At 60.8% G+C, this 55,060-nt stretch carries 57 protein-coding genes (2 of these 57 only partly in view); 26 read left to right on the top strand and 31 right to left on the bottom strand.

The features are described from left to right. Window positions 1–350, top strand: the 3' portion of a protein-coding gene (locus GGR13_RS09780) for an SRPBCC family protein (RefSeq protein WP_183213346.1). 391 nt of this gene lie to the left of the window's left edge; 350 of the gene's 741 nt are visible here — the last part of the coding sequence; its start codon lies beyond the left edge, outside the window; the stop codon is at window positions 348–350. 196 nt (window positions 351–546) lie between these two features. Further along, window positions 547–1,350, top strand: a complete 804-nt coding sequence (locus GGR13_RS09775) for a flagellin (RefSeq protein ID WP_183213345.1) — start codon at window positions 547–549, stop codon at window positions 1,348–1,350. 209 nt (window positions 1,351–1,559) lie between these two features. On the opposite strand, the gene GGR13_RS09770 is transcribed toward GGR13_RS09775, so the two are convergent. The 4 genes from GGR13_RS09770 to GGR13_RS09755 form a co-directional block, all read right to left on the bottom strand. Next, window positions 1,560–2,165: a TetR/AcrR family transcriptional regulator gene (locus GGR13_RS09770; RefSeq protein WP_183213344.1), complete on the bottom strand. Its 606-nt coding sequence runs from the start codon at window positions 2,163–2,165 to the stop codon at window positions 1,560–1,562. A 1-nt stretch (window position 2,166) separates the two neighbouring features. Beyond that, window positions 2,167–3,744, bottom strand: a complete 1,578-nt coding sequence (locus GGR13_RS09765; protein WP_343060341.1) for a DHA2 family efflux MFS transporter permease subunit — start codon at window positions 3,742–3,744, stop codon at window positions 2,167–2,169. Between the two features lie 5 nt (window positions 3,745–3,749). Further along, window positions 3,750–4,844, bottom strand: a complete 1,095-nt coding sequence (locus GGR13_RS09760; RefSeq protein ID WP_183213343.1) for an HlyD family secretion protein — start codon at window positions 4,842–4,844, stop codon at window positions 3,750–3,752. 768 nt (window positions 4,845–5,612) lie between these two features. Next, complete coding sequence (locus tag GGR13_RS09755) at window positions 5,613–6,548, bottom strand: hypothetical protein (RefSeq protein WP_183213342.1); 936 nt, start codon at window positions 6,546–6,548, stop codon at window positions 5,613–5,615. 524 nt (window positions 6,549–7,072) lie between these two features. On the opposite strand from GGR13_RS09755, the gene GGR13_RS09750 reads away from it, so the two are divergent. After that, complete coding sequence (locus GGR13_RS09750) at window positions 7,073–7,213, top strand: hypothetical protein (protein ID WP_183213341.1); 141 nt, start codon at window positions 7,073–7,075, stop codon at window positions 7,211–7,213. Between the two features lie 488 nt (window positions 7,214–7,701). After that, entirely contained in the window at window positions 7,702–9,441 is a 1,740-nt protein-coding gene (locus tag GGR13_RS09745; RefSeq protein ID WP_183213340.1) for a family 16 glycosylhydrolase, read from the top strand. On the opposite strand, the gene GGR13_RS09740 is transcribed toward GGR13_RS09745, so the two are convergent. Further along, window positions 9,418–9,642, bottom strand: a complete 225-nt coding sequence (locus GGR13_RS09740; protein WP_183213339.1) for a hypothetical protein — start codon at window positions 9,640–9,642, stop codon at window positions 9,418–9,420. The two genes, GGR13_RS09745 and GGR13_RS09740, sit on opposite strands and share 24 nt — an antisense overlap. A gap of 36 nt (window positions 9,643–9,678) precedes the next feature. Here GGR13_RS09740 and GGR13_RS09735 point away from each other — a divergent pair, with 36 nt between their 5' ends. The 4 genes from GGR13_RS09735 (at window position 9,679) to GGR13_RS09720 (ending at window position 12,727) form a co-directional block, all read left to right on the top strand. Continuing rightward, complete coding sequence (locus tag GGR13_RS09735) at window positions 9,679–10,488, top strand: trypsin-like serine peptidase (protein WP_183213338.1); 810 nt, start codon at window positions 9,679–9,681, stop codon at window positions 10,486–10,488. A 113-nt stretch (window positions 10,489–10,601) separates the two neighbouring features. After that, on the top strand, window positions 10,602–11,270 hold the full coding sequence (locus GGR13_RS09730) for a hypothetical protein (protein WP_183213337.1): 669 nt from the start codon (window positions 10,602–10,604) through the stop codon (window positions 11,268–11,270). 430 nt (window positions 11,271–11,700) lie between these two features. Then, window positions 11,701–12,288, top strand: a complete 588-nt coding sequence (locus GGR13_RS09725; RefSeq protein ID WP_183213336.1) for a family 16 glycosylhydrolase — start codon at window positions 11,701–11,703, stop codon at window positions 12,286–12,288. Between the two features lie 277 nt (window positions 12,289–12,565). Beyond that, window positions 12,566–12,727: a hypothetical protein gene (locus GGR13_RS09720; protein ID WP_183213335.1), complete on the top strand. Its 162-nt coding sequence runs from the start codon at window positions 12,566–12,568 to the stop codon at window positions 12,725–12,727. A 2-nt stretch (window positions 12,728–12,729) separates the two neighbouring features. Here the strand turns inward: GGR13_RS09720 and GGR13_RS09715 are convergent, their stop codons facing one another. The 3 genes from GGR13_RS09715 to GGR13_RS09705 are packed head-to-tail and all read right to left on the bottom strand — an operon-like array spanning window position 12,730 to window position 15,265. Next, entirely contained in the window at window positions 12,730–13,809 is a 1,080-nt protein-coding gene (locus GGR13_RS09715) for a cell wall hydrolase (protein WP_246347787.1), read from the bottom strand. Window positions 13,810–13,865: 56 nt separating this feature from the next. Beyond that, entirely contained in the window at window positions 13,866–14,687 is an 822-nt protein-coding gene (locus GGR13_RS09710) for a metallophosphoesterase family protein (RefSeq protein ID WP_183213334.1), read from the bottom strand. A gap of 11 nt (window positions 14,688–14,698) precedes the next feature. After that, window positions 14,699–15,265, bottom strand: a complete 567-nt coding sequence (locus GGR13_RS09705; RefSeq protein WP_183213333.1) for a polysaccharide biosynthesis/export family protein — start codon at window positions 15,263–15,265, stop codon at window positions 14,699–14,701. 168 nt (window positions 15,266–15,433) lie between these two features. Here GGR13_RS09705 and GGR13_RS09700 point away from each other — a divergent pair, with 168 nt between their 5' ends. Further along, entirely contained in the window at window positions 15,434–16,195 is a 762-nt protein-coding gene (locus tag GGR13_RS09700; protein WP_183213332.1) for a transglutaminase-like cysteine peptidase, read from the top strand. Window positions 16,196–16,389: 194 nt separating this feature from the next. Beyond that, window positions 16,390–16,776, top strand: coding sequence for a hypothetical protein (locus GGR13_RS09695; RefSeq protein ID WP_183213331.1), 387 nt, complete (start codon window positions 16,390–16,392; stop codon window positions 16,774–16,776). On the opposite strand, the gene GGR13_RS09690 is transcribed toward GGR13_RS09695, so the two are convergent. Further along, the gene (locus tag GGR13_RS09690; protein ID WP_183213330.1) at window positions 16,773–17,108 is read right to left on the bottom strand and encodes a hypothetical protein; all 336 of its coding nucleotides are present in this window, start codon (window positions 17,106–17,108) and stop codon (window positions 16,773–16,775) included. The genes GGR13_RS09695 and GGR13_RS09690 overlap by 4 nt on opposite strands. A 209-nt stretch (window positions 17,109–17,317) precedes the next feature. On the opposite strand from GGR13_RS09690, the gene GGR13_RS09685 reads away from it, so the two are divergent. From GGR13_RS09685 to GGR13_RS09665, 5 genes are read left to right on the top strand one after another with little or no spacing between them, the layout of a single operon-like run. Next, on the top strand, window positions 17,318–17,812 hold the full coding sequence (locus tag GGR13_RS09685) for a hypothetical protein (RefSeq protein ID WP_183213329.1): 495 nt from the start codon (window positions 17,318–17,320) through the stop codon (window positions 17,810–17,812). A gap of 31 nt (window positions 17,813–17,843) precedes the next feature. Next, entirely contained in the window at window positions 17,844–19,073 is a 1,230-nt protein-coding gene (locus tag GGR13_RS09680) for an outer membrane beta-barrel protein (RefSeq protein WP_183213328.1), read from the top strand. Window positions 19,074–19,115: 42 nt separating this feature from the next. Next, window positions 19,116–21,326 (top strand): GumC family protein, encoded by a 2,211-nt coding sequence (locus GGR13_RS09675; protein WP_246347786.1) that lies wholly within the window; start codon window positions 19,116–19,118, stop codon window positions 21,324–21,326. A 10-nt stretch (window positions 21,327–21,336) separates the two neighbouring features. After that, window positions 21,337–22,788 carry an O-antigen ligase family protein gene (locus tag GGR13_RS09670; protein ID WP_183213326.1) on the top strand — a complete coding sequence of 484 codons (1,452 nt, stop codon included), beginning with the start codon at window positions 21,337–21,339 and terminating at the stop codon, window positions 22,786–22,788. After that, window positions 22,785–23,753, top strand: a complete 969-nt coding sequence (locus tag GGR13_RS09665; protein ID WP_183213325.1) for a glycosyltransferase family 2 protein — start codon at window positions 22,785–22,787, stop codon at window positions 23,751–23,753. The genes GGR13_RS09670 and GGR13_RS09665 overlap by 4 nt, the downstream gene beginning before the upstream one ends. A gap of 111 nt (window positions 23,754–23,864) precedes the next feature. Here the strand turns inward: GGR13_RS09665 and GGR13_RS09660 are convergent, their stop codons facing one another. The 6 genes from GGR13_RS09660 to GGR13_RS09635 form a co-directional block, all read right to left on the bottom strand. Continuing rightward, the gene (locus GGR13_RS09660; protein ID WP_183213324.1) at window positions 23,865–25,691 is read right to left on the bottom strand and encodes an ABC transporter ATP-binding protein; all 1,827 of its coding nucleotides are present in this window, start codon (window positions 25,689–25,691) and stop codon (window positions 23,865–23,867) included. Further along, the gene (locus GGR13_RS09655) at window positions 25,688–26,674 is read right to left on the bottom strand and encodes a phosphoenolpyruvate carboxykinase (ATP) (RefSeq protein ID WP_183213323.1); all 987 of its coding nucleotides are present in this window, start codon (window positions 26,672–26,674) and stop codon (window positions 25,688–25,690) included. Before GGR13_RS09655 ends, GGR13_RS09660 begins: the two co-directional genes overlap by 4 nt. Next, window positions 26,671–28,533, bottom strand: a complete 1,863-nt coding sequence (locus GGR13_RS09650) for an asparagine synthetase B family protein (RefSeq protein ID WP_183213322.1) — start codon at window positions 28,531–28,533, stop codon at window positions 26,671–26,673. The genes GGR13_RS09655 and GGR13_RS09650 overlap by 4 nt, the downstream gene beginning before the upstream one ends. Then, window positions 28,530–28,925: a lasso peptide biosynthesis B2 protein gene (locus GGR13_RS09645; RefSeq protein WP_246347785.1), complete on the bottom strand. Its 396-nt coding sequence runs from the start codon at window positions 28,923–28,925 to the stop codon at window positions 28,530–28,532. Before GGR13_RS09645 ends, GGR13_RS09650 begins: the two co-directional genes overlap by 4 nt. Before the next feature lie 4 nt (window positions 28,926–28,929). Next, window positions 28,930–29,217: a PqqD family protein gene (locus GGR13_RS09640; RefSeq protein ID WP_183213320.1), complete on the bottom strand. Its 288-nt coding sequence runs from the start codon at window positions 29,215–29,217 to the stop codon at window positions 28,930–28,932. A gap of 125 nt (window positions 29,218–29,342) precedes the next feature. Further along, window positions 29,343–29,474, bottom strand: coding sequence for a lasso RiPP family leader peptide-containing protein (locus GGR13_RS09635; RefSeq protein WP_183213319.1), 132 nt, complete (start codon window positions 29,472–29,474; stop codon window positions 29,343–29,345). A 302-nt stretch (window positions 29,475–29,776) separates the two neighbouring features. Between GGR13_RS09635 and GGR13_RS09630 the strand changes: the two genes are divergently transcribed. Genes GGR13_RS09630 through GGR13_RS09620 form a run of 3 tightly spaced genes read left to right on the top strand, consistent with a single transcriptional unit; the run spans window position 29,777 to window position 32,981 of the window. Next, entirely contained in the window at window positions 29,777–30,862 is a 1,086-nt protein-coding gene (locus GGR13_RS09630) for a nucleotidyltransferase family protein (RefSeq protein ID WP_183213318.1), read from the top strand. Continuing rightward, window positions 30,859–31,995 (top strand): glycosyltransferase, encoded by a 1,137-nt coding sequence (locus GGR13_RS09625; protein ID WP_183213317.1) that lies wholly within the window; start codon window positions 30,859–30,861, stop codon window positions 31,993–31,995. Before GGR13_RS09630 ends, GGR13_RS09625 begins: the two co-directional genes overlap by 4 nt. Then, window positions 31,992–32,981 (top strand): glycosyltransferase family 2 protein, encoded by a 990-nt coding sequence (locus GGR13_RS09620; RefSeq protein ID WP_183213316.1) that lies wholly within the window; start codon window positions 31,992–31,994, stop codon window positions 32,979–32,981. Before GGR13_RS09625 ends, GGR13_RS09620 begins: the two co-directional genes overlap by 4 nt. 69 nt (window positions 32,982–33,050) lie before the next feature. On the opposite strand, the gene GGR13_RS09615 is transcribed toward GGR13_RS09620, so the two are convergent. Beyond that, entirely contained in the window at window positions 33,051–33,974 is a 924-nt protein-coding gene (locus GGR13_RS09615; RefSeq protein WP_183213315.1) for a glycosyltransferase family 2 protein, read from the bottom strand. Window positions 33,975–34,193: 219 nt separating this feature from the next. Here GGR13_RS09615 and GGR13_RS09610 point away from each other — a divergent pair, with 219 nt between their 5' ends. Further along, complete coding sequence (locus GGR13_RS09610; RefSeq protein WP_183213314.1) at window positions 34,194–35,570, top strand: O-antigen ligase family protein; 1,377 nt, start codon at window positions 34,194–34,196, stop codon at window positions 35,568–35,570. Here the strand turns inward: GGR13_RS09610 and GGR13_RS09605 are convergent. The 3 genes from GGR13_RS09605 to GGR13_RS09595 form a co-directional block, all read right to left on the bottom strand. Continuing rightward, the gene (locus GGR13_RS09605) at window positions 35,531–36,595 is read right to left on the bottom strand and encodes a glycosyltransferase family protein (RefSeq protein WP_183213313.1); all 1,065 of its coding nucleotides are present in this window, start codon (window positions 36,593–36,595) and stop codon (window positions 35,531–35,533) included. The two genes, GGR13_RS09610 and GGR13_RS09605, sit on opposite strands and share 40 nt — an antisense overlap. Then, complete coding sequence (locus tag GGR13_RS09600) at window positions 36,588–37,478, bottom strand: glycosyltransferase family 2 protein (protein ID WP_221230596.1); 891 nt, start codon at window positions 37,476–37,478, stop codon at window positions 36,588–36,590. The genes GGR13_RS09605 and GGR13_RS09600 overlap by 8 nt, the downstream gene beginning before the upstream one ends. A 267-nt stretch (window positions 37,479–37,745) precedes the next feature. Next, a complete protein-coding gene (locus GGR13_RS09595) occupies window positions 37,746–38,423 on the bottom strand; it encodes a sugar transferase (protein WP_221230595.1) in 678 nt (225 codons plus the stop codon). Between the two features lie 476 nt (window positions 38,424–38,899). Here GGR13_RS09595 and galE point away from each other — a divergent pair, with 476 nt between their 5' ends. From galE to GGR13_RS09575, 4 genes are all read left to right on the top strand, one after another. Further along, complete coding sequence (gene galE / locus GGR13_RS09590) at window positions 38,900–39,919, top strand: UDP-glucose 4-epimerase GalE (RefSeq protein WP_183213311.1); 1,020 nt, start codon at window positions 38,900–38,902, stop codon at window positions 39,917–39,919. 124 nt (window positions 39,920–40,043) lie between these two features. Then, window positions 40,044–40,736 carry a sugar transferase gene (locus GGR13_RS09585; protein ID WP_221230594.1) on the top strand — a complete coding sequence of 231 codons (693 nt, stop codon included), beginning with the start codon at window positions 40,044–40,046 and terminating at the stop codon, window positions 40,734–40,736. Window positions 40,737–40,885: 149 nt separating this feature from the next. Continuing rightward, window positions 40,886–42,136: a Gfo/Idh/MocA family protein gene (locus tag GGR13_RS09580; protein ID WP_343060339.1), complete on the top strand. Its 1,251-nt coding sequence runs from the start codon at window positions 40,886–40,888 to the stop codon at window positions 42,134–42,136. A 180-nt stretch (window positions 42,137–42,316) separates the two neighbouring features. Further along, entirely contained in the window at window positions 42,317–43,213 is an 897-nt protein-coding gene (locus tag GGR13_RS09575; protein ID WP_183213309.1) for a glycosyltransferase family 2 protein, read from the top strand. A gap of 81 nt (window positions 43,214–43,294) precedes the next feature. On the opposite strand, the gene GGR13_RS09570 is transcribed toward GGR13_RS09575, so the two are convergent. The 4 genes from GGR13_RS09570 to GGR13_RS09555 form a co-directional block, all read right to left on the bottom strand. Next, the gene (locus GGR13_RS09570; protein WP_183213308.1) at window positions 43,295–44,737 is read right to left on the bottom strand and encodes an oligosaccharide flippase family protein; all 1,443 of its coding nucleotides are present in this window, start codon (window positions 44,735–44,737) and stop codon (window positions 43,295–43,297) included. Window positions 44,738–44,945: 208 nt separating this feature from the next. After that, complete coding sequence (locus tag GGR13_RS09565) at window positions 44,946–45,824, bottom strand: rhamnan synthesis F family protein (RefSeq protein WP_183213307.1); 879 nt, start codon at window positions 45,822–45,824, stop codon at window positions 44,946–44,948. A gap of 116 nt (window positions 45,825–45,940) precedes the next feature. Further along, complete coding sequence (locus tag GGR13_RS09560; RefSeq protein ID WP_183213306.1) at window positions 45,941–46,933, bottom strand: glycosyltransferase; 993 nt, start codon at window positions 46,931–46,933, stop codon at window positions 45,941–45,943. A 450-nt stretch (window positions 46,934–47,383) separates the two neighbouring features. After that, entirely contained in the window at window positions 47,384–47,728 is a 345-nt protein-coding gene (locus GGR13_RS09555; RefSeq protein ID WP_183213305.1) for an acyltransferase family protein, read from the bottom strand. Between the two features lie 135 nt (window positions 47,729–47,863). On the opposite strand from GGR13_RS09555, the gene GGR13_RS09550 reads away from it, so the two are divergent. Beyond that, the gene (locus tag GGR13_RS09550) at window positions 47,864–48,037 is read left to right on the top strand and encodes a hypothetical protein (protein ID WP_183213304.1); all 174 of its coding nucleotides are present in this window, start codon (window positions 47,864–47,866) and stop codon (window positions 48,035–48,037) included. A gap of 211 nt (window positions 48,038–48,248) precedes the next feature. On the opposite strand, the gene GGR13_RS09545 is transcribed toward GGR13_RS09550, so the two are convergent. Continuing rightward, a complete protein-coding gene (locus GGR13_RS09545; RefSeq protein WP_183213303.1) occupies window positions 48,249–49,013 on the bottom strand; it encodes a MauE/DoxX family redox-associated membrane protein in 765 nt (254 codons plus the stop codon). A gap of 68 nt (window positions 49,014–49,081) precedes the next feature. Between GGR13_RS09545 and GGR13_RS09540 the strand changes: the two genes are divergently transcribed. Next, a complete protein-coding gene (locus GGR13_RS09540) occupies window positions 49,082–49,495 on the top strand; it encodes a MerR family transcriptional regulator (RefSeq protein WP_183213302.1) in 414 nt (137 codons plus the stop codon). A 3-nt stretch (window positions 49,496–49,498) separates the two neighbouring features. Here the strand turns inward: GGR13_RS09540 and GGR13_RS09535 are convergent, their stop codons facing one another. The 7 genes from GGR13_RS09535 to GGR13_RS09505 form a co-directional block, all read right to left on the bottom strand. Next, entirely contained in the window at window positions 49,499–49,942 is a 444-nt protein-coding gene (locus tag GGR13_RS09535) for a DUF411 domain-containing protein (protein ID WP_246347784.1), read from the bottom strand. An 11-nt stretch (window positions 49,943–49,953) separates the two neighbouring features. Next, entirely contained in the window at window positions 49,954–50,379 is a 426-nt protein-coding gene (locus GGR13_RS09530) for a copper resistance protein CopC (RefSeq protein ID WP_183213300.1), read from the bottom strand. 11 nt (window positions 50,380–50,390) lie between these two features. Further along, window positions 50,391–51,467 (bottom strand): copper resistance protein B, encoded by a 1,077-nt coding sequence (locus GGR13_RS09525; protein ID WP_183213299.1) that lies wholly within the window; start codon window positions 51,465–51,467, stop codon window positions 50,391–50,393. Continuing rightward, window positions 51,464–53,269, bottom strand: a complete 1,806-nt coding sequence (locus GGR13_RS09520; protein ID WP_183213298.1) for a copper resistance system multicopper oxidase — start codon at window positions 53,267–53,269, stop codon at window positions 51,464–51,466. The genes GGR13_RS09525 and GGR13_RS09520 overlap by 4 nt, the downstream gene beginning before the upstream one ends. 78 nt (window positions 53,270–53,347) lie before the next feature. Further along, on the bottom strand, window positions 53,348–53,905 hold the full coding sequence (locus GGR13_RS09515; RefSeq protein ID WP_292172181.1) for an RNA polymerase sigma factor: 558 nt from the start codon (window positions 53,903–53,905) through the stop codon (window positions 53,348–53,350). 7 nt (window positions 53,906–53,912) lie between these two features. Further along, window positions 53,913–54,350: a Spy/CpxP family protein refolding chaperone gene (locus tag GGR13_RS09510; RefSeq protein ID WP_183213297.1), complete on the bottom strand. Its 438-nt coding sequence runs from the start codon at window positions 54,348–54,350 to the stop codon at window positions 53,913–53,915. Further along, window positions 54,347–54,622: a hypothetical protein gene (locus tag GGR13_RS09505; RefSeq protein ID WP_183213296.1), complete on the bottom strand. Its 276-nt coding sequence runs from the start codon at window positions 54,620–54,622 to the stop codon at window positions 54,347–54,349. The genes GGR13_RS09510 and GGR13_RS09505 overlap by 4 nt, the downstream gene beginning before the upstream one ends. A 122-nt stretch (window positions 54,623–54,744) precedes the next feature. Here GGR13_RS09505 and GGR13_RS09500 point away from each other — a divergent pair, with 122 nt between their 5' ends. Beyond that, window positions 54,745–55,060, top strand: the 5' portion of a protein-coding gene (locus GGR13_RS09500) for a YybH family protein (protein WP_183213295.1). Its footprint extends 164 nt past the window's final position; 316 of the gene's 480 nt are visible here — the first part of the coding sequence; its start codon is at window positions 54,745–54,747; its stop codon lies beyond the right edge, outside the window.

The raw sequence follows: 55,060 nt of genomic DNA, 5'->3' as shown, positions 1-55,060 counted from the left end.
TTGAACGCGTGCAGGGTGGTCGACTCCAACTGCTGAACATCACGACGGTCACGCCGATCGCGCCGGGTCGGGTCATGCTGAGAAACGTCATCTACAGTTCGGTGCGACCGCTTCGCTGGCTGTATCCGGCGCTCTCGCTGCTGGGTCGCGCCTTTCTGGAGCAGGATGCTGCGATCCTGCGGCGTCTGGATTCCCACGCGAGCCTGCACCAGCCATTGCTCTTCGTCGGCGAGCCGGATCAGCCGTCTGCCTGGTATTTCCAGTGCAAGATGGCTCTGGCCCGGGCTGTCGGTGGGACTGATGCCTTCGTCAATCCCGTTCGAGCCACGCGCTTGAAGTGGCGCACCTAGGGTCGGTCAATCCTGCCCTGACCGAGGGAATTTTTTGCCGAGGCTGCGAATTCTGCCGGGTGAACCCTTCGGACTATTGCTGAATTCATTCAGTATTTTCTGGAATGTCTCGCGGCACGGCAATTGAACCTGTGGCGTCGAGCAAAACGCTCGGGCCTCAGAAGAGGCTGCATATCCAGAAGGAAAGAGGCCAAAAATGGCTAACAGCATCAATACGAACAGCGGCGCCCAGATTGCTCTGCAGGCCCTGAACCGCACGAACCGCGAACTGGGCGAGACCCAGAACCGGATCAACACTGGCAAGAACGTTTCGTCCGCTAAGGACAACGGTGCCATCTTCGCCATTTCGACGGCCCAGCGCGCTGAACAAGGCGCCCTGAACTCCGTCAAGAACTCGATCCAGCGCGGTCAATCCATCGTCGATGTCGCGCTGGCCGGTGGTGAGACCATCGTCGAAGCGCTCGAAAAACAGAAGGCCCTCGCGGTCTCCATCCAGTCCTCGGCGGCCGGCTCGGCTGCCGAAACCGCCTACCTGGCGGACTTCAATGCCCTCGGCAACGAAATCACCAAGGCGCTGGCTGGCTCAACCTTCGACGGCGTGAACCTGTTCTCCAACACGGCCCAGCAGACCGTGCTGACCAGCACGGGCGCCACGGGCAACACCGCGAACATCGGCACCGGTGCAGCGATCACGGTCGCGACTGCCGGCGGGGCCGTCGTTCGCGCCGGCGCCACGGCAGCCATCGTCGATGGTGCCATCACGGCCTTCACGGGGGTGCTGGGAGGCCTCGGTAGCCAGGCACAGTCGCTCGAGCGCGCCTTGACCTTCACCTCGAAGCTCCAGGACTCGATCGAGACCGGTATCGGCAACCTCGTCGATGCCGACCTGGCCAAGGAAAGCGCCAAGCTGACCGCCCTGCAGACCAAGCAACAGCTGGGTGTCCAGGCGCTGTCGATCGCCAACCAGTCGAGCAGCATCCTGCTGTCGCTGTTCCGCTAAAGCCAAAAGACCTGATGGGCGGAGCCGCAAGGCTCCGCCCCACCGCCTGCGCTCGGATCAGGTCAAGCCGTGAAGCCAAATGGCTGGAGGTTTGCAGACGCGCTCTGACCAATCCGTCTTTACTCGGTCCTGTTTCAGCATTTCGGGGGCGATTTGCCGTCCGCAAGGTGAGACACAGCTTCTATCCAGTCATTCTCGACCCCAGCCGCTCAGCCTTCGGACATCGTTGCAAAAGCCCGAAGGAACCGTCGAGCCGTTTCGCTGGCGCGGCCCGGGATGTTGGTGACCCCCGCATCGACGCCCAGAACCAGTTTGAGATTGGTATGACCGAGTACCATTCCCGTGAACATTTCCGCCGCCAGGGCCGGATCCGGCACCCGGATCATCCCCCGGCGGTCCTGTTCGGCCAGCCATTGCGCCAGTCGCCTCAGACTTTCGCCGGGCCCCGCGTCATAGACGGCTGATGCCAGCTCGGGGGCATGTGGGGAAATCAGGGCAAGGCCGCGCATAGAGGTCTTCTGATCCGGCTCGCCAGCCTTATCCAGCATAGCGCGTGCAAGCGCGGTCAGGACCACCTCGGGCTCCTCCGTCGTTCGCAGGGGCGCTGTGATGAGATCGGAGCGCCGCTCGGCCAAGGCGCGGGCAATGTCGGTCTTGGAAGCGAAGCGGTTGTATAGCGTCTGCTTCGACACCCCTGCGCGGCGCGCGATCTCCTCCATCGACACCGCCAGGCCCTTTTCGGCCAGCAGCTCCGAAGCGGCGTCCAGTATGGCCTCGCGCTTGCGTTCGTCGATCTGTCCGGCGATCCGAGGCATGTCAGTGCACCTCGCTTGGCGGGGCGTTCGGCGCGACCTTGACCGGTTTGGCGAAGATCGCTGCAATGACCGCTACGCATGAGGCAAGGGCAAGCAGGGCGAAGGCATCCCCGAATGCCAGCGTCGTCGCCTGCCGGGTCAGCATTCCGTTCACCGCCTTCAGGGCGGCTGCCTGGGGGTCAATCGAATTGCTCATCCGCTCTGCAATCCCGGCGATCATTAGCTGGACCTGACCGTTGGTCTGGCTGATGCCAGCGGTCAGCTCGCCCATGTGCAAGGCCGTGTTCCGGGTCAGCGAGGTGTTCAGGATCGCGAGGCCAAAAGCCCCGCCGACATTTCGGCTGAGATTCACCAGCCCCGAAGCATTCTTCACCATGTGCGGTGGCAGGGTGGCCATGGTGATCTGATTGGTCGCGATCATGGCAATCATCACGCCGCACCCCCGGGTCGCCTGTACGCCCGCAAACTCCCAGAAGCCCCACTCACTGGTCAGGGAATGGGCATCCCACATGCCCCATGCGCAAAGAACAAAGCCCCCGCACATCATGATCCGCATGTCGACGAACCTCGCCAGCCGCCCCGCGATCGGAGCCGTCAGGAACATGGCCAGACCCGAGATGACCATCGTCGTCCCGACTTCGCTGGCCGAGAAATCGCGGACCCGACCCAGGAACAGGGGCATCAGGAACGATCCCCCGAACAGCATGGCTCCAACGATGAACGTCAGCATCATCCCGACCCGGAAATTGGAATTGGCAAACGCGCGCAGCTCCACGATCGGGTTCTTGTAGGCGAGCGATCGCCAGACGAATGCCGGCCCGGTGATAGCGGCCACGACTGTCAATAACAGGATCAGATCGTCGGCAAACCAGTCGTTCTTGGAGCCCTCTTCGAGCACGAACTGCATGCTCATGAGGAAGGTCGCCATGAGGCTCAGACCCCACCAGTCGAAACCCTGGGCCAGAGATGGATCGCCCTTGTCCAAGTCGCCGTAGCGCCAGACCAGGAAAAGGGACAGGGCACCAGGAATGACGTTGATGAAGAACAGCCAGTGCCAGCTCAGCATCTCGGTCAGATGTCCGCCCAGCGTCGGCCCGACGGTCGGTGCCAGGGTCACGATCAGGCTGATCGCAACGATGGCATTGACCCGGTGCTTGCCTGGGAAAGCGGTGTAGGCGATCGCGAAGACCGCGGGGATCATTGCCCCGCCGACGAAGCCTTGCAGCGCGCGACAGACGATCATCGCCTCGATTGACGTCGACAGCCCGGTTGCCACGCTCATGATCAGGAACCCGGCGCAGGACACCAGGAAAACCTTCTGCGTGCCCCAAAGTCGCGACAGATAGCCGGACAACGGGATCATCACGACCTCGGGGATCAGATAGGCCGTCTGGATCCAGCTGATCTCATCGGCACTGGCTCCGACTCCGGCCTGGATCTGGGGCAGGGAGGCGGCGACGATCTGTATGTCCAGGATCGCCATGAACTGGCCGATCACCATGCCGCCAAACCCCAGAAGGAGGGCGGTCCAGTTGATCGATGGCTGGGTGGCAGAGCCCGGAACAGCGTCCGGAGTCACCACCGTCACCGGACTGTGCCATCAGACATGGCCGTCTGATCGCGCGAAGGCGCGGGACCGGGCCGGCTCTTGAGGTCTACCTTGACTTCGACGGATAGGCCGGGACGCAGGGTCGCGCCTGTCTCGCCGCGATCGACGATGATCCGGACCGGCACCCGCTGGGTGATCTTGGTGAAGTTGCCGGTAGCATTTTCGATCGGGATCAAGGCGAACTCGGACCCGGTTGCGGGAGCGAAACTATCGATACGCCCGGTCAGGGGCTCACCGGGAAAGGCGTCGGCCGTGATCTCTACGGCTTGACCAAGCCGCAGCCGATGCAGCTGGGTTTCCTTGAAGTTCGCAACCACATAGGTCTCGCCCAGCGGCACGATGGACAGCAGCTGTCCCCCGGGTCTCACATACTGACCCGCCCGGACACCACGTGCGCCGATGACGCCCGCGACCGGGGCCCGGATGACGGTGCGCGCCAGTGCGATCCGGGCCTGCTCCACGCCCGCCCGTGCCTGTTCGACGGCGGCCAGACTTTGGGTCCGGGTCGAGTTCAGAACGCCGGCCGTACGTTGTTCCGCGACCAGGGCGGCCTGAGCCTCGGCGACCGACGCTCCGGCCGTTTCCGCCTGCGCACGCTGGGTCTGGATTCTCTGCTGTGAGACCCAGCCCTGTTCCGCCAGCTTGCCGTAACGGTCGACTTCCGCATTGGCCAGGTTGGCCTGTGCCCGTGCCTGGGTGACGCCTGCCGCACGCGACGCGATCATGGCCTGTTCCTGGGCTGCGCGGGCGTCGACATTATCAACCGCCGCCAGCAGCGCCGCCAGGTTGGCTTCAGCCTGGATGAGGTTGGCCCTGGCGTCAGCGTCGTCGAGGCGAACCAGCGCCTGGCCTGATTGAACCGACTGATTGTCCTTGACCAGAACGTCTATGACGTAGCCGTCGATCTGTGAGCTCACCAGCGTCGTGTCGGCCTGAACGAAGGCGTTGTCGGTCGCTTCCCAGCGTTGTTTGCCCTGCCACCAGACGACGGTCCCGATGATGACGGCGATCAGCACCAGCACCCCCGCGATTAAGGGCAGACGTTTCTTCAGGGTCAGGGCGATGGACATGTCGGATACCGGCATTCGGGGAGGAATGCTCTTAAAATGGACGATACCGTCCAAAAATCAACCGTGACGATTCAGGGAATGTGACTGCACTGGTTTTTCATCCGGTCGTCCCGCCTGACGCCTGACGCCTGACGCCTGACGCCTGACGCCTGCTGCCTCACGTCAGTCAGGATCGGGAATTGCACTGACCGATGCGGGCTTCTCAAAATGGGACGAGGGACGCGATGAAGCGAAGGGGAGAGAGTCAGATGGTCCAGATCACGGGCTGTGACGATTTCGGATGGTCATGGAAACGGGTCGACGAGGACGGGGTAACGGTCGCGGAGGGTAAAAGCTCGCTGGCCGCGGACGCCGCTCTTGCTGCATCCGAGGTTGCAAAACGGCCCTTTCTTCAATCCCGTGATGGAAAGATGGGACGATGATGGGCGAGATCCTCTATTTCGCGCACAGGCATTTTCGCGTCATCTTCATCATCGCGACGCTGGGCGTTCTCGTGCTGGCAGGCCTCGGGGTTCTGGACTCGCAAACGGTCTGACCGACCCCAACTCTCAAGACTTCACAGAAGACTGTGGTTGGTCCTGCCGAAAGCCTGACTTGATCGGAGTGACCACTGAGCGGGATGCCGCTGCGATGCGGACGATCATCGGGTGATGGCGGGTCGACATCAAAGAAGGCTTGCTGATGCGCTGTCGGGGTCTTGAAGACTCAGATAGTGAATCCGCCCGCAAGAATGTCGAGTCTGGTTTGGGTCAGGCGGATGAGCCCACCCTACGCAGCCTTCGCAACCACATCGCCCGATTGCAGTCCGATGATGTCGCGGTTCTGCTCAGCCCACACCAGCAGTGCTTTCCGGGGCCAGGCCAAGAGCCAGCTATGCGGGACATATTCGCCGGAAACGATAAGCGCCCGGCGCGTGGAAGACTTGGCAGCGGCGCGCTCCGTGTGCGTCGGGCCCGATCCCTGGTCGGCCAGAAAGGCGCCTCCAGCGACCGGATTGCGTCGCAGATAGGCAAGCCTCGGGCTGATCGTTTCAAGTGGCGGATCGAAAAACCAGCTTGATCCAAGCATGCCCGCCAGATGTTGTCGGGAGTTGCATATGTCTGCCGCCGTCACCCAGAGCCGGTTCCAGCCCGCTTCGTGAAAGTCATCGAGGTGCCGACTCTCGGTATGGGTCTGAAGCCACTTCCGATGCCACCCTCCGCACATGACGTAACGCGCCAGAGTGCTCAGGTTCGCGCGCAACACTGCATCGCGAACGATCTGTCCAGGGCTGCAATGCGAGATCAGATCAATGGTCTGTGTCCGATTTCCCGGCACGCTCAAGGCCAGTGCGAACCTGACATCCTTGGCCCAGTAATCGCTGTCGTAAGCACCGTGCTGCGTCGATAGCCAGTTTGCAAGTTGATCGATCCAGAACGGATAGAGATCGAGCACAGTCTGAGGAAGCTGCTCACGCGCCACACGAACAGGCAGGTCCAGCATCCACCTAGCGATCAAGCCCCGTTGAACATCGCCCGAAATGCCGGTTCCACTGATTTCCGACACCCGTCGGCCAGGCTCTCCGAAGTTTCGATGACCCGCTGCTTCAATCGCTGCTGCTGCCGCTGAAATGTGAACCGCGTCGACCCAAGCCGCCTCCTGATCGCCCAGCTTGGCCAGGACCGATTCAAAGAGCCGACGTTGACGGGGTAAAAGGCGGAACATCCCATCGCTTCCAAATCGCAGGATCCTGGAAAACGAATGTCTGCCCCTCCTGTTCGTTAACCTTAAGCTTTAGCCGAGGGCCCGAAATGGAACTCACCGCAGAGGCGAACAATCGCTAAACGGCATGCGGCTCAAATTCGACCCGCTCGCGATCCATCTCGCCCACATCCGAGGCCTGCCCGCTACAGGTCAGCTTGTAACGGGATGTCTGAATACGTTGCGCCTCTCCTGGCAGATGGCGTCGAACACACGATCCACACCGAAGCTATATTGAACGCCCATAGACCTGCTGGTGCTCGCTCACCGAGTGAATTGGCTGGAGGAATTGCACAATCCTCATCAATGGTCGTTGCGGCAGGGGTCAAAGAAGAAGCGACGCGGATCTGTAACCTAGCAGGCTTATTGATGGGGCTCGGCACACCCGTTCGTTCCTGACGGCTACTAACCTAAATCAAGGTATCCGGCGGACGGTATGCCTACCCTACGGTCGCTGTGATTGGGTCCCTTGCACGTGGGAGTCGACGATGAGACTGCCAGACGACGAGCCCTCTGACCCGGAGCTTCAGCCGAGATGGGTCACACATGCGCTTCTCGCCCTGCTTGGTGTCGTGACCATCAGCTTCTGGGGCGGCATCATTTGGCTGAGCGTCAGCGTTTTTCGCTAGTTGATGAGGTTCTCGCTGCTCAACCGTCACCACACGAGGGTCGTTGCGCTACAAAACCCGCGCCACACCATTTATGATTATCGTCCATAAGAACAACGACGTAAGCATTGCTCCGCCGAAAAACATCACGCGGTCCAGATGATTTGTTCGACGAACGTCGAAATAAGCGGGCTTCCAGGCGTGTTGGCGCATAGGCAACTCCTACTCACGGACAACCCTCGCTGTTGCCCAACTACAAAACCGTAAATGGAAGGCATCGTTCCGCCTGACAGGCTCGTGTCTTCGTTACTGTGTTCAGTGAGTCGTTGATAGAGGGACAAATCTGAAGCCTGCACCTGTTTCAGGAGGGAAGGCGTTGCTCGGCGGGGACTTGGCACAGAGTGTCAACGCTGCTGTTAAGATTTGAGTTACCAAGACCGTTGTCCCTGCCTTAAGGTTGATCAGCGTTCACTGTCCCGGAAGAAGTTGAACTTCCGGGAGCGTGCAACATGCCCTACGTCAATGCTGTCGGTCGGGTATTGCATGAGTCTGCGCCATCTTCGCGTTGGCAGACGGCAACTACGCCCGGGCAAGTCCTCACGGGCTCATCGATCCATGAAACGCTGACAGGCGGACGTGGCCATACTCTGGTCGGTGGCGACGGTGACGACATTTACGGTCTGACGGGGCCTGCCGTCATCCGCGAAACCGCTGGGGGCGGCACTGACACGATGAGTGTCTGGGCGTCGGCCGAACTGCCCGATCACGTGGAAAACCTCCTCATGAACGGGGGTTGGGGTTGGTACGCGATCGGGAATGACCTCGACAACATCATCACGGGAACCGGAGGCCGTCAGCAGATCGATGGGGGGAGCGGCAATGATGTGCTGATCGGTGGTGATGGCGCTGATCTGTTTGTCATGTCTCGCGGCAACGGCAGCGACGTCATCGTCGACTTTGGGGCGGGTGCTGACCAGATCCGGCTTGCTGGCTATGGTCTGCACAGTTTTGGTGACGTGCTGGCGATCGCACGCCAGACCGGCAGCGACGTCGTCCTGAACCTTACAGCTGGCGAGATCCTGATCCTCAGGAACGTCAGCCTTACGTCGCTGGAAGCCCAGGATTTCCTGCTTGAAATCGACCTGTCGCGATTTACGCAAACGTTCAGCGAAGAATTCGACAGTCTGCGTCTGTCACCCTCGGGTGGTGTCTGGGATACGTTCTACAGCCACAACGACAGTGCAAGTCTTCTGTCACGATACCATGCCGGCGAAGCTCAGATCTATGTTGACCCTCTATTCGCGGGAACATCGGGTCGAGCTTTAGGGTTGAATCCCTTCTCGATCGCAAATGGCGTCCTCACAATAACGGCTGCCCCGGTTACCACGAGTGCCGCTCCCTTTCTGGGCGGCCAGACCTACACCTCCGGCCTCCTGACCACTGAGTCCAGCTTCGCGCAGCAGTATGGATACTTTGAAATCCGGGCGGCGCTGCCTGCAGGGCAGGGGTTCTGGCCAGCCTTCTGGCTTCTGCCGGAAGATGGCTCCTGGCCGCCGGAGATCGACGTCTTCGAGATGCTAGGCCGGGACCCGGATACCTTCTACTATTCCACGCACACGATCGAGAACGGCCAACACGTTCTCCAGACGGGTCAGTACCGGGTCGATACGACCGACTTCCATGTCTACGGCGTCGACTGGGGCCCCCAGAACATCACCTTCTACCTTGACGGTGTCGCGATAGCGCAGGTGCCGACGCCCGACAGCATGCACCGTCCCTTTTACATGCTGTTGAATCTCGCGGTCGGGGGGACCTGGGGCGGAGCACCGGATGAGACGACGGGCACGGGCCTGATGCAGGTCGACTATGTACGCGCCTGGGCCTACGCAACTGCCCCAGACAAGGGGTCTGACCTTCAGATCTGCTGGAATGCAGCAGTCGTCGACGGCATCGAAAGCGGTCCGTCGACGATCGACATGGCGGTACCGAAACCAGCGCCCTTGGTCATCGGAGTTCTTGATTGGGCTGATGACTTCCTCATCGGATCAAGTGATTTCGCTGCCCCACCAGGTTTCGAAAGCGTGGATGACGGATCGACTGCTGGATACGGAGACGCCGGCAGTTCTGGATCATTGGGCGATTTCGGCGGCATCGCTGGCAACCCGTTCCACGATATCTCTCATCAGGAAGGGCTGGCCTGGTTGTCGATAGCTCCCACTGAGCACTCAGCAGATGGTTTTCTGCTGTGATGGGTTGTCCTTGTTCAGACAGCGCTGTCCGCGCTTTGGCCAAACCGAAACTCCAGCGGTTAATCCAGTTGTTCCCAAAAGGCTCGCTGGAATTTCCTTTTGGTCAGTTCTTGGCATTTGAAGTCTGTAAATCACAGGCTGAGATGCAGGGATATATTCGGCGGCTATTTCAATCATACCAAAAAGAGCGCCGAATTCCATTCGGTAATGTAACGCGCCAAAGTGTAGGGGTGGTCCATGGAGCCTGACTTCTCAGTCGCCGTCATTGAGGCGACAGTCATGATCGAGCAGCAGGTCGGAGGAAACCGGAAAGCGATCGGAACCGGCTTTCTGGTGACGGATACGGCGCCGGATGGGCATGTCCGCGTTGTCCTTGTTACGGCAAAGCATGTGTTTGAGGAAATGCCGCGCGCTAGTCTGGAGGTGGGCTTCAGGGCGGAAATCAATCAGGAATGGGCCTACACACCCGCGGATGTAAACATCCGGAACAGCGAGGGACGTCCCCTTTGGACGTCTCATCCAGAGCGCGACGTTGCGGTCATCGAGCTTCGGGTTCCCGCCGAACTTGCCGCTAAGGCCATCCCCCTCGCGTACCTGGCCGATGACGATAGTTTTGCGCAAGACGCGGTCGCCCCAGGCGAAGAGTTTATGGCACTGGGGTATCCCAGAGGCCTGTCTTCTAACGCCGCCGGTTTTCCGATCCTTCGAATGGGACGGCTTGCGTCCTATCCGATCGGGGCTTCCGCAGTCTCTCCGACGTTTCTCCTCGATTTCTCCGTCTTTCCGGGAAACTCAGGCGGGCCGGTTCTGCGCGCGCCCGACAGCCGAGACGGTCGCGCGCGGCATGGACTCATTGCCGGGCTCCTGACCCAGCAGGTCGAAGTCGATCGCGAGCGAATGGACATCGGCATCGTCACTCATGCGAGGTTTGTGCGCGAGACCCTGGGCGTTCTGGATGGCCGCCAGCCGGTTCTGCGCCGAGGCGTGCAAAGCGCTCACTACCCGAGTGCGACCACAGCCATCGCGATCGAAAACGTCGTGCCCTAGTCGAGACAAAACGCACCTTTTCACGCGAATCTCGTTGACGGAGCGAGAAGCAAGCGGGAAACGTCCTTCAGAATCTGTTAACGGCATTCCGTAATGGAAACTGGAGTATAAGCATGCGCGTAGCCTCGGTTGGTCTCTGTTTGGTTGTCGCCGGCCTGGCCAGCACGCCTGCACATGCGGGACCTTGCGATGACCCTGCCGCCACCATCTATGCCCTGACAGCGCCGGCCTACCGGGTTGATGGAGAGCCCGTCCTGGGACGCAGCGCCTATGCCTGCGGTCGTTTCTGGTCCGCTGCCAATCTGATGCAGAAGGCGGCAGTCCAGCGGTCGAGCAGCCTTCAGAGGTTCAATCTGGCAGCGACATACGCTCAGACCGGCCGCTTTGAAGAGGCCGATGCGCTGTATCGCACCGTGATCGCGGACGGCGATTTCGTGAGGGCACGCGCTGACTCCTCGCCGCGCAATGGCGAAGAGCGGGAAACAGGCTTTGGCCTTGCTGAAGAGGCCACCCGCCGGCTCGCTGCCATTACAAGGCTCCGGGCGCTCCTGACGCCGGCGTCGCAGACATCTTTGGCGCCAACACCCAGCCAGACAGCGGCCTTGGCAGGCGGCCCGACGGGCCCTCGCGCTGCTGAACAGGCTGGTGTCAATGCCGTTACGGTCGAGAATCGAACAGGGCCGCTGCCGGCGGGAGCTGCAGGCGTCGATGCCGTCGCCACGCAATCGGGGATAAGCGACCTTGAGGCTCTGCGCCGGGATGGGCTTGTCGAGCCTCAATAGCGTTGCGGCCAGACGGATCCATCAACATTGACCATGGGGCGAAAGTCTGTGCGGCCAGGTTGACTGTTTCACCTAACGCTCCGGCACCAAGATCAATCCGGGGTGTTGTGGGAAGAGGCTGATGGCATTCAGAGCCCAGACGGTGCAGTTGTTGGGCTTGGTTGGCTTGATCTGATGGCACCGGAACTGGACGCAGGTCTGCTCAGCAGAAGAGGGGTCTCAGTTGGTGGGAGATGTCGATCCTGATCCCAAGGCTGCCAACCGTCCGCAACAAGGCGCAACTGCCCGAGCGCCTGGCACATCCCTGCTGCGTCGCAGCGTCATCATGGGCTTGGCTGCCACGGTGGGGAGCTCGGCCTGTGCACAGGCTGAATGTCAGCCAAGACAGCTTCGCGCGCGCCTCGGCCCACTCCCGCCCATAGTCGGACCTTTGCAGGCGAATGTCTGGTCCAATCCCTGGGCTCCGGCCACCTGGGACAAAGCCGGCGGCGTCTACCCCTGGCGGTCGGAAAATGTGAGCCTTTCGGAGGGCAATCTTGCCCTGAACGTTTCACGGGGTGCGGCCGGCTCGGTTCAGGCCAATAGCGATCAACTGCGCAAGACAGGATTGTTCGAGGTCGATGCGACCCTGCCGCAGGGATTGCCGGGCCTCATCATTGCACCCCTCTATCTGTACGGCGAAGACGCACACGAGATCGATTTCGAGATCGTGGGGACAAAGGGACTGCAACTCGCTGTGCACACGGGCTCACGGTTCAATGCCTTCAATCATCTCATCCCCGGGGATTTTTCAGGGCGGCGTCGTTTTGCAATCCGGTACGTGGCCGGCGAGGAGATCTCGTGGCTGGTCGATGACGCCGTGATCAGGACGCTCCGCCCAGCCGAACTGGCATCCACGTTCCCCTTTCACGCTCTGAAGCCCTATGCAGAGATCTGGCCGACACGGAGTGTGGAGTGGGCCGGGCCGTGGCGGCACAGGGATACCCGGATGATCCTTCACGGGTATCGCCTGACCTGAGCTTCGCCCGGCTGCCTGTGTTCGGACGTCATTGGCGTCGTAAAAAAGAAGGCTTTCCGGTCCGGCTGATGGCACGCAGCGTCTGCAATCGTTACCGGCAAGCGTCCGAAGGCGCGTCCATGGTCCTTTACCAATATCGAACAGGGTGAGGATTGCGCTGCCCTGAACGGACACAGCGATCTGTAGACCGACTGATCTAGGCGATTACTCCTGTGCATTTAGGAGCGCTTAACGAACCGCCGTTAAGACTTGGGGTTCGAGCAAGCGGAGATCGCCAATGTCGAACCGGCATCAGCCCTGGGGTTCACGGCTTACCTATCCGGAGCCCCCGATCGACCAGCCTTGGTCGGCCCGGCGCACGCTGGCTTTCGTCGTCGTGTCCTCAACCTCTCTCTGGTCGGCGATCGCGATCCTCAGCCAGGCGGCCTTGCGCCACTGAGATCACCAGGATGGCGCTGCGATGCGTCGGCGACGCTCGGGCTCGATCGTGGGAACGGTGGCAGCCGGAGGCGGTGCAGCGGGCGTCACGCTCGCTTCGGCTGGAGCCTCGCTGGTGGCATTCGAACTGATGACTGGAGCCGCTCTGGGCTCTGGGGGAGCAAGCACGACGATGGGATCGGCTTCGACCATCGGGGCACCGGCCACTTCAGGCACAGCCTCGCTTAGTGTGAGGTCCTCGACGGGCAGGCTGTCATCGTCCTCGACTCGCGCTGTCATAGAAAAGACCGGCTCGGCTCCGGCATAGGGCGCATTGAAGGCCTCCGGCCGACCTGAGACGCCCTTCCAGCGGTAGAAGGTGTGGGCGCCGATATTGGCCACCTTGTCGAGGGATGGGCTCCAGTAGGGTGCAACCCACAGGGTATGATAGTGGGTTGCCTGGCCAACCAATGGCGAGACGTAGCCCGTCAGCGCGGCCCTTGCGACAGCGCGCGCCCGAGCCCAGCCTGAAGCACTGGGCTTGCGGGCAAGCGCTCCGTCGCAGGTGAAGGTGAACTGGCACCCGGTCTTGCGTGTCGAGCCCGAGAAGACAACGCCGCAGACGCTGTTCGGGAAGGCGTTATGACGGACACGGTTGAGGATGACCTGTGCGACCGCCTGCTGCCCCGCCAGACTTTCAGACGCAGCCTCATAGTAGATCGCAGCCGTCAGGCAGTCGAGCGCGCGCACGGCATCGGCGGCGGGCAGTGATGCCGGCAGGATGAACGGCCGCGCATTGACCAGCGGAAGACTGGAGACTGGAACCGACGCATTGAAGCGGTACGCATCGTTCGCACTGATCATTTGGTAGGTGAGGGGTTCCGAAATGTCCGAGATCGCTGTGCCTCCCAAAGACTGGGGGCGTTCGTAGGACAGGCCGGCAATCGGACGGAAGACATGCTCATAGCGGTTCGTCCAGTTCGAATAGACGACGATGCCGACAATGATTGTCGCGAGAGACAGCAGGGTTACCATCCCCCGCTCGGCCCACTCTCGCCTTACGGCAAACGTATAGGCCCTCTGCCAGCTTTGATGATTGTCCAAATCAGAGACCCTTGACCGCGTGCGTCGCTGTAGCGAGCAATCGTTGTGCCAGAGCCTTAATCGGCCAGAAGTGGGCGAGACTGCAGCCTGACACGATCCCGGTTGCGGCGGGTCTGTACGACCAGCTGGGTCCGGGCCTGAAGTCGGAGCGCAGAAAGAACGCCCGTGGCATACCCGCCGGTATCGACACAAATTCGGCGGTCATCGGCATAAACATCCTCAGTCGGCGTGTGTCCGTGGACGATTATCTTGTCAAAGCTGCGACTATCCCTGAGAAAGCCGTCGCGGATCCACATCATGTCTTTGGCGGTCTGATCTTCCAGCTTCACGCCAGGCCGCACACCCGCGTGGACAAAGAAAAAATCCCCTACCGTCTCACTGAGGGGCAGTGTCTCGAAAAACTCCAGGTGATCAAGCGGAAGGGACTTCAGCAGATTGGTCGAGGCCTCGACCCAGCCTTCAGGGTCATTGTTCGCAGGAACAGAGACGTCGTAAGAAAGAAGCGTCTCACGTCCGCCGAGTTCCATCCAGTCGGGGCCAATTACCGGCTCGTCGATAAACTGGAGCAGCAGGGCCTCGTGGTTGCCCATCAGTGTCACAAGTTCGACCTTCTGAGCCTCGAGTTCTGCACGCAGGGCTATGAGCATATCGATCACCTTGCGGCTGCCGAGACCGCGATCGACGTAGTCGCCAAGGAAGACGACCCTGCGATGGAGATTCTCGGGTTTCTGCAAGTCCGTCCTAATCACGGACAACAGGCATTCCAGAAGATCGTCCTGCCCATGGACATCGCCGACCGCCCAGACGACTGTATTTGCCGGGACAGAACAGTTTCGCAGTCGCTGACCGGAGGGTGGCGTTTGCTTGCGCCGGAACATACCGGTCCGTCCTAGAATAGCCGCTCGCCAATCCGGATGGTGTCACCCGGTGCGACCCGCGTCCGCGACGTGAGGGCAAAGCTTTCCTCGGCACTGCCACCGGCGCGCCGGATGAAGACGCGGCCGGTATTGGCGCGGTAGGTGAATCCGCCGGCCGTGGCGACCGCATTGAGCACTGTCAGACCAGCAGCATAAGGATAGGTCCCCGGCGACCCGACCTCGCCAAGGATGAAGAACGGCCGATAGGTCAAAACCTCTGCGCTCACGCGCGGGTCAAGCAGATATCCATTGCGCAGGGACACCTCGACCGAGCGCTGGAACTCGGCGACCGTCAGGTCCGACGCCTGCAGGTCACCAACAAGCGGAAGCGAAAGCTTCCCGGCACTACTGACCTGGAATTCTCCCGTCAGGGAAGGCTCACCAAAGACCGTGACGCGGACCTTGTCTCCTGCACCGAGCCTGTAATCGTCGAGGACCCGATCCTCTGCCGTGTCTTCACCGGCACCGCCGAGCGGAACCGAAGCACAGCCGCCAACCAACAGGCCAAGTCCCAGCAAGGTTTTGCGTCGAGTGATCATCAAGCCAGTCCAAACATGTCCTGTGCGATAGCCTGCCCGGGAGCAGGTCGCCAGCCTTTCAGTTGAGGTATCCAAACTGTCACAGTTTGTTAGCGAGGCGTGGGTTAACGTTCGCTACAATCTAAAACCGGTCGCGAGGACAGAATGTCAAGCCGATCCCCAATTGTCATGTGCCTGATCACTGCCGCCGCTGCGATGTGGAACATCGGACCGGCATACGCTGAAGCAGACGGCCCTCGCACCCGTGCGCCACAAGCCTGGGGGGAACAGCCCGTTCAGCAGGCAACTGCGCCTCCCATGGGCCTTCTGGACTTCTGTGACCGTGAGCCCGTGGTTTGTGCAGGACCTTCAGAAAGCCTCAGCCAGGTCGCGCGGTCCGTCAGCGAGGCGCGAGGTCTGGCATGGCAGGAGCTTCTTCTCGGAGCTGGCAACAGAGCCCAGCCGGGCTCGATCCGGCAGCCCCGGGCCACCCGCGCCTCGACGCCCGGGAGCGGCGACCGGAACTTCCTTGGCGGTCTGGCGAGCGACACCCGGGAGCCCTCACTTGAAGAGTTCGCACGCGTAGAGACGATCAATGCGGCGCTGAACCGGTCCATCACGCCCGTCTCAGACAAGTCACTCTATGGTCGACCCGATGTCTGGGCCGTGCCCCGGATCCGTCGGGGTGCGCGCCTGGCCGGCGATTGCGAAGACTATGTCCTTGCCAAGCGCGAGGCCCTGATCCGGGCAGGGATCTCACCGGATCGTTTGTCCATCGCCCTGGCGCGCACACCGCAGGGCGAGGATCACGCAGTCCTGTTGCTGGCGTTCCCGGATGGGGATTATGTTCTCGACAACCGCGACAGTCGCGTCCTGCACTGGTCGCAGGCAAGACTTGTCTGGCAGGCACGCCAGCGGCCAGGAGACCTCCTGCAATGGATTCGACTGTAGCGAACCGCACGAGTTCCCGCGCTTCGCGACATCGTGGAATAAAGGTGGCAGGCACGACAGCCTGTCTGCTGATTGCCGGCCTGGCAGTCACGATTTCCCTTTCTTTACATCCAGCAACGGTGCCAACACGATCAGACCGTGTCGCTGCTGATGTCCTTCAGGCTCAGTCCCTGGATCCATCGGACGCGGAGCGCGTGTCTGCGCTGACGCAGGCCTCTCTCGCCCGACGCCCCCTGGATGGTGCGGCCCTGCTCAGGGTGGCCTACCTTTCGGCTCTGACGCGCGGGGAACTGGACCAGACGGCCAATCAAGCCATCCTGCGGTCTTATGCCGTGGAGCCTCTCGGATCAGAGATCACGCTCTGGCGCCTCGGTTTCGTCCTCGACCACTGGTCGAGTGCCTCTCAGGACGTCCGAAAGGCAGCGCTTGAAGAGTTTCGGGCGGTCTATCCACGCCGGTCCTGGGATTTTGATGCTCTGGCTCGGACAGCGCGTGATCCCGACGGTCGAATGGTCGGAAGTCTGACTGCGCGTCGGCTCAGGCGCACCATGGAATCGACAGCGCCAGAGCCGGCACCTTAGTGCAGCGTGCCGAGATACTTGCTCATATAGGTTGGCGCATAGTCGAAAATCTTGGACATACCCAAACCCATGACGGCAGCCGCGAAGCAGGCTGCTATCGCCCAAGCTAGGCGAACCCCGACCTGACGCATGCGAGCACGGGGTTTTCTGTCGACGGGTGGTGGGGAAACAAAGACTTCGCGGAAGACCATCCGCGGAACGAGCTTGGTTTCCTGCGGCGGAACGAACATGAGCCGCTTGGGCAGGGGTGCGGCGGCGGGGACTGGTGCGGGGGCCGATTCAGCCCCGACGTGATCCCTTATCCAGGTTCGACGAAATTCTTCGAGCGTCATGGGGCCGTTACAAATTGTCTGGCAGGCGCAGCACCTGGCTCTGTTTATGCAAGATTGCGCGAGAAATGCTATGACGGTCCCGAATGAAAACACAAGTGCGGGTGACCGGATTGCGTTTGACTGGGGCAAAATAGCCGAATTTCAGTGCGTCAGAGCCCATTTCCATGTCATGGGGGCGAGACGGACCGTGTCAGAGGGAGACAGATGCGATGAAGATGTGGATGAGCCTTGCGGTCGGCATTGGTCTGACCCTCTCGGTGCCCGCGGTAGCCGCTACCGGCATGTCGGCGGCACAGCAACGTGTGGCGGCAGCCAATACCATAACCGCGCTCGATCTGGCCGGTGTCATGGGGCGTTCGATCGACACAGCGCGGACGACAGCGGTCGCAGCGTCGTCTGAGGCCAGCATCATCGAGGCCCGGGTAACCGAGGCCCTGGAAGGCGACATCATCGAAAGCGCGGCTCCCGCCATTCTGGTGCAGGAAGCCTTGCGGCTGACGCTCGCCGCCCAGAGCTGCGCGCTCGTGGATCGCCAGCTGGGAACCTGGAACAGGTCCGGCTGTGCGGCGATCGACGATCTCCTGACAACGGTCACCACGGCCCTCGGTGGACCCGCCGCAGCCGGACCGACCGGCGGCATTGCCGGTGCTGGCAATGGCGCACCCCCGGCGAGCGCTTCCGGTTCCGACTACGCCCCCGACTAAACGTTCGCCCTCCAAAGCTCGAGACATCGTTATGAACTCCAAAGTCCTTCTCGCTACGTCGGGACTGTTCCTGCTGTCTGCGCCCTCAGTTACGGTGGCGCAGCAGACGGACCTGTTCGCCCGCGACCGCAATGTCGCCGTCACTCAGCGTGGACGGCCGGAGCTCGAGGCTCTTGGCATTCGCGCGGGCACGATGATGGTCTATCCCAAGCTTCAGGGAGACGTCGGCTACGACAGCTATGTGCGCTTCACGCCGTCGGTTGACGTCGAATCGGACTGGAGCCGCCATGCTCTGCGGGCCACGGCTGAAGCGGGGTTCACGCGTTACACCGACCTGACCGACGAAAACTCGGAAACATGGAAGGTCGGAGCATCCGGACGCGTAGATGTGCAGCGCGAAACCCAGCTTACCGGCGGCGCTGACTATGCCCGACTCTTCGAGCCACGGACGGCTTCCAATACCCCCCAGGCGATCGCGGACCCGATCGAATACGACGCCCGCTCCGGCTATGTGGGTGTCGCCCATGCGTTCAACCGCCTGCGAGCGACCGGACGCTTCGATATCGTCGAACTCGACTACGATGACGGCCGGTCGATCGGTGGCGCGGTGGTCGACCAGGACGACCGCGACCAGACCACCTACGAGACGCTTGCGCGGCTGGACTACGCGATCAGCCCCGCGACGGCATTGTTCGGGCGGGTTAGCTGGAACGACCGGCAGTTTGATGACGCAGGAAGTCTGCGGACGCCCAACCGCGACTCCAGCGGATTCAATGCCATCGTCGGCGCGAATTTCGAGCTTTCGAATCTCGTCCGGGGCGAGGCCGGGGTCGGCTATCTACAGCAGGAGTATGACAACCCGCTGTACGGAGAGCTCAGCGGACTGAGCGCCAATGCCCGACTGGAATACTTTGCTTCGCCGCTTCTCACACTCGGCCTGACGGGTGACCGTTCCGTCGGAGACTCCGGCATTGTTGGAACGGCCGGCTTCCTCAATACGACGCTTCAGGTGACTGCCGACTACGAACTGCGCCGGAACATCATCCTGGGGGCCCGGCTGGGCCGGACGGTCGAGGAGTTTGACACGATCGACCGCGAGAACGCCCGTGTCTTCGGGACCTTGCGAGCAACCTACCTCATGAATCGCCGGTTTGGCCTTACAGCCGCCTACGATTACGAGTCGCGCGAGTCTGATGGCCTGAACGCCATCAACGATTTCACAGCTAATCGCGTCCTAGTGTCTCTCGTCGCACAGTATTGATGCTCTGCGTCCAGCTAGCGGTAAGACGGTAAGATTATGACGATGATGAACGAGAGCTCCACTGCGTCCGCTCGCGGTGGCAGCGATCTCTTCAACCTGCGAAATCTGCTGGCGATTTTTCGCAGGCGCATGCGGCTGTTCGGCGGCATTGCGCTCGCGATCTTCCTCGTTGCCCTGCTGGTGACGATGCAGGCGACGCCGCGCTATTCGTCTGAAGCCCGCGTGATGTTCAATACACGCCAGGAAAACGTCATGGCCTCGACCGAGGTCCTGTCGGAACTGCCGATCGAGTCCGGCGTGATCGATACCGAGGTCGAAGTCCTGCAATCGCGCGGACTGGCACGCCAGGTCGCCACCAATCTTCGCCTCGAGAATGACCCCGAGTTCAACTGGGCCCTCAGGCCCCCGTCGAGCCTCGACCAGCTGTTTGCGCGTCTTCAGGGCCAGACCCTGCCACGGCCGGAGCTCCCCCGCACGCCTGAGGACATCGAAGCCGGCCGCGAGCGAGCGACATCCGCACTTCGAGGCGGGCTGAGCGTGCGACGGTCGGGTCTGACCTACATTGTCGGTGTCGGCTTTACATCGCTTGATCCCGAGAAGTCGGCGCGGATCGCCAATGCCTTTGCCGAGCAGTACATCCTGAACCAGGTTGAAGCCAAATACTCGGCCACCAATCAGGCGAACACCTTCCTGAGCACCCGACTCAACGAGCTGCGTGCCGAGGTTCTTGCGGCCGAGACCGCGGTCGAACAGTACCGTGTCGCAAACAACCTTCTGAGCTCGTCCGGGACGACCCTGACCGAGCAGGAAATCTCGACCTACAACCAGCAACTCGCGACCGCGAGGGCGGATCAGGCGGTCGAAGAAGCGCGTCTTCGGACAGCCCGGAACCAGCTCGCCCGGGGCTCGATCGGTGACGATGTGGGTGAGGCCCTGCAGTCTTCGGTGGTCTCCCAGCTGCGCGGGCAGCGCTCTACGGTCGCAACGCGTGTTGCTGACCTGGAAGCCAACTACGGTCCACGCTATCCCGAGCTCATCCGTGCCCGCCAGGAACTGGCTGCGATCGATGGCCAGATTGCCGCTGAAATCCGGCGGGTTATCTCCAACCTCGAGGCTCGCGCGCAGGTCGCTCGTGATCGTACGGCTTCGGTGCAGTCGACGCTCGGACGGGCGCGGGGCACGCTGGCCGGTAACAATGCCGCCAGCGTCCGGCTCAACGAGCTGGAGCGCAATGCCGAGTCTGTCAGGACCCTCTATGAGGGCTTGCTGGAGCGCTATCAGGAAACGTCTGCCCAAGCGGGTGGTGCCACTGCTGACAGCCGGATCGTTTCCGAAGCGCGTGCCAACGGCAGCCCGACATCGCCTAATGTGCCAGTCAACCTCGCGCTGGGCTTCATCCTGGCCATGGCGGCCGGATTGATCGTCGTTGTTTTCGTCGAGATGCTGGACGACGGTCTGCTGACCGCTGAGGATATCGAGAGCCGCCTCTCGCTCCAGACCCTCGGGTCCATCCCGCTGCTGATGTCGATTGCAGAAGGCAAGGACCGCAAGCTCCTGCCAACCGATTATCTGATTGCGCGCCCCCTGTCGGGGTTTGCCGAAGCGTTCCGTAATCTGCGAACCTCGATCCTGTACGCGCGGGTAGGGGATCCGGTGAAGGTCATCGCCATCACCTCGGCCCTTCCGGGAGAGGGCAAGACAACAACAGCGGTCTGCCTTGCGATCTCTGGTGCCAAGGCTGGCGCGCGTGTGGTGATCGTGGACTGTGATATCCGTCGCCGCAACGTCAGCAAGCTCCTCGGGGTCGAAGCCGAGGTAGGCCTGCTCGATGTGCTCGATGGCAAGGTCGCCCTGAAGGACGCGCTTCTGCAGGGCGAAAATTCGGGTGCCTGGGTTCTGCCCATCGCCTATCGCGAGTTCACGCCCCAGGAAGTGTTCAACACCGACGCCATGGGCAAGCTGCTCGACCAGCTCCGTGCCGAGTTTGACCTGGTCATTCTTGATACCGCTCCGGTGCTCGCCATCGCCGAGACCCGGGTGCTCGCCAGCCGATCCGATGCGGTGGTCTTCCTCACGCGCTGGCGCAAGACGCCGGCGAAGGCGGCCGATGCCGCTCTCAAGGCCCTGGAGCAGTCCGATGCCTATGTCGCGGGCGTGGTGCTGACCCAGGTCGATGTCAACCAGCAGTCCCGCTATGGCTATGGCGACCCGGGCTACTACTACTCGTCCGTCAAGAAGTACTACACGGCCTGAAAGCATAACCATGTCTCGTTCGACCCGAACGTTGGCAGAGAGCTTGAAGGAACATGCACTGACGTTGTCGGTGCCAGTGCTTGTCACAGGAGCACATCTTGCGGGTGGTGCCAGCGGACAGTTTGAAGCGACGCTCCTCACGGCTGTGATCGCCCTGATCGGGGCTTATGGCTTCGTGCGCGGGCGGGTGGGGCTGACCACGGCGTACTGGCGCGATTTGCGAGGGCCCGCTGTGGCCTTCGCTGGCCTGCTCGTTCTCGCGGTGGTGTCTGTTATTCCAGGCTCGGACTGGCTGGCGTCGGGGTGGATTGCCGAGCGGGCGGGGCTGAATACGCTGTCGATCGATCCCGAGGCGACCTGGGTCGAGATCGTCAAGCTTCTCGGCTTGCTGGTGATCTTCCTTCTCGCCTACCGCCATGCCTCGACGGCCGAGCGCATGACGAGCACCCTGCACCGCCTTGTCTGGCTGACCGTCGGCTGGGCTCTCTGGGCGCTGATCCTGTTTGCCATGTCGGCCCGGTCCGTAGACGGGATCGCGCGCCTGACGGGGACCTTTGTCAGCCCCAATGTCGCCGCCTGCGTCCTCTCGCTTGGACTGCTGTGCTGGATGACCCTGATCGACCGACAGCTTCAGTCCCGCAAGGGGGCGCTGAATGCCGGATTGCTGACCTCAGTAGCGGCGGGCGTTATCCTGGCCGGGACGCTGCTGCTTACAGCCTCCCGTTCCGCGATCCTGATCATGGCGCTCCTTGGGGCGATCTGGGCGGGCAGGCGGGTCTGGACCTGGCTGACTCACCGTTCCGTCTTGCGGGGCAGGAGGCTGCTTCTGACCGGGCTCGTCCTCGGCGGTCTGCTGGTCGTTGCCTACAGTGCGAGCGCCGTTCTCCTTCGGATGGGGTCGGTCGGAGAGGAGGTTACGAACCGCAGCGTCATAATGGCCACCTATGCCGAAGCCGTGTCGGCAAACCCGGTGTTTGGTCAGGGACTGGGAACCGTCCCGCGGATTTCCCGGCTTCTCCTGACGCCGGAAAATGATGGCGTGATGTGGAACGTGCGGGCTGTCCACAATCTGGCACTGCAATGGATCCTCGAGGCGGGCGTCGTTGGACTCCTTATGGCCCTGATCGGCGGCGTATGGCTTGTGCTTGTCACCGTTGCTCGTCTGAGGCCAGACATGCGTACAGCCATGCTTCCACTGTTCATGGTTTCGGGGTTCATGCTGCTTCAGGGCATGGTCGACTACCCGGCCCAGATTTACTCAGTTGCTCTGGTCTGGGCCTTTCTTCTGGGGCTAGTCTACAGGGCGGCTACGTCCTGGGCCGGTATCGACGCCAAAGGTCCAATTCGACATCAACAACGTCGCACGGGTGTCTCGCCACGAGAGACGAAACACGATACCCAGAAGCCTATTCGTCGAGAGCTCCCGGGCAAACGCGCGGGACGAGCCGTTCGGCACGGATGAAGCCTGAAGTGCACGCCAACGTCCCGTCCACCGTCGCCGTCATGATTGCGGCCTATAACGCCGAGACCACGATCGCGCGGGCCGTCCGGTCCGCACTGGCCGAGCCCGAGGTCTCCGAGGTCTGGGTCATCGATGATGTTTCCAGCGACGACACCGCGAACGTGGCGCTTCAGGCTGATGACGGAACCTCGCGGTTGAAGGTTCTGCGCCAGGAGGTCAATGGCGGCCCGGCCGCTGCCCGGAACCGGGCACTGGCATTGTGTACGGCGAAATGGGTCTGTGTGCTGGACTCAGACGACTATTTCCTGCCGGGCCGTATCGGCCGCCTGCTCGCTGTCTCGGGCGACGTGGAAATGATCGCAGATGAGCTGATCCGGGTCACCCTCGACGAGGAGCCCGAGGCCCTGACGCCTGATCCGCAAGTCGGAGCCCTGACCGAGATCGACCTTGCCTCATTCATAGCCGGAAACATCAGTCGCCGCGGACAGTACCGGCAGGAACTTGGCTTCATCAAACCGCTGATGGACCGTGGTTTTCTCGCCAAGAACAGCCTCGCATACGACACCGGCTTGCGGCTTGGTGAAGACTACCACCTTTATGCAAGAGTGCTTGCGGCAGGGGGGAAACTGCGTCTGGCAGGACCTCTGGGTTATGTCGCTGTCACACGGGAAGATTCCCTGAGTGGTCGCCACTCCATCGACGACCTTCTTGCGCTGCGGAACAGCGACCGGAACCTGATGCAACTCGATGGCTTGTCGCAGGAGGCGCGCAGCGCCCTGCAGCGGCATTACCTCGGCATTGACCAACGACTCCAGTGGCGGCGTCTGATCGAGGCCGTCAAGTCACATGACGTGGCCGGGGCGATCTCGACCCTGACGTCGGCGCAGGTTGCTGGATATCTGGCAGTACAGCTCGCGGAGCAGGGCTGGTTGAGAACCGTGGGTCGCCTGCGTACGCCCAGCTAGACTGGTGTCGTCTGAATGACGAGGCAGATCTGATAAAAACTCTGGAACGGGCAAAGCCAATGAAGTCATTGTCCTTGCAACCGCCGACCCAGGGATAACACCGACAACGGCTTACTGCGTGCTGGCGTTTTCACCCGCGATCAGGCGAGACAGTTGGCTGTCCTCATTGGCCGCGAAGGCTGAAAAGGGCCCGGTTTCAACAACTTTCCCGTCGACAATCGCCACGACCCAGTCAGCGAAGCCGATCATTGAAGGCCGGTGTGCAATCGTGATGACCGTCATTGTGCCCCTCAAGGACTCAATGGCGTGCGCGATAAGGGCCTGATTTTGCCAATCCAGCGCGCTGGTGGCTTCATCAAGAATGAGAACCTCCGGCGTTGTCAGCAATGCCCTTGCGAGGGCAATCCGCTGTCGCTCTCCGCCTGACAGGCGAAGTCCGTCTTCGCCAACCTCGGTTTCCAGGCCGGCCGTCAGTTTGCGGACGAGATCGCCCGCCTGGGCCTGATCGAGGGCGTGCCACATTTGAGCTTCTGATGCGTCGGGACGGGCGAACAGGAGATTCGCCCGCACCGTATCATTTGCCAGATAGGCGTCCTGGGGCACGTAGGCGACGCCGCTGCGCCAAGCCCGCCCAAGAGTGCTGGTCAAATCGGCACCATCGATCCGGATCGAACCTTCAGTCGGTTCAAGGAGACCCATCATCAGATCCGCAACAGTGCTCTTGCCGCTACCGGAGGCACCAATCAGGGCCGTGATCTGTCGAGCAGGGACAACGAAATTGACGCCGTCGAGAACGGGAGCAGTATCCGCGTTGTAGCGGAACGTGACGTCGTCAAATGCGATTTCGTTCCGCAGGCCCAGCTTGCCATCTTCCGTTGCTGACGGAACGTCCTGATCATTCCTGTAGCCGGCGATCACGGCCGCAACGTTGTCATATCCGCCAACGTTGATGATGATCTCCTGATAATCGGATTGAAGGTTTGCGAACCTCGGAGCGATTTTCATGAAAAGGAAAAGCAGCACCGCTATCTGTTCGATCGGCAGTTTCACGAAAACCACAGCGCCATATATGAATGCGGCAGCACCCACAGCGCTGAAAATCTGGAACAGATAGGGCGGCAGAGCCTTGACGCGAGCCAGTCTCTTCAGGTCGCCTGTTATCTGCGAAGAATTGCCCGTGAAAGCCTCGACATACCGATCTTCGGCATTCAGGCTTTTGACAACCTTCAGCCCGTTTAGAAATTCGCCAATCGTGCGGTACTGGGCCTGTCGTTGCTTACTGAGCCTTTCACCGTATCTTGACGCAAAGGTCCGGAGCGGATGCAGGAAGATTACGAACAGCCCGCCAAAAATCACCGCTGCAGCAGTCATGGTCGGTGAGACGAAGAGTGCCAGCGCTATGTAGAGCGTCAGCATGACGATGGCCTGAACCGAGAAAAGCAGACAACTCAGAACGACATGGACGCGATCAACATCCATCGTCATGACGTGCGTGATGTCTGCATGCCTTCCCATCATGATCGCCTGCCATCGGGCATATCCGACGGTTTCGAAAAGTTGGGTCCGCATCAGATGGGCAGCATTGAGGGTCGTGTCGACAATCGCAATATTGCTCAAACGCGCGAGTGCACCCTGAAGCGCAACAGCAATCACGAGCAAGCTCAAGAGTGGCAGAAGACCGATCTGAATGTCGGGTATGTCGGAAATGCCAGGCAGCATTGAGCTGATGGAGATATCCACTTCGGTGGCACCGGGCATCAGCCCTGCAAGGATTGGTATCACGAGCAGGATCGAAAAACCTTCGGTCAGTCCGGCAGCAAACAGCAGTCCCAGAGACAGGACGGCCCGTGACCGCGTGAATGGCCAAACAAACTTTGCGACCCGCCAGATGCGTTTGGCCTGGCCGGAAGCGCTATGGATGCCGGTCTCGACGCTCATGGCTGGGCCGTAGCTTCACCCGATCTGTCCCGCAGAAATCCGTCCAGCCGATCAAGACCGGCCAGATCGGATGGCACTGTCAGTCTGCTGACCGGAATGGCGCGCGTAACGGCAGCACACCAGTGGAGAAACTCGGCAGCCTGCGCACCTTTGAACATTTCTGATCCAAATCGAGCGAGATAGGAGTATCGCATCAGGGACGTCAGGGCTGCGCTGCTCGTCAGGGCTTCTGCTCCCAGGTCTCCTCGCTCCAGGATAAAGATATCCGAGACGGATATGGGTGTTGTGTCGAACGGCGCTTCAAACACGTACCGGTGCTTGTCATAGGTTTCAAAAGGTCTGTCGAGGACCCGCGATTCAGGCAGCCGCATGTGATCGGTTGCCTCCTGAGACAGTTTCACCTGAGCATGCCCGGGCAGGAGGCAGACGCTGCCGTCGGACATGCGATTCAGCGCGACAACATCGTCTGTGAGGATGGCGCGTCCAGCAGATGCCAGTGACGCCGCCGTCGTTGACTTTCCGGCTCCCTTGTCACCCAGGAAAACCACAGCCTTTTCGCCGATCTTCACGGCGCTCCCATGCAGCACCATCATGCCACGGCGATGCAGGAGAACGGCCATGACAATCCCGAGGAGCGGCAAGGACGCAAGGTCAGGGCCGACGCCCGGATTGAGGTCACATTCAATCCGGCGATTGCCTACGATCCGGAATGTTCCCACCTGGAGCCAGTAGAGATAATCTGTCCCATCCGGAGTTTCGTGAAGCGCAAAATCGAACGGGTTATCCTCCACCCCGAACGGACATTTGCCAGCCTCCTGAACGATTTCGAGGTCAACCGCGTCGGCAGGATCTATGGCCGCGGCCATGAGTTCGGCAATCGGCATGGTCGAGCGAATGTTCAAACCGAACGCACGATAGTGATGATGCACAGCGATCTGTTCCGACTGAGGGATGGGGCTTTGGTGGCTGTCAGATAAGCTCATTCGACGACCCTGATCCCGTTCTGATCTGCGTAGGATAACCATTCCGCAACAGCGGTGGCTCGCCAAAGAATGTTCACATCGTTTCCGTCGGCATTGGCCCCCGACTGGATGATGCGTTCGCGAGCACTGGCGATGACGGGCAGGTTCATGTACCGCGACAACCGGTCAGCTTCATCCTGAAACCGCTGGGCTGAAGCGGCTGGGCTGGACTTCAGGCCTCGCGCAAAATGATGATTGAAATCATGCTTGTCCTGGCGCCAGCGGATTAAGTCGGGCAATCGGTCTGCCATCGCATCTCGCATGATGCGACGCGTGTGGCCCCCTTTCAGCTTCTCGCTGGCGGGGACGGACAGCATGAATTCGATCAGTCTCTCGTCCCAGAACGGAGACCGGGCTTCATGGCCCCGTCCCGCAGCATCCCTGTCCAGAACTTCGAGGACATGCTGCTGGCCCGGCCAGCCCAGGACGGCCATGTGTTTGGCTCTGGCGGATGGCCGGGGCCCTCCGTCGACACTGTCCGCAGCAGATCCAGCCAGCTTCGTCGCCAGTCGGTCGCTCAGGATAGATGGGGCTGCGCTCGCAAGATCGGATCGGCGGGCGAAACGCTTCAGCAGCTTTTTGACCAACCATCCGCCCCGACCGTAGAGAGCGTAAAAATCGACCAGGGCCCTGATAGGGTTGGCGCCCGCCATGAGGCTCGCACCCTTCACCTCGGTCCAGAATTGACGCCATCGTCCCTGCTCGGCGAGTTCATCGAGGCGCTCGTAGCCATGCGAAATGACCTCGTCGCCGCCATGTCCATCGAGAACCACGGTCCCAGGCGGGAGTCCCTCGAGCAGTGACCTGCCCATGCCGAGTCCTCCCGTTTGAAAAAGGCCGTCCTGACGAGAAAGCAGTTCGGAGAAATTCTCGAAAGGGTCTTCGGTTTCAAGATCAAGAAAATGCGGGTCATAGCTCCCGAGGTCGAGGAGTGACTGGATATAGCTGCGCTCCGATAGATCGGGATACTTGTCGAAGACCAAGGAGAAGGTCGACACTGGCGGGTCCCCGTGGCCTCGATACTTGGCCATGGTCGCTGCCACGGCAGACGAGTCCAACCCTCCGCTGAGCGTAACGGCAGTCGGGCTGTCCTTTGGCGCTCGACGATTGACGGCGTCCGTGAAGAGCTCTGCCAGAGTCGTGTGGGGCGTGGTGGAAATGGTTTGTGGCGGGAGTTGCCACGTCCAATAGGGGGCGGGCGTGGCTTCGTTGCTACCGGCTCGTACCACCATCTGGTGCCCGCCCGGAAGGCGATGAATGGTGGTGAACATGGTCTCACTGACCTGAGGCATCCTGCCGGAAAGAAACTCGGCAATACGCAGTTCCGGGCTTTCGCGGGCAACCTCGGGCAGGGCCAGAAGGGCCTTGACCTCTGACGCAAAAGCAAACCATCCGTCGCCAATGGTATAGACCAACGGTCTGACGCCGAATCTATCACGGGCAAGAAAAAGCTCTGATTTGTCTTCATCCCAGAAGGCAAAAGAGAAATCGCCGTGAATGTGAGTGACGCAGTCGGCGCCCCATGTCTGATAGGCGTTTGACAATACGGCGTCGTCACTGGCGTTGCAGCCAAGGATTTCAGCCAGTTCATTCCGATTATCGAGCCGCAAGTCGGCAATCGACACAAGATTCGCGCCGCTGCACTTGATCGGCCATGTATCAGAGACTGGTCCCCCCAGGCCAAACGCCGCGAGCCTGGACTGATAAAGTCCATGGATCTTGTCCGTGCGCTTCCCCATGGCTGTGAGCATGCGCTCCACATGGTCAGCGTCCACGGGCGTCCCGTTTGTGGACACCAGCCCGGCAATGCCCCGGATCATTGGCCTGGTCTCAGTTCGGTCAGTGTGACGAATTCGTCCCGGTCAGGACTGTCGCCAAGAATTATGGCGTCACCGCTCATCAGCGTCGCGTGAGCCCTGAACCCGCCCTTAGCCGACTTGGCCACACCGATCCGGATACGACAGTCCAGCTTCAGAAGGGCAAGGAAAAGATAACCCGTCAGTGCCTGGGGAAGGCAGGTTGCGCCCGGCACCTTCCGGGATGCCCAGTCGACATGAGAGAAGATCTGGACCTGACGCCACCGCGGAGCAACCGTCAGCCCGCCCCTGGGCATGTATCGCTGGATGGTTCTGTAAGGAAAAACCTTGAGGGCCACGACAAAGACCGCAAGGCAGAAAAGAGAGACTACGCGCCAGCCAAATCGGTTTGCCAAGGTGTTAGACAGCGGACCCAACCTGCGACGTCACGAGTTTACGCTCAAGAAGCTGCGCCATAAGCTGTTCCAGATCAGGACGACAGATGTCTTCGGAAACATCAAACGTGGTTTCGACGATCTTGCACAGTTGCCCGATCGTTTGCGGCATCGACAGATGCTCCCAAACAACGAGACCAACAGTATTGAGCCCGAAATATCGGCTCGTATCAAGATCGAGCAACACGGATCCTCCATCCAGCTCACAAGCAACGACGGAAGGTTTTTTTTCGTACGTCTTAGACATGGTCATTTCGAGCGCCTTGTTTGCGTTGCGCAGGACAAAGCAAAACTGATGCCAAAAAAAACGGGGCTGTTAAGCCCCGTTTTCCTACTCAGTGCCATCCCCCCGGCGCAAGCCGATGGGAACAAGCCGTCCTAGCTCAGGATGGGCTGCAGTTGGCCTTGCAGAGCGCGGAAGTCGCCGCGCGTGCCGGTGAAGGCCGACTGGGTGATTTCTTCGAAGGTGCCGAGGTCGGTCACTTTCGGGGCTTCGTAGGTCTTGGTCATAGGTTTTTCCTGTCTGTACAGAGGTTTAGCAGTCTAGACATTTAGCTTAAGCGCGCAGGCTGTCAAGCCAGCGTTTACACTTTAGCAAGAACTGCGCCGAAAGCGCCAATCTTTCCCCAAGCGCGCGAAAAAATTTTGTTCAAGATTGGGCGGTTGCCCGAAACGGTGATCAATGGGAAGGAGTTGTTAGCGATGGCCAGAGTGTCGGTCGACCTTTTCTTTTAGGGATAGTGGCTGCCTTGGACACTCAGGAGCGCTCGTTTGACGAAGGGCAGTCCAGGCTGGGTTTTGGTCCAGGGGTGATGACCAAAGATTTGTTGATTCAATACGTCCGGCAAGGCCTCGGGTTGCCGGGGCCCGAGCCACGGGCACCTCATTCATCGGAATGGGATAGTCTTTGTGATGCGATGATGCAGCACAGGGTCGGAGGGCTCGTGCTGCGAGCCCTGACCGAAAATGGCGTCGCATTGCCGCCACACATCGCGCAATGGTTCAGCGCCTGGCAGAACATGACCACCCGGTGGGGAGGCGCAAACCTCCTGACCATGCGAAAGATATTGCCGCAACTGGAGGCAGCGGGCATCCCGGTTATCGTCTTCAAGGGTGCCGTGCTTCAACAGATGGCCTACGGGTCGATGTTCCATCGTCCCTCTTCAGATCTTGATCTCCTCGTCGACCTTGCTGACTTCGACAGGGCAGGGCAACTGCTCGCTGGCGTTGAGTATAAGCTCTCTCCGGTTTGTCGGTCCCTGTGGTGGAAACTGGGCCTCGGTGAGCAACATTTTGACTCCGTCGATCTGGCCGCAGTCACGCTCGACCTTCACCACAGGGTCCAGCAGCCTGGCTGTCCACTGCCACAACATCCTGCACGTTTCTTCGATCAGCGACACGACGTGATCTTGGCCGGACAGCCTGTGCCGACGCTGTCGCTTGTACACTCAGCGCTCCTTGCGGCGATGAGTTGTGCAAAGGCTCTTCACCATCGCGAACCGGCGTTGCGCTACATTCTCGATCTGGTTGCTCTTGTGCATGGGCCTTCACGGGTCCCTTGGCGCGATATCATGCTGGAAGCCGAGCTGCAGGGCCTAGCCAATACGCTTCGGCTGGCGACGCGGGGTGCCAAGCTGATCCTTGGGCCTGCAGTCCTGCCCGATGCCGAGCATGCAGCGATCCTGACGCGGGTTTCAGATGCTACGCTTGGCGAAATGATCATTTGTCCCGATGACCCATCCATCGTTTGGCCCAAACGGCGAGATCTCCTCTTCAATCTCGTGGATCGAAAGTCACAGTTCATCGCTGATCTGGCCGCAATGGTCGGGAGCGATCTGCTCCGCCGCGCAGCCGGGACGGCCGGCCCAGGTCGGGACCACGAGGGCAATCGCACGTGAGTGTCGAAACGCCAGTGCTGTCTTCGATCGCCTATCTCGTTCCTGACCTCACTGATCCGGCAGTCCGTCGGAGAGTGATCATGCTCGAAGCAGGGGGCGCAAAGGTGCTGACGGCCGGATTTCATCGCCGACCGATCGCCACCAGTGACCCCAAGGTCTTCGGATTAGGGACCACAGCCGATGGTGCCTTTGCACAGAGGGCTGTGAAGGTTGCTTCCTGGATCCTGAAGCCTGTCCGCCTCCGCGATCTTGTCCGCGATGCGGATATCGTGATCGCCAGGAACCTTGAGATGTTGCTGCTGGCTTGGGTAGCGCTCCTAGGGCGCTCGCGGGTACCGCTGCATTACGAGTGCCTTGATGTTCACCGTTTGATGTTGGGGACCGGCCTCGCTTCCCGATGCCTGAGGAGCCTCGAACAGTTCCTGCTAAAGCGAGTTTCGCGCGTGATTGTCAGCTCACCCGCGTTCGAACGAAACTATTTCAGCGTCCAGTATCCTGGCCAGGCCAATTGCCTCCTGATCGAGAACCGGCTGGTGTCACTGGAAGGTGAGGGTGCGATGCCGAACACCGCTCCCATGGCAGCACCCCCCTGGATTGTCGGATGGTTTGGCATGCTTCGGTGCCGCAAGTCTCTGACTCTGCTTTCTGAAATGGCAGCGGCATCAGCCGGCCGGATTGAAGTTCTGATATCCGGCCGGCCGTCCCCTGCGGTCTTTGACGATTTTGAAAGGGAGGTCGCCGACCTGCCCGGCATCCGCTTTGGCGGCGAGTACACGGCGGCCGATCTTCCAAGCCTTTACGAGCAGGTTCATTTTGTCTGGGCGATTGATTTTTTCGAAGAGGGATTGAACTCCTCGTGGCTCTTGCCAAACCGCCTCTATGAAGGTGGGGCATTCAATCGCCCCATTATCGCGTTGGCTGGCTTGGAGACGGCCAGATGGCTGGAGGCGAGGGGAGCAGGACTGGTCCTGGACAATGCGAGCGACCTCAGGGACCGGTTGGTTCAACTCTCTCCGCTCGAATACGAAGCCTTGGTGGTGGCGGCGACTGAAATACCGAGGTCTGACCTGATCTGCGATCGGGAGACCTGTCGGAGTCTCGTTTCGGCACTGGCAGGACGTGTCGCAGCATGAGTGCCGATGGTCTCCTGATCGTTATCCCGTGCCTGAATGAGGCCCGGCACTTGCCGCATCTGTTGGAACAACTTCGTTCGCAGAATAGCCCCGACGATTTGATCATCGTGGCCGATGGCGGCAGCACGGACGGCAGCCAGGATATAGTCCTTAAGCAGGGGGCGCTCGCCCGGAACATCCGGCTTCTGCACAATCCCGCCCGGCTTCAGTCCGCCGGTGTGAACGCAGCAGCGCACCAATATGGATCCGGGCGTCAGTACCTCATTCGTATCGATGCACATGCGCGCTACCCGGATGACTATGCCGCTGGGCTGGCATTCATTGCCCAGAAGCACGCAGCGGACTCAGTTGTCGTCCCGATGAAAACGGTTGCTGAAACGTGTTTCCAGCGAGCGGCTGCGACCGCCCAGAACAGTCGCATCGGCACGGGCGGTGCGGCCCACCGAATGGGCGGGCAGGGGGGGTGGGTTGACCATGGTCACCACGCCCTTTTCCGGCTCGATCGTTTTCTCGCGCTCGGTGGCTACAACGAGAGCTTTTCTCATAACGAGGATGCAGAGTTCGATCTTCGGTTGACGAAAAGTGGGGGCCGGATCTGGCTGGAGCCTGAACTGGCAATCGAATATCTACCCCGCCGAGCAATCGCGCCCTTGTTCCGGCAGTATGTGAACTACGGCCGTGGGCGTGCCAGAACGCTGGCTCTCCATCGGCAACGTCTGCGGCCAAGACAGGCCCTTCCTCTTCTGGTTCTGCCTGCTGTGGTCGCTGCCGTCATTGGGATCCCTTTGGCGACCGTTTTGCCGGTCTCAGCACTCCTCGCGTTTCCCGCTCTGGCCTGGGCTACGGCTTCGATTGTCGGGGGCGTGGTGGCCAGCGTGACGGCAGGGCCAAGCCTGTGCGGATTGCTGTCTGGCTTTGCCGCAATGGCTATGCATCTCGGATGGTCGATCGGCTTTTGGCGGGAGCGGATGAGCCGCCGCCCCTGATGCTGCGGTGAACTGACCCGAAAGGTCCATTGAGGTCAGTTCACTGCCTGTAATCATGATGTGAGTGACTCAAGAGCCGCGGAGACGCCTCGCGAGCCCGCCAGCTGCGGCTCGGAACAGTCGGCTGCGTAAACCCGGGTCCTGGAAGGCCTTGAAGAGCGTCAGAACCGAACCGGCCTTCGTGTCTTCCACGATGCCGAGAAACCTCTGATCAAGAACCAGGCTCGAGACGCGTCGATCCAGAGCTGACGCTTCATTCTCCGAGAGGCTGGTCCGTAGTCGTTCGAACCCACCGATCATGGCCTCCAGTTGTGCCGGCGTGATCCGGTGCGACGTGGACGCGGAATGCCGACGATAGCGATAAGCCGCTTCAGGAATGAACTGGTAGATTGCACCCTGCGCCAGCGCGCGCGCCACCAGATCGTAGTCTTCTCCGATCGTCAGGGATTCGTCATATCGAAGGCCTTGTTGCTCTAGCCAGAGCCTGTCGAAAAGGGGCTTGAGGTAGCCAGGTTGATCTGTGGCATCGCCCTCTATCCCTGCCAGCAGGAAGGCTTTCAGCGAGATGACATGGGCCTGCTCCCAGGAACTCCCATTGAGCCAGGCATGCGGCGTGCGCCCATCGTCGTAAAAGGCGACCAGGTTGTCTGCAACGAGATGAGCCTTGTTGGCTGCAGCGTCTACGAGTGTTGCCAACCTGTCGGGCAGAATTTCGTCATCTGAATCGACTACGGCAAGCCAGCGCCCGGTTGCACACGCGAATCCCAGATTGCGTGCGGCCCCTGGACCGCGGCCTTTTCCAGAGATGAGACGGACACGGCTGTCTTTTGCGCAGTGCCTTTCGACAATCCGGGCCGTCTGGTCTGAGGATCCGTCGTCGATGACAATCAACTCGAACGAACCGAGGCTTTGCCCGCGCACACTCGTGATGGCTGTATCGATATACCGCTCGACGTTTCGGGCCGGCATTATGACGCTGACGAGCGGAGACATTTGCGGCTTTGTTAACACCGTGGTCGAACAACACAAAGCCGCATAAACCGGCTGTCAGCACCTTGACAGAGTGCCACCGTCGGCGACCTCATGCTCCCTAAGAACTTACCCGGCGCACGTGGTTGATGCCAAGGAAAAGCATCCCTGCTTCCACGCCTCCAATATCTGCGACTGGAGTATCGGCTTGATGGATAGGTTCGTCAGTTCTAAGGCTTCGGCATGAGGCCTGCCATTTCCTTCAGTCCCGTCGACGTGCCACTGGCGAGGGGAAAGCGTTTTGTCCGCCCCGCTGCGGCTGGTCCGCACATTGGTGCCAAGAATGGACTGATTATTGCCTGCGGATACCTGCTGTTTACGGCATCCTGGTTGAGCCTGCTCGGTCCCATTGCACCTTTGCTCATGATGGCGGCGACGATGGGCATCGTCGCCCTAGCGCCTCTCACGGTAATCACAGGTCTGTTCCGCTGTTGGCCGATTTTGCTGGTAGCGGCCTTGGCACCCTTGTCGGCTTTATGGTCGACCGAGCCAGGGATATCTTTCCGATATGGCACGCAATTGGCGATAACGTTCGCGGCGGCCGTCACCCTAGCCAGCGTGACGACCCCAAAAACATTTCTCAGGATCGTGTTCTTCAGCACCTTGCTGGTGCTTTTGCTCTGCCTCATCTCCGGTCGCCAGGGCGGCTCGCCGCAAGGCCCGGTTCTCATCGGCGTCCTGGGATCCAAGAACGAGATGGGGCAGCTTTGCCAACTCGCAGTCTGCAGTGCTGTGATGACGGCTTTCTCGACAACGGAAGCGCGCTGGATACGACTGCTTGCTTTGCCGGCATCGGCTTTTGCAGCGTTCGTGCTGGCCTACACCTTCGCCAGCGGGGCTGTCATAACGACCATTTTGTTCCTCATGGCCGCTCTGCTCCTGGCCTTGGCGTTTCGTTTGCCGGCAGGATCCAAGCTCATGTTGGGCGTTATGGTGCTGATGTTTGCCCTGCCTCTATGGCTGATCCAGTCCGACCTCGTTCGGCTTTATGAGTGGTTTGTCGTCGACGTTCTCGGCAAGGACATCGGCTTGACGGGCCGGGACTATCTCTGGGCTCACGCAGACAAGATGATCAGCGCGCGTCCTGTTTTGGGATATGGGTATCGATCCACCTGGCTTGGGTCTGGGACAGAAACGATCGGCCTGTTGCGCTGGGCGGGTTTGTCTTCTGGTGCCGGATTCAACTTTCACGACACCTACAGGGAGTTGGCCGTTGATCTTGGAATTGCTGGGTTGGTCTTAACGCTGCTTTGCCTGGGATTTGGCATGGCGCGCGTGATTATCCGCAATATGGGAGCGCAGGCTACAACTGCCGGGATTTTCCTCGCGGCGTCAGCTGTCGTTCTTGTTGCGCGTGCCAAAGTTGAGACGATCACGGGTCCGTTTGGCTCATCTGGGATCCTGATCGGGGTCACAGCGGCGTCCGGGTATCTGGCAGCCGTTCATCCAGCCGCGAGAAAAATCCGCCTTGGCAGGGCAGGCCGAGGTTCTGCGGCGGCAGACAAAGGTTCACTGAACAGTCAGCGGCCAGCTCCAGCTGCGGCGAGCAGGCGAACATAGAGCTGTCCAGATCTCTCCAGAGAAAGGGTGTCTGAAACATAGTCCCGTGGACGAAAAGACGCTCGCATTTCCCAGAACTCGTCAAGTACGTTTTCGAAATCCGCCATCGTAAACGTCATGCCACAGCGCTTGTCGAAATAAGGCACGGAACTGACCTTAAGATCAACGGGAGCCCGTGACTTCTGGAACGGATCGACCAGATCGCCGTCGTCCCATGCGAGAACAGGAAGCCCGCTGGACATCGCTTCCTGGTAGGCCAACCCTTGGGTCTCGTGTTCGCACAAGAAGAGAAGTGCCGAGCTTTGCTGCACCGCACTGCGAAATGCCGAGACATGATGCTCACCGTAGCGTTTGACGGTGTAAGTCATCCCGCGAGCATCAAGATGCGCCAGGCAAGAGTTCAGGACTGTGGCCTCGCGCGTATCCCGATGCCATCGAATCTTGTCGTAGACAAGGAAGTCGAACGTTTTGGGTCGTTCGGATACGTCGGGCCAAGCATTCACGTCGATACCAGCGAAATAGACAGCGCCCTTATCGCCCACCCATTGCTGATTGTAATCTACGGCCCATTGGCACGGTTGGGTCAGGATGCGAGCGTTTGGATCCGCCCCGACCCGGCGCGCGCGTTCGTCTGCCCCGTAGTCTCCTGGCCCGAACACATAGGGATTTGGCAGGCGAACCTTGTCGATCACTGAGGGAAAGCCGGCGATCCCGATGGGACGATCGGGATTGGCCCGGGCGGCGGCGAAGTCGTTCACGCGAACGCGATATCCGATGGCTTCAAGCGATGACTTGAGTCCAAGGAAGGCCGTGTAGAACCCGGTGTGCGTCTGCCGCCCTCGAAATGTTCTCCATCCTTGTCGGGCCAACCGTCGAGCATTCGAGTAGAGGCGCCCCAGGTGACCGGGGATCGCCTTTTCCTCATAGCCATCGTAGAACAGCAGGATCGGAACATCCTTAGGCATCTGGGAGCCATCCGCTGGCTGACGCCTGGGATGCGGTTGGTCTGAATCGATCTCAGCCATAAAGCCGACCCTCTCGAAACCCGCACAATCGTGCTGCTGCGCCCGCATGCAGTGATGCCCGAACCCACGCCCTCCGCCACTGACTGGGCGAACCCGCATACAGAAGGGTCAAAGCCATGCAGTACAGGCATTTCGCTGCGGCAACAGCAAACGCTCTGGTCCGCGTGTTGATGCCCGCCAAGAAGCGCCGGGCATGGGTCTGGCCCGAGCGAAAGGCGCGGGTCGCCAGCCAGCGTGTATTCAGCCTGTCTGAAGCCACGGCCTCAAAGACGATGGCCTTCGGAGCGACGCCATAGCGAGCCCCTTGCTTGTGAAGGCGCGTGAACAGATCAGTGTCTTCTCCGCCTGATCGACCGAGGGCCTCGTCGAACCGCTGACCGGCCAGCGCATTGGCCCGAACCATGGCGTTGGAGGTATACCCAGTATCCACCCCTGCGGGCGTAATGACGGGCTCGGTAGAATGGAGGTCCGCCTTCCGGGCCCATGCAGGCGCATGTTCGGGGTACAGTGCGCGCACAGGCCCAAAGACAGCGACGAGGCGGGGATCGGCGTTGAGCGCGGCCACCAGCTCATCCAGCCAGGTTGTGTGGGCAACCTCATCGTCATCGATAAAGGCAACAAGCGGAGCCTCCGTCGCTGCGAGACAAGCATTCCTGGCAATCGAAATGTTTCGAGCTGGTGCATGGACGTAATGAATGATCAGCCCAGTCTGACGCGCCGCTTCTACGAGTGGCAGTGCAGATGGCGTGTCGTCATTATCGGCAACAATGATCCTGACTGGCCCAAGCCAGCCGGTCTGTTCGCGAATTGACTCGAGCGTTACGCTCAGGCTGGCACGTCGAAATGTACAGATGCAGACATCGATCGCGGATTTTTGGGGCATGTCTGTCATGCGAGCACGATCTATTATTTCCAGTAGGAGTTTTTACGCCGTCTGCGTCGACTGCGCCATTTCGAGACTGTTGGCCAGAGGATCACCATCATCAGCACGAGAATGACAGGCGCACCCAGAACGATAGCAACCATGACTGGAACATTCCGCTTGGCATTCAGAGAGACCGTGTCCAGCGCCTTGATCCCTTATGCGAGCCGGGATGGGCGCTTTCGAACCCTTGAAGCCTTGGACGTGCCGCGTGTCGATATCAAGACATCAGCGCGCGCCACGCGAAGTCAACACCGCAGGAATGGTCTTGAGCGTAATGGCGACGTCCAGACCGAATGACTTCCTCTTCACGTAAAGCCGGTCGAACGCCACCCGACGACGGTAGGTCGTGTTGCTGCGCCCGCTGATCTGCCACAGGCCGGAAATGCCAGGGCGGACGCTGCAGTAGGTCGAGATGTGACGTCCATAATAATGGATTTCGTCCACCACGATCGGGCGAGGGCCAACAAGGCTCATTTCACCGGTCAGAACATTGAAAAGCTGGGGTAGTTCGTCAAGGCTGCTGCGGCGAAGGAAGTGACCCAGGGGCGTGATGCGGGGGTCATTCGTTAGCTTCCGATAGACGGCCCACTCTTGAGCCGCGATCGGGTCAGTCTCCAGGAGGGCAGCCAGTCTTTCTCCAGCATCGATCTGCATGGACCTGAACTTCAGGCACCCGAACAAGCGACCATCCAGACCGAGACGATCCTGACGATAGAGCGCCGGCCCGCGGGATGTGGCCTTTACAGCCACCGCGAGGATAACAAGGAGGGGGAGCAGGAAAATCAGCGCGAGGGTTACAAGCAGCAGTTCCAGGACTCGGTAGGGTTCCAGCCTCGCTCCGGTTTCTGGGCGACGGCCACGTCGGTTAGCGACCATGCTGTCGAGACAGAGATGTAGGGTCATACACGTGCCATTTCCGTACAAGTCGTGCCAACAAGGCTGACGACGGAGCGGGCATTGCACTATCCTTGCCAGCCGATCAGGTGGCGATCAGGCGTATCCCCCCGACAATGGCGGCAATGATGATTGTCCACAGGAGGCCCGAGACGACGATCACGAAGGCCAGAGTGCGACGGCGCGACCAGCGTGTCGGAGGCGGCGGCCCTTCCCAGCGCGCGTCAATAGTGGTTGGAAAAGCGCGGGTGTTCGAACGGTCGTGGTTCCTGGGTCTACCCCCGATCTCAAACGGCTCTATGTCTGAGCTCTTCGTATCACCCGCTTCTGTACGGACCGGTTGCGGATTCGGGTCACGGCGGGCAGGGGTACCCATGTTGTTTCCATCTTTGGCACGAGTTGCGGGTCGCACAGGCTAAAGTTTAGCTCTATCACCATTTTTGATTAGTTAAGATTGTAAGCTGCCTTTTTTTTCGGAGCGATGAATGCAAACGGATGGAAGAGCGATCCTGGTGGCGGGCGGAGCCGGATACATTGGGTCCCATGTTTGCAAGGCGTTGTCGGAACGCGGCTATCTGCCGGTAACGCTGGATGATTTTTCGACAGGCCAGCGCACGGCAGTCCGGTACGGACCTCTTATCGAAGGGGATATCGCAAGTGCCGAAGCTGTTGCGCGTGCTGTTGAGGACTACGCGATCGACGGCGTGATGCATTTCGCGGCCAAAAGCCTCGTTGGGGCCTCGGTTCGGGACCCGCTCCATTATTATTCGGAGAATGTCTCCAAGGGCATCTCGTTTCTTCAGCATCTGCAAAGACATGGTGTCAGGCGGTTTCTGTTTTCGTCGACTGCTGCAGTTTATGGAGACCCCGGGTCTCAGCCCAGGCTGACCGAGGCATCGCCAACGGTTCCCATCAACCCCTACGGGGCCACTAAACTGGCGTTCGAGAGTGCGTTGAGATGGACAGGAGAAGTGTCGGATACGCGTTATGCGATTTTGCGATACTTCAATGCCGCTGGCGCGGACGCCAGTGCCGACATTGGCGAGGCGCACGAGCCCGAAACCCATCTCGTCCCGCTCGCGATTGGCGCAGCGCTGGGCACGAGGCCTCCGCTTCAGGTATACGGAACCGACTACAACACGCCAGATGGTTCGGCGTTACGCGACTATATCCACGTCACTGACCTCGCAGCAGCCCATATCGTGGTCTTTGAACGCATGTCCTCAGGCATACAGGGGCAGCTTTTCAACGCTGGCGGAGGACGGGGACACTCCGTGCTCGAGGTCATAAAGGCCGTCGAGGCGGAACTTGGGTCTGCGGTGCCTCATGCCTTCGCGCCACGCCGACCCGGAGATCCACCCATCCTCGTTGCAGACATCAGCAAGCTTCGGGGAACAGGATGGTCTCCGACGTTATCGGACCTCGGTTCTATCGTCCGCACTGCCGCCGCCTGGCACCGCAGGGAGCAGTCGGATCAGCACTTCGAAAGCACCATAACAGTTTAATCGCCTTATTCCCATGTTGCACTGCAACAAGCGACTTGCGTGCCAGAAAACTCTTGGTTAATGAGACGTTGGGGTTAACGCAACCGCGTCCCAAGGTTTGCTTACCGCCGAGTTGGGTTCCAATATGAACACCGTTGAAGTTGCGATCAGGCCCTGCTCTTCGCACGCGAGATCGTGGTCATTGATGCCTTTGTCGCCGCAGGAATGGTCCGAGCGGTTCAATCGTGCGCTTGACATCACCCTGGCCCTGTTGGCTCTGGCGTTTCTTGCACCGCTCCTGCTCATCATTGCCCTTATCATACGGTCGTCAGACGGGCAGCGGGCGCTCTTTGCGCAAATCCGCGTGGGTCGGGGCGGCCGAGCTTTTGAATGCTTCAAGTTCCGGACCATGGTCGTGGACGCTGACGCAAAATTGACTTCCCTCCTGGCGCGGGATCCAATCGCTCGCGCGGAATGGGAAATCGACCACAAGCTTCGCAACGATCCGAGGATCACGCGGTTTGGCCGATTTCTGCGCAAGTCGAGCCTTGATGAACTGCCGCAACTCATCAATGTTCTGCGCGGCGACATGAGCCTGGTGGGCCCGCGGCCGATCGTGGTCGGCGAAATCGGCCGCTACAAAAGCTATTACCGCCATTACTGTTCGATGCGGCCGGGCATCACCGGCCTGTGGCAAGTCAGTGGGCGCAATAACGTATCCTACCGGCGGCGCGTCGCATGTGATGTCCTTTATTCACGGCGACGGTCCGTCGGCGTGAATGTCAGGATCATGGCGGCCACGATACCTGCCGTAGCAATGGCCAAGGGCTCATTCTAGCCGTGGACGGATGCTGAAGTGCGGACATTGATAAGCTCAATCCGTCATCCCCGCATGTAGCGCGTGAGGCTCATCGCCCAATACGTCTATGTGTCAGGCAGCGCCGTGTCGGGTGCAACAGATTGTGCGTTGCACATGACACAAAACCCGTGCATCAGCCATTCCTTGCCGCAAAAGCTGCCGGGACAACACAATGCCAACCGGTCACAAAGGAGCAAGGGCCTGACGGCTCTCTCCACGCAGTGAATTCAAGGATCAAGCACACGACCGGAATTGCACTGATTGGTTGCGGCTATGTGGCGGACTTTTACATGTCCACCTTGCTCAATCATCGCGAATTGGTAGTTCAGGGCGTTTTTGATCGTGATCCGGCCCGCCTACTGGCTTTCAGTCAATTCCACAGCTTGAGGGCGTATGACAGTCTTGGAGCGCTTTTGAGCGATCCTTGCGTCGACATGGTCCTCAACCTCACTAACCCCGCTAGCCATTACGATGTTTCGCTGGCTTCCTTGAAGGCGGGTAGGCATGTCTACAGTGAAAAGCCACTGACACTTGATCTCGCGCAGGCCAGACATCTGGTAGAGGTCGCAGAGAGACATAATCTGTCATTGACTGCCGCCCCAGCTACCTATCTGGGTGAGGCCGCTCATGCGGCGGCGGCTGCCATCGCCTCGGGCAAGATTGGGAAGGTCCGGCTTGTCTATGCCGAACTCGACGACGGCATGGTGTTCCGAAAGGGGTGTGAAGCCTGGCGCAGTGCTTCGGGTGCTGCATGGCCAGTCGATGACGAGTTTGCAAATGGATGCACGCTTGAGCACGCGAGCTACTATGTCACCTGGCTTTGCGAGATGTTCGGGCCCGTCCGGTCCGTAACGGCCTTTGCGAGTCGTCAGTTCGATGACAAGGGGACGGGGAAACCGGCCACCGATCTTGCCGACGATTTTTCGGTTTCATGCCTGTCGTTTGATGATGGCGTGGTTGCCAGGATTACTTGCGGGCTCGTTGCCCCTCGAGATCGAAGTTTTCGCATCATCGGGGACGATGGCGTTCTGACCGTTGCCGATGGATGGGATACGCGGTCTCAGGTCTTTCTTGAGCGGACAAACCAAATGGTCCCCACGACCGGCCTTGGGGGATTCTGGCAGGCAGTCAGTCGAAGGCTCCCCCTCTCCTTACGCCGACGATCGGTTCGTTTTGGCCGTCCCCATTACCACGTGCCGCTGGGGCACCCGGGCCGATTAGACTATGCGCGAGGTCCTTCCGCCCAGGCTCAGGCCCTGAGAGAAGGTAAGTGGTCAAGCCGGCACGCCAAACTTGCTCTGCATGTAACAGAAGTCACTTTGATCATGGCGGGTTCACGCACTCAATCGATGGGCCAGTCCACGCAGACGAGTTTTTAAGGCGGGGAAAGAAAGCGCTCCGCCAGGCTCGCAGGGTCGCTTCAATGCGTAGCTTGCCGCTTGGTGACCAAGTCGGGGAAACAACGCACGCGGTGCGTCGTCAATGGTCCACAGCATGTGGTGGACCTCATAATCACGTGGTAGCAGACGTTTGCTCGTGACATTGCTGGAAAAGATGGCATGCCTACCAAAATTGCCGTCGTGGTCGTCAACTGGAACGGCTGGGAGGACACTCTATCGGCTCATGCGTCCCTGCAAGCCTCGCGGCAGCAGGACTGGCATCTGTACGTTGTGGACAACGCGTCATCCGACGACTCTGTCAATCATCTCAGAGGATTGACAAAAACGACCCTGATTGAAAACACGCGTAACGACGGGTTTGCTGGCGCATGCAATATCGGCATCCTTAGAGCCAGTGAAGAGCAATGCGAATTCGTCTTCCTGCTGAACAATGACGCCGTCGTCGAACCAGACACGCTAGATGTGCTCCTGCAGCACGCCGAAGGTTCGCAGAGAATATTTTTTGGTTGTGCAGTTCTTTTTGCGCAATCCCGAGAGTATCAATTTTTTGGGAGTCGGACCGATCAAGATGGTATCCCAAAATGGTTTGATTATCCGATCGATAAAGATCAACTTCTTAAGCCATTAATCAGTACTGATTTTATATTTGGCGCAGCTTTATTTGCGCGAGCCGAATATTTTATTGAAATGAATGTTTTTGATGAGAGATTTTTCCTCACCTACGAGGAAACAGACTTATGTTATCGAGCAACAAGAAAAGGTTTTTCGAGTATCATTGTAAGGGATGCGATTGTCTATCATCAGAGCAGTAAGTCGCTTGGCCATATTGCGTCTCCCCTGCAGGCATACTTCCTTCAACGCAATCGCCTGCTATTTCTCGAGAAAAACTCTGATTTGAGGCGCCTTTTTCGAGGTCTCCGGCAGGCACAGTGGTCTGCCCGCCATGCACCGATGCAGGCGACCCGTAAAGCGCTGTGGGCGGCTATAAGGGATTACGTCTTTCGTCGCTTTGGTGACTGTCCACCGGAAATCCGCGAGCTTGCTGCCAGATTATAGGCGCGGACGCCAAGGCATGTGCCTGAAGAGGGCGGTGCATTGGGTCATGGAGTTCCAACACGCCTGGCTGGCGGCTCTAGATTAGCGGGCTCCATGCCGGAAACGGGAATAGACGCGCTCGAACTCGCCATAGATCGGGTGCCCAACTTTCCTGAGGAGGAGGATCCAGCCAGCAACACCGATCCCCACGGCAACAAGGATCGACCAAATCGGCGTTGACGGCGACCAGCCGCAGGCCGCCATGAGGACAAAGGACGGACCAACAGCGACGAAAGTGAGGGCGGCGGATTTCTGATAGACGGCAGAAACCTGGGATGGCCGGACGCGCGCTAACCGCTGGACGTGAGGATAGTACAAAAACAGGCCGATCAATGTCTCTACGACCCGGCCGAGCGCTGCAGTAACTAGGCCGAATATCGATCCAAACGCAAAGGCTAGGGTGCCCAGAACACTTCGAATGATTTCATACTTTGACTGACGGCCAACCTCGCCACGCAGAACGAACAGTTCCCAGTTCATGCCGAAACAGAGCGCGATGCACTGCGCAATCATCAAGATCGACAATGGCAGCGCTGCAGCCAGCCATTGCTCTCCGTACAGGATGTAGATCATCGGGCCAGACAGGACAGCGATGCCTGCGAGCAGGGGCCACATCACGCCCATTATCAATTCCAGCGATCGCAAGAACACAGGCCCCAGTTCACCCGTCTTCCGGAATTCCTCGGACAGGTTGACAAAGGCCACTCGCGTCGCAGTTCCGTACAGGTTGAAGAAGATCATATTGGACAGGTTCGACGCGCGGGAAAAAATGCCCAAGGCCTCGATCCCGAGGACCCTGGCGAGGACCAGGTCAGAAATGCGCTGAGCGCCTTGGGCGACCCCGCTGACCGACATGATCTTCAGCCCGAAGGACGACAACTCGCGCCAGTGTGTCAACGACAGGCGAAGACTGACATACTCGCGGCCCAGTACGTTGGCGGCAATCATGCCAGCGGTGGATGTCGCAAGAGCGGCGTACGCCATGCTGTAGAAACTGAACCCGCGGCTCGCGAGCGTCACGCTGATGACAAGTCCTGCCACAGCGAGGGGCGCGCTGATGTAGGCCAGTTTCCCGAACTTCATATGCCGCTGCATCATGGCCATCGGCCTGAAATCGAACAGGCCGATCAGGGGCTGGATGGCCAGCAGCCTGAGCAGCGGACCCACATCGTCGCTCCTCATGAGCTCTGGGACGACAAAGCTGCCTGCAAACAGCAGCATGGCCATCATGACATTGATCAAGGCGTTGACCGTGAAGGCCGATGCCAGTTTGTCCTCGGTAAGGTCCACCTCTTTAGTGACGTAGCTACTCACGCCAAAGGTAGCGAAGATGCCAAGGACGCCGACCACCGCCACCGCAACGGCATAGACACCCATTTCGGCGGGACCGAGCAAGCGGGCAATGGCGATCGACCCGATGAAACCGGCTGTAAATGTTACGAATTGAGCAGAGAATGCCCAGGCCAGTGCTTTCCTGACGGACATCAGTGAGGGGTCTCTTTGCGGATTGGAGATCGGCACGCCTGACTAGCGGAACAAACCCGAAGACGCAGCATGTTTTCCACCGAGGACGTGGTCGCCTTGCCCGTTAGCGAGAAAGGGGGAGGCGGGCCTCCAGCCTCGTGAGGCAGAGGAAATCCATCATCTGGGCACACCTTTGGGAATGCTCGCCCGTCCGGCCAAGTCGCCATGGCTATGCTCGCGATTTCACATGCCGCAGGACGACATCGATGTCGCCGCCGTTTTCCTGATAGACCTCGCTCCAGCTTTGAGGCCCGGCCGCAAGGAGCCCGGAGCGCACGCCATCGGCCTTCAGGAACGGAAATCCCTGCTCGATCAGTTTGTACCACTGACTGTGTGTAGGGTTGAGGGACGGGCTTCCGGGTTCGCTTGGAAACAGGGCAGCGCAGGTTAGGCCAGTCTGTATCATGAGCTTGGTAAAACGGAGCTCGTAGAAGTGGATCGCATGCCTGCGATCGCCGGCCCATACCGAGCCCCAGAAACGCCAGAAAGCCGCGGACTTCAGGGCCTTGGCCTTGAACAGAAGGACGTAGCTCTGCAGGTGAAATGTAACGTCGTAACTGGATGTCGCGCCGACGATATCGGCATCGCATTGCTCAAGTCGGCCGACGAATTCCGCAAACCGATCAAGCGGCCCATAGACGCTGTCATTGCCGATCACGACATGCGACGCATCTGCCAGACCCGATATCGTTGTTAGGGCTGTCGCCCAAGCTCCAAAATCGTAGCCGCGGTTCTCACGGACCATGACGCCAGCAAAACTGTCCGGAATGGTCGAAAGGCCCAGAGTGCAGACATCATCCGCATTCACCAGTAAAACGACGTCGTAGCCTTGTGCCTCCCACGCCCGCGCGAGTTGAATGGCATGCGCCGGGACGGATGAGCTCGGGGCATAGGACACGAACAGACAGACCTTGCGCCCAGCCTCTATTATTGGTTCCCGATGCCATTTGAAGGGTATGTCGCGGGCTTTGGAGAGCGTGGCAGCGGCCTTCACCACCCGGAGGGGGCCGAAAAGGTGCTTGTTCTTTTTTTCAGAAGGATGCGACATCAAGAGAGCCTATGCCGCTTACGAGCGAACCCAATCGGTCTAGCAAGGAGTATGCCGAAATCGATCTGCGAGATGCCGGATCAGGATGACAGAGTTCGGCTGACGGCAGGTAATCCTTATTTGCGTTTTATCTGCCTGAAGATTTCGGCTGCGATCGATGGGCTGATCAGGACGTCGGTCAGTGCATCAATACGTCGGGAGAACATCACGAAATCCGACGGTCCGCCCGCATACTGCAGAAGGTTTTCCTTCAAGGCCTTGTTCAGGCCTCCGTCGTGACGAAATGGACGCCAGTAGGAGAACCAGGCCGAATAGGCGTGGGCGGCAAGCTCTGAGAAAGCCTTGCTTCGCTCCCTCGGGATCACGCTTGAACGTCCCAGGTAGTCCAGCGTCAGCCACAACTTCACGCGGTCCGGCGTTTGAAAGCATATGGCGTTCCGAATCTGGGATGTCGTCAACCGATCAATGGAGGTTTTGATTTTGTTGACTTGATTGCCGCCATGGATCCTGTGGAAGACGACGGCATCATCGACATAAGCCACCCCTCCCGAGAACATGGAGTCCAGTGCAATCAACCAATCGAATGGCAGAGCGGACGAAAGGCTGGCGACATTAAAGGCCTCTCGTTTTGTGATCATGGCGTGGGCGGAGAACATCGGATCGAAAATGGCCTGTAGCCGGCGTTCGTTTGAATAACTCAGGTTCAAGGCATCCAGCAGCGTCTTTCCCAGAGGCTGACCGTTACGATCGATCAGCTCTGAACGTCCGAAAGCCGTGGGGCGACCATCCATCGCTTCGAAAAGCCTCGAGTTACGATCCCTGGCCCAGATGTCATCCTGATCGGACACGGCTACATACTCGCCTGATGCGACGCCAAGCAGTTCCGCAAGCCGGGCATTTTGCCCCTTGTTTCCCTTGGATGGCAGGACCTTGATGCGCCGGTCGAGCTGGGCGTGCTGTCGCGACAGATCATCCGTGCCATCCGATGACCCATCATCGATGATGATTAGTTCGAAATCGGCATCGTCCTGAGCAAGGATGGAGTCGACCTGTTCGGCAAGGAACTCTGCGCCATTGTAGGTCGGCATCAGGATCGAGAGCTTCGGCATCAAATCGCTGCTTGGTCCGGTACGGGAAAGGCCGTCGGCTCCTGCTGACAACTTTGGTCGTAGGGGGGGGCGGTCGAGGATGTCAACTCCAGATGAAGTGCATGGGCCAGTTGGCTGTCTTTCCTGATAGTTCCTGGCAGTGTGCTGATCGTCTTCTAGGAGTCTTCAAACGGAGGGCACTTCCGGTCATTGCCTCAGGCAGGCCCGGTCGGGTTCCAATCGAACAGATATCGCGCGCGCAGATGGTTTGTGCGGTTCGATCAGCCCTCGCCGCAGTTGGCGATGACGGGAACGTCCGGGCCATCATCCGCCCGCGCCACTGTTTGCGAACGGACAAGCCGCGACGGCCCTCATAGATATGAAGGGTCATGGCAGGCTCTTATTGGGCATGGGTCATTGCCGCGCCGATCGCACGGTTGGTTCAGCCAGTTGTGGGGAAGTACGCTTGGCCTAGGCGAGCTTCAAAGCCAGCCGCTCTTGCCGGTTGGCCAGCCACTTTTTGGCGCGATCCATCGCAGGGCCTTCAACGAGGACCCAACTCAGGTATCCGCAAGCTACCGACCCTGCCAACGTCAGGAAGCCGATGATCCAGGGGTTTCCGGCTGGGTTCATCCAGATCAGGATGCTGCCGACGACCCAGCCGTAAAGATAAAGGCCGTATGAAATGTCGTGGCGAATGCGGCTGGTGGGCCATTGCTTCACGGCGAAGGCGAACCAGAAGACCAAGTACCCCCCGAAAATGGCCTGCGCTGGCCCCGAAAGGCCTTTGGAGAACAGGAGCGCGAACAGCGCCATTGCGCTGATAATAGCCCCTAGCTTGGCACTGACACAGTTTGAAATTCAGGTCCCTTTGCCGGTGGGCCAACCGTAGCAAGAGTCTTGCGCCCGACATGACGGAGGCAACAACGCCTCTGTCATCGGAGCACGGCTATGACAGGCCAAGACTACAAGATCATCATTCATAGGGGCGAGCGCACCATCACAATCGTCGTCGATCCCTGTGTCGCGAACGACCGCTTCATCGGCCTCGTCGATGGTGTCGAAGTGGCCACCGCTGAAGACCCGTCAATGGTCATGGCGAAGCTGTTGTCGGACTGGGGCTGACCGTAAACGGCGCGTTGGTGATGACGCGCCGTTTGTCTGCCGCCGCTAGGTTCTGCACCATTCTATGGCTCTTGGCGGCCGCGCGAGCAGCAGACGTCCTGAACCGCCGCGCGAGTGGGGGGGGAGACAAAGCCATCGCGATCAGCGTGTCTGGAAAGCACCAGTTGCGGACCTTGACTGCTCGCCTGAAGCAGACGCTCAGATCGTGATTTCACATGAGCATCGGCGCGCTGATCAGGCTGATCTCCATCGCCAGCATCCACACCGCCATCGCGATCATCATCAGGTTCTCGGTCAGGGACAGGAAGCCGAGCGGCACATTGCTGTCGCCGCCGACGCAGGCGCATTTGAGCTCCCGCTTGTCGATATAGACGGCCTTGAACACCGAAACTGCGCCGATGCCCCCGATGATCAGGGCGACCGGTGCCGACAGCCAAGTCAGGACGCCCGCCACCATCAGCGCGCCCGCCCCGAATTCCGCGAAGGGGTAGACCTTGCCGTAGGGGACCCACCGCTTCGCCAGCAGATCGTAGTTCAGGAACATCGACGAGAAACTCTCGACGTTCTGAAGTTTCAGCATTCCAAGCACCATCATCGACAAGGCGATGAACCACTCGCCCGCCTGCACGGTCAGCGGCGTGCCATAGACGACAAGGCTGAGCATCGCGGCCATGACGGCGGTCGTCAGAAACACGACCAGCACAGGCGTATAGGTCGTCGCCTTGGGGTCGCGGACCTTCAAGCCCAGGTAGCGACGCAGGTCGTCGTGACCGCCGATCCGCTGTCCGTCGATGAACACCTGCGGCGTAGTCTTCACCCCGTGCTCGGCCTTGAAGGCATCGGTCTGCTCGCGTGTCGTCAGCCAGTGATCCTCAACCGTGTAGCCCCGGCTTTTCAGCAGATGACGGGCCTTGAGCCCCCAGGGGCAGGTGTGGTCGGGCATCACCATGCGGTGGATGATGGCGGTCTTGGTCATTGCAGCCTCCGTGATCTTCAAATCCGAGGCGCACTCCTTAAGTTCCGTAGCATGATACGGAGTCAAGCATGAGTGTGCGGACGATAGCAGGCCTGGCGCGAGAGGGTGGCGTTGGCGTGGAGACGATCCGCTTTTATCAGCGGCGCGGGCTACTGCCGACGCCGGATCGCTGGTCGCGCGACGGCGTGGGCGCCGGCATCCGCCGCTATGGCGAGGAGGACGTGCGCCGGCTGAAGTTCATCCGCTCGGCCCAGACGGCTGGGTTCACCCTTGAGCAGATCAAAGAACTTCTGTCGCTGGACGCGGGCGAGGATCGGGCGCGCGCCCGCGTGCTGGCGGCCGAGCGTATGGCCGCGTTGGATCGAACGATCGCCGATCTGGAAGACGCGAGAGCGGCGCTGAGGCGGTTGGCTAACGCCTGCGCGTCGACGGACAGCGGCCCTTGCCCAATCATCGAGGCCTTCCAGGGCGAAGCCGCCTGAGGCTCAGGCCCCGTTGTGGCGGCCGAAGACGGTCGCCTCTCCGGCCCGGTTGATCAGCAGGGTGACATAGGGCTGGCGACCTGCCGCTTCCATGCCGGGCGATCCGGCGGGCATGCCGGGCGCGGCCAGCGCCACGGCCGTCGGCCGCTCGCGCAGCAGGCGGTCGACATCTGCAGCGGGCACATGGCCTTCGATGGCATAGGCGCCGACCACGGCGGTGTGGCATCCGGCATAGCGGTCCGGCACGCCGTAGCGAGCCCGAATCGGGGAGAGGTCCTCGCGCTCGACGACATCAACGGTCCAGCCCGCGCCGCGCATATGGGTCACCCAGCCGTCGCAGCATCCGCACCACGGGGTCTTGTAGGCCGTCATGCGCCGCACCTGCGCCACCGCCGTGCCGGTCGAGGCGAGAGCGATAGCGCCGCCCAGCAACAGGCGACGGTTCATTCGGACTGTCATCAATGGACCATGAAACGAACGACGCCCGCCATCTCGTGACCGTCCGCGCCTTCAGCGGTCCAGTTCAGGACGTAGTTGCCGGGCGCCAGGGTCGGCAGATCGGCGGACACGCGCGTCGTCGCAGCGGCGGCCGCGACGGGGACTTCAACGGCGGCCTGACCCTCGGCGGTCACAGTGACGGCCTTTAGCGTCATTGCGTGTGGGAAGGTCGCGGTGAACCAGTCGGGAGAGCCGTTGGTCATCGCGCCATCCGCCGGGCTGGTGACGACGCCGTGCGCGGCATTATCGGCAGGCGCGGCCTGGCTATGACCTGCGTGCGCGTCCTGGCCCTCATTTCCGCAGCAGCAACAAGCGGCTGCGGCCTGGGCCAATGTGGGGACCACCAGGGCCAAGGACATGGCGACGGCGGGGATGATCTTGCGCATGGACAACTCTCCTAGAACCAGGCCTTCAGGCCGATGACAAAACGGGTGTGTTCGGGCTCGCCGCCTGCGGCGCGCGTGAAGTCGGCGGTGTCGCCGAGTTCTCGGCTCCATTCGATCCCGACATAGGGCGCAAACTCCTTGGCGATTTCATAGCGCAGGCGCAGACCGGCCTCGATGTGTGTCAGACCCGATCCCAGCCCCAGTTCGGGGATGTCAGCAGCCGAGGCCTCGACCTCGACGCGCGGTTGAAGGATCAGCTTCTGGGTGATCCGCTGATCGTATTCGGCCTCGACCCGCGCCGTCAGGTCGCCTTCGCTGGACACAAAGGCTGCGGCGTCGACCTCCCACCAGTAGGGGGCCAGCCCCTGAAGTCCGAGCACCAGATGGGTCGGATTCTCGTCGCTCTCGCCGAAGTCCTGACGCACGCCCGCCTGCACGTCCCAGAAGGGCGAGATCGCGCGGCTGTAAAGCGCCTGAACCTCGCCTTCGATCTCGCCGTCGAAGTCGCCCTCGGCCTCGGACTTCCACCATAGGCGGTTGATGTCGCCGCCGGTCCAGCCCGCAACGTCCCAGGTCCAGCTCTCTTCGCCATCGCCGAAGCCGACTTCCAGGCGATCGACGATGACGGCGGTGGCGCGCACGTCGCCATTCTCGCGCCTCAAGCCTTCGCGGGCTCCGGTCATCCGGTCCGCGCCCCAGATCGCGTCGGCTGCATGGGCCGGGCCGGACAGGGCGGCGGGCGGCAAGGGCGGTTGCCGAGGCCGGCCCGCGTCATCGGCGCTGGTCGGGACGTCGGGCGGCCCGCTCGCCGCGTGGCCGCCCATGTCGTGACCTGCGTGGGGATCGCCCTGGGCGGGCATCGTATGACCGGCGTGAGGATCAGCGGCCTGAGACGGCGCGCCCATGTCGTGCCCGGCGTGCGGGTCCGCGCTCTGCGCCAACGGGGGCATGGCGTGTCCCGCATGCGGGTCGGCCGCAGGAGCCTGAGCCGACTGCTGCGGGACCGCCGGATGATGGCTGTGATCCTGTGCGGCGGCGGCTCCTGCGGCCAGCATCAGGGGGACCAGCGCGGTCATCATCCGGATCATGAGGCCGCTCCATCCAGAGGGCGGACGGTGACGACGTTGAACATCCCCGCATGCATGTGCATCAGCATGTGGCAGTGGAAGGCCCAGTCGCCGGGCGCATCGGCCGTCAGGTCGAAGGTCACCTTGGACCCCGGTGCGACATTGACCGTGTGCTTCAACGGCTGATGCCCAGCGGGTCCGCCCGTCACCAGCTCGAAGAAGTGGCCGTGCAGGTGGATGGGGTGGGCCATCATGGTGTCGTTGACCAGGGTCACTCGCACCCGCTCGTCCCGCTCGAAGCGGATCGGCTCGACGATCTCGGAGAATTTGCGTCCGTCGAACCCCCACATGAACCGTTCCATGTTTCCGGTCAGGTGGATTTCCAGCGCGCGGGAGGGCGGCCTCTGGTCTTTGTTGGCGGCCAGCGAAACAAGGTCCGTGTAGACCAGCACCCGGTGGGGCGCGTCCTCCAGTCCCATGGGCCGTTCGCTCAGGCGGTTGGCCGGGTCCGATGAAATCATGTCGACCCCGACGCCGACGGCCATGTCGGCGGGCGCGTTGTCCGGGTTGCGCATGTCGTGATCCATGCTGCCGTGACCCATGGCGGCGTGATCCATCGGCGCGGAGGCGGGGGCTTCGTGTCCCATGGCAGAATGATCCACGCCGCCGTGTCCCATCGCCGAATGGTCCATCCCGGCCATCCCGCCCATGCCCATGTCGCGCATCGTCAGGGTCGGCACCTCGCGCAGCGGCGGAACCTCTGCCGTCATCCCCAGACGGGGCGCCAGCGTCGCCCGCGCCATGCCGGAGCGATCCACCGACTCGGCGACCAGGGTGTAGGCGCGGTCCTCCGTCGGTCGGACGACCACGTCATAGGTCTCGGCCACGGAAATCTGGAACTCGTCGGTCTCGACGGGTCGCACGTTCTCGCCGTCGGCATTGACCACCGTCATCTGCAGGCCCGGAATGCGCACGTTGAAGATCGACATGGCCGAGGCGTTGATGACCCTCAGCCGCACCCGCTCGCCGGGCCGGAACAGGCCGGTCCAGTTCTCGGCGGGCCCATGCCCGTTGACCAGATAAGTGTAGGTCGTTCCGTTGACGTCGGCGATGTCGCGGGGGTCCATCCGCATCTGACCCCACATCTGGCGGTCGGCGAGCGACATGCCGTCCTCACCGGAGATCAGGCCCGACAGGGTCGTGCGCGACTGGTTGAAATAGCCGGGGCTCTTCTTCAGCCGGTCCAGAATCTCGTGGGGATGCAGGAAGCTCCAGTCCGACAGGACGATCACGTGCTCGCGGTCATAAGCCACCGGATCGGCACCGGCCGGGTCGATGATCAGCGGCCCGTAGTGGCCCATCGCCTCCTGAAGATTGGAATGGCTGTGATACCAGAAGGTGCCCGACTGAATGACCGGGAACTCGTAGTCGAAGGTCTCACCGGGCCTGATGCCGGGAAAGCTGACGCCCGGCACGCCGTCCATGTGAAAGGGCAGCAGCACGCCATGCCAGTGGATAGAGGTGTCCTCGTCCAGGGTGTTGGTCACCGACAGCCGAGCCGTCTCGCCTTCGCGCAGGCGGATCAGCGGCGCAGGCAGGGTCCCGTTGACCGTGATGGCGTGGCCGGAGCGACCGCCGACCGTGAACGGCGAATGGCCGACGCTGAGCCGAACGTTCGGCCCTTGAAGGGTCGGCAGATCGGCGCGCAACCCCGTTGATCCGCTCTGGGCCCAGGCGGGCAGAAGTCCTTGCGCGGCGAGCAGCCCCGTGCCGCCCGCGAAGCCGCGCAGCAGGGCGCGGCGGTCTGTCTGGATCGATCTCATGCGTCAGTCTTGGCCCATCTGTCTGACTGGCTTACGCCAGAACCGCGCGCGCCCCTCGCGGCGGCTGGTCGCAGGGGCTTATCCGGATGGGCCGAGGCGATCCAGCAAGGCCTTGCGGGCGCGGGCGATCCGCAGCTCGACCGCCTTGGACGACAGGCGCAGTATCTGGCCGATCTCGGCATGGGAGCGGGCTTCCAGAACCGCGAGGAGCAGCGGCGCACGTTGACTGTCGGGCAGTTCACCCAAGGCGCGGGTCAGCCGCTCGACCCGTCGCCGGTCGTCCATCCGGTCCTCGGCGCCGGGCTCCGGATCGCCGACCGCCATGGCTTCGGGCGCGTCGAGGCCCATGACACCCCGAACCAGCCGACGCACGCGGCGACGTCGGCTCCAGTCGCGGCATTTGTTCAGGGCGATGGTGCGCAGCCAGGCGCCGAACGGTCGGCCGGGATCGTATCGCCGGATCGACACCCAGGCAGCGGCGTAGGTCTCCTGGGTCAGGTCCAGCGCCTCGTCCGGATCACCGACATAGCGGGTGGTGAAGCGATGCAGGTCGCCCTTCGTCGCCGTCATCAGGCGCGAGAAGGCCGCCCGGTCTCCCTGGGCGGCAAGGGCTTCATCGGTGTCGCCGGCCCCCACGCTCGCGTCAGTCGGCGTCGGCGCGCAGCGTCTCGACCACGGCACGATCGAATTCTTCCGCCTGTTCGGGCGTCAGCACCGCGCGCATCTCGAACACATGGCGGATGGTCGCCATCTGGAGTTCGCCCATGGCACCGTGGAAATGCTCTACGGCGGCCTGCACCTCGGGCGTGTCGCCCCGGCTCTGGGCGATGGCGGCGGATAGTTCCTGGTTCGCCGCGCGCACTTCGGCTTCCAACGGGCCGCGCTGCGCAGCGAAAGCGGCCTCGACCTGGTCCAGCCGACGGTCCTGGTCCGGGGTCAGGTCCAGCCGCTCATGCACGATATGATGCAGATCGGCGGGCTGATCCTGTTGCGCCGACCAGGTCATCGCCCCCCAGGCGGCGGTGGCTCCCACGACAGCGGCCAGGACAGCGGTGACGAGCGTGGACTTCAGGCCGCTCATCCCAGGACGCTCCGCATATCCAGCGGCGCCGCGGCCATACGGGGGCTGAATACGGTGAGTTCGCTTCGACCCTGGTCGACCGCCGGGGCGGACACGCCGCCGGCGACGCCGCCGATGCCCGCCGCAACGCACAGGGCCGCGACCCGCAGCTTCCGTTCGCGCGACCGTGCCTGCGTCTGCGCGACCCGGTTCCAGACGCCATCCTCCAGGCCGTCCAGAGCCTCGGCGCGCGACGATGGCGTTTGTGCGATCAAAGTATCCAGGTCTGTCATACCGATCGTCTCCATGCGTCTCGCCCCTCTACGCACCGGTCCGATAGCCCCCTCGCGAGGGGCCGGTTGGTCTTCGGCGTAAACGGAGCATAGTCCTGATCCAGACTTTCAAGGAGCCATCGATGAAGCGCCTGATTCTCGCCGCTGTTCTGGCCGTTTCGGCATCGACCGCATTGGCCCATGAGCCGGCTCTCGCGCCTGCGTCCGCACAGGTCGTCAATGAAGCTGCGGCTCCGGCGATCGCAGTCGTGGACGCCTTTCATGCCGCCCTGAGTTCCGGTGAGAGTGAGGCGGTCCTCGCCCTCCTCACTGGAGACGTCATGGTGTTGGAAGAAGGCGGCGTCGAGCGGTCGCGCGACGAATACGCCGGCCATCACCTACCCGCCGACATGGCCTATGCCGCCGCCGCCGAGGCCGAGATCACCCGCCGCGTGGCCT

This window comes from Brevundimonas variabilis (genome assembly GCF_014199945.1).
In the GTDB taxonomy this organism is placed as follows: Bacteria; Pseudomonadota; Alphaproteobacteria; order Caulobacterales; family Caulobacteraceae; genus Brevundimonas; species Brevundimonas variabilis.
This window is presented reverse-complemented; position numbering and strand designations above follow the sequence as displayed.

What these genes read in the sequence shown, in the direction of transcription:
- GGR13_RS09775 (WP_183213345.1), top strand. Translation starts at nt 547, where the DNA reads ATGGCTAACAGCATCAATACGAACAGCGGCGCCCAGATTGCTCTGCAG.
- GGR13_RS09770 (WP_183213344.1), bottom strand. Translation starts at nt 2,165, where the DNA reads ATGCCTCGGATCGCCGGACAGATCGACGAACGCAAGCGCGAGGCCATA.
- GGR13_RS09760 (WP_183213343.1), bottom strand. Translation starts at nt 4,844, where the DNA reads ATGTCCATCGCCCTGACCCTGAAGAAACGTCTGCCCTTAATCGCGGGG.
- GGR13_RS09755 (WP_183213342.1), bottom strand. Translation starts at nt 6,548, where the DNA reads ATGTTCCGCCTTTTACCCCGTCAACGTCGGCTCTTTGAATCGGTCCTG.
- GGR13_RS09750 (WP_183213341.1), top strand. Translation starts at nt 7,073, where the DNA reads ATGAGACTGCCAGACGACGAGCCCTCTGACCCGGAGCTTCAGCCGAGA.
- GGR13_RS09745 (WP_183213340.1), top strand. Translation starts at nt 7,702, where the DNA reads ATGCCCTACGTCAATGCTGTCGGTCGGGTATTGCATGAGTCTGCGCCA.
- GGR13_RS09740 (WP_183213339.1), bottom strand. Translation starts at nt 9,642, where the DNA reads ATGGAATTCGGCGCTCTTTTTGGTATGATTGAAATAGCCGCCGAATAT.
- GGR13_RS09735 (WP_183213338.1), top strand. Translation starts at nt 9,679, where the DNA reads ATGGAGCCTGACTTCTCAGTCGCCGTCATTGAGGCGACAGTCATGATC.
- GGR13_RS09730 (WP_183213337.1), top strand. Translation starts at nt 10,602, where the DNA reads ATGCGCGTAGCCTCGGTTGGTCTCTGTTTGGTTGTCGCCGGCCTGGCC.
- GGR13_RS09720 (WP_183213335.1), top strand. Translation starts at nt 12,566, where the DNA reads ATGTCGAACCGGCATCAGCCCTGGGGTTCACGGCTTACCTATCCGGAG.
- GGR13_RS09710 (WP_183213334.1), bottom strand. Translation starts at nt 14,687, where the DNA reads ATGTTCCGGCGCAAGCAAACGCCACCCTCCGGTCAGCGACTGCGAAAC.
- GGR13_RS09705 (WP_183213333.1), bottom strand. Translation starts at nt 15,265, where the DNA reads ATGATCACTCGACGCAAAACCTTGCTGGGACTTGGCCTGTTGGTTGGC.
- GGR13_RS09700 (WP_183213332.1), top strand. Translation starts at nt 15,434, where the DNA reads ATGTGCCTGATCACTGCCGCCGCTGCGATGTGGAACATCGGACCGGCA.
- GGR13_RS09690 (WP_183213330.1), bottom strand. Translation starts at nt 17,108, where the DNA reads ATGACGCTCGAAGAATTTCGTCGAACCTGGATAAGGGATCACGTCGGG.
- GGR13_RS09685 (WP_183213329.1), top strand. Translation starts at nt 17,318, where the DNA reads ATGAAGATGTGGATGAGCCTTGCGGTCGGCATTGGTCTGACCCTCTCG.
- GGR13_RS09680 (WP_183213328.1), top strand. Translation starts at nt 17,844, where the DNA reads ATGAACTCCAAAGTCCTTCTCGCTACGTCGGGACTGTTCCTGCTGTCT.
- GGR13_RS09675 (WP_246347786.1), top strand. Translation starts at nt 19,116, where the DNA reads ATGATGAACGAGAGCTCCACTGCGTCCGCTCGCGGTGGCAGCGATCTC.
- GGR13_RS09670 (WP_183213326.1), top strand. Translation starts at nt 21,337, where the DNA reads ATGTCTCGTTCGACCCGAACGTTGGCAGAGAGCTTGAAGGAACATGCA.
- GGR13_RS09665 (WP_183213325.1), top strand. Translation starts at nt 22,785, where the DNA reads ATGAAGCCTGAAGTGCACGCCAACGTCCCGTCCACCGTCGCCGTCATG.
- GGR13_RS09660 (WP_183213324.1), bottom strand. Translation starts at nt 25,691, where the DNA reads ATGAGCGTCGAGACCGGCATCCATAGCGCTTCCGGCCAGGCCAAACGC.
- GGR13_RS09655 (WP_183213323.1), bottom strand. Translation starts at nt 26,674, where the DNA reads ATGAGCTTATCTGACAGCCACCAAAGCCCCATCCCTCAGTCGGAACAG.
- GGR13_RS09650 (WP_183213322.1), bottom strand. Translation starts at nt 28,533, where the DNA reads ATGATCCGGGGCATTGCCGGGCTGGTGTCCACAAACGGGACGCCCGTG.
- GGR13_RS09640 (WP_183213320.1), bottom strand. Translation starts at nt 29,217, where the DNA reads ATGACCATGTCTAAGACGTACGAAAAAAAACCTTCCGTCGTTGCTTGT.
- GGR13_RS09635 (WP_183213319.1), bottom strand. Translation starts at nt 29,474, where the DNA reads ATGACCAAGACCTACGAAGCCCCGAAAGTGACCGACCTCGGCACCTTC.
- GGR13_RS09630 (WP_183213318.1), top strand. Translation starts at nt 29,777, where the DNA reads ATGACCAAAGATTTGTTGATTCAATACGTCCGGCAAGGCCTCGGGTTG.
- GGR13_RS09620 (WP_183213316.1), top strand. Translation starts at nt 31,992, where the DNA reads ATGAGTGCCGATGGTCTCCTGATCGTTATCCCGTGCCTGAATGAGGCC.
- GGR13_RS09615 (WP_183213315.1), bottom strand. Translation starts at nt 33,974, where the DNA reads ATGTCTCCGCTCGTCAGCGTCATAATGCCGGCCCGAAACGTCGAGCGG.
- GGR13_RS09610 (WP_183213314.1), top strand. Translation starts at nt 34,194, where the DNA reads ATGAGGCCTGCCATTTCCTTCAGTCCCGTCGACGTGCCACTGGCGAGG.
- GGR13_RS09605 (WP_183213313.1), bottom strand. Translation starts at nt 36,595, where the DNA reads ATGGCTGAGATCGATTCAGACCAACCGCATCCCAGGCGTCAGCCAGCG.
- GGR13_RS09600 (WP_221230596.1), bottom strand. Translation starts at nt 37,478, where the DNA reads ATGCCCCAAAAATCCGCGATCGATGTCTGCATCTGTACATTTCGACGT.
- GGR13_RS09595 (WP_221230595.1), bottom strand. Translation starts at nt 38,423, where the DNA reads ATGACCCTACATCTCTGTCTCGACAGCATGGTCGCTAACCGACGTGGC.
- galE (WP_183213311.1), top strand. Translation starts at nt 38,900, where the DNA reads ATGCAAACGGATGGAAGAGCGATCCTGGTGGCGGGCGGAGCCGGATAC.
- GGR13_RS09585 (WP_221230594.1), top strand. Translation starts at nt 40,044, where the DNA reads ATGAACACCGTTGAAGTTGCGATCAGGCCCTGCTCTTCGCACGCGAGA.
- GGR13_RS09575 (WP_183213309.1), top strand. Translation starts at nt 42,317, where the DNA reads ATGCCTACCAAAATTGCCGTCGTGGTCGTCAACTGGAACGGCTGGGAG.
- GGR13_RS09570 (WP_183213308.1), bottom strand. Translation starts at nt 44,737, where the DNA reads ATGTCCGTCAGGAAAGCACTGGCCTGGGCATTCTCTGCTCAATTCGTA.
- GGR13_RS09565 (WP_183213307.1), bottom strand. Translation starts at nt 45,824, where the DNA reads ATGTCGCATCCTTCTGAAAAAAAGAACAAGCACCTTTTCGGCCCCCTC.
- GGR13_RS09560 (WP_183213306.1), bottom strand. Translation starts at nt 46,933, where the DNA reads ATGCCGAAGCTCTCGATCCTGATGCCGACCTACAATGGCGCAGAGTTC.
- GGR13_RS09555 (WP_183213305.1), bottom strand. Translation starts at nt 47,728, where the DNA reads ATGGCGCTGTTCGCGCTCCTGTTCTCCAAAGGCCTTTCGGGGCCAGCG.
- GGR13_RS09550 (WP_183213304.1), top strand. Translation starts at nt 47,864, where the DNA reads ATGACAGGCCAAGACTACAAGATCATCATTCATAGGGGCGAGCGCACC.
- GGR13_RS09545 (WP_183213303.1), bottom strand. Translation starts at nt 49,013, where the DNA reads ATGACCAAGACCGCCATCATCCACCGCATGGTGATGCCCGACCACACC.
- GGR13_RS09540 (WP_183213302.1), top strand. Translation starts at nt 49,082, where the DNA reads ATGAGTGTGCGGACGATAGCAGGCCTGGCGCGAGAGGGTGGCGTTGGC.
- GGR13_RS09535 (WP_246347784.1), bottom strand. Translation starts at nt 49,942, where the DNA reads ATGAACCGTCGCCTGTTGCTGGGCGGCGCTATCGCTCTCGCCTCGACC.
- GGR13_RS09530 (WP_183213300.1), bottom strand. Translation starts at nt 50,379, where the DNA reads ATGCGCAAGATCATCCCCGCCGTCGCCATGTCCTTGGCCCTGGTGGTC.
- GGR13_RS09525 (WP_183213299.1), bottom strand. Translation starts at nt 51,467, where the DNA reads ATGATCCGGATGATGACCGCGCTGGTCCCCCTGATGCTGGCCGCAGGA.
- GGR13_RS09520 (WP_183213298.1), bottom strand. Translation starts at nt 53,269, where the DNA reads ATGAGATCGATCCAGACAGACCGCCGCGCCCTGCTGCGCGGCTTCGCG.
- GGR13_RS09510 (WP_183213297.1), bottom strand. Translation starts at nt 54,350, where the DNA reads ATGAGCGGCCTGAAGTCCACGCTCGTCACCGCTGTCCTGGCCGCTGTC.
- GGR13_RS09505 (WP_183213296.1), bottom strand. Translation starts at nt 54,622, where the DNA reads ATGACAGACCTGGATACTTTGATCGCACAAACGCCATCGTCGCGCGCC.